This window comes from Saccharopolyspora sp. NPDC045941, assembly GCF_056431445.1.
Genome location: NZ_JBWKKU010000009.1, coordinates 1 through 57,523 on the forward strand (window position 1 = coordinate 1; position 57,523 = coordinate 57,523).

51 protein-coding genes (1 of these 51 cut by a window edge) are annotated in these 57,523 nt (G+C 70.9%); 30 read left to right on the forward strand and 21 right to left on the reverse strand.

What is annotated here, in order from left to right:
- Positions 1-206 precede the first annotated feature (206 nt).
- From mmuM to AC07FN_RS09240, 4 genes are all read right to left on the reverse strand, one after another.
- Complete coding sequence (gene mmuM, locus AC07FN_RS09225; RefSeq protein ID WP_478395174.1) at positions 207-1,106, reverse strand: homocysteine S-methyltransferase; 900 nt, start codon at positions 1,104-1,106, stop codon at positions 207-209.
- Positions 1,107-1,210: 104 nt separating this feature from the next.
- Positions 1,211-2,107 (reverse strand): sugar ABC transporter permease, encoded by an 897-nt coding sequence (locus AC07FN_RS09230; protein WP_478395175.1) that lies wholly within the window; start codon positions 2,105-2,107, stop codon positions 1,211-1,213.
- A gap of 220 nt (positions 2,108-2,327) precedes the next feature.
- Positions 2,328-3,251 (reverse strand): carbohydrate ABC transporter permease, encoded by a 924-nt coding sequence (locus AC07FN_RS09235; RefSeq protein WP_478395176.1) that lies wholly within the window; start codon positions 3,249-3,251, stop codon positions 2,328-2,330.
- A gap of 211 nt (positions 3,252-3,462) precedes the next feature.
- The gene (locus AC07FN_RS09240) at positions 3,463-4,695 is read right to left on the reverse strand and encodes an extracellular solute-binding protein (protein ID WP_478395177.1); all 1,233 of its coding nucleotides are present in this window, start codon (positions 4,693-4,695) and stop codon (positions 3,463-3,465) included.
- 193 nt (positions 4,696-4,888) lie between these two features.
- Here AC07FN_RS09240 and AC07FN_RS09245 point away from each other — a divergent pair, with 193 nt between their 5' ends.
- From AC07FN_RS09245 to AC07FN_RS09255, 3 genes are all read left to right on the forward strand, one after another.
- A complete protein-coding gene (locus AC07FN_RS09245) occupies positions 4,889-5,911 on the forward strand; it encodes a LacI family DNA-binding transcriptional regulator (protein ID WP_478395178.1) in 1,023 nt (340 codons plus the stop codon).
- Positions 5,912-6,198: 287 nt separating this feature from the next.
- Complete coding sequence (locus AC07FN_RS09250; protein WP_478395179.1) at positions 6,199-7,785, forward strand: glycoside hydrolase family 13 protein; 1,587 nt, start codon at positions 6,199-6,201, stop codon at positions 7,783-7,785.
- Positions 7,786-7,847: 62 nt separating this feature from the next.
- Positions 7,848-8,693: a M23 family metallopeptidase gene (locus AC07FN_RS09255; protein ID WP_452612932.1), complete on the forward strand. Its 846-nt coding sequence runs from the start codon at positions 7,848-7,850 to the stop codon at positions 8,691-8,693.
- Positions 8,694-8,880: 187 nt separating this feature from the next.
- Here the strand turns inward: AC07FN_RS09255 and asnB are convergent, their stop codons facing one another.
- Positions 8,881-10,809, reverse strand: coding sequence for an asparagine synthase (glutamine-hydrolyzing) (gene asnB, locus AC07FN_RS09260; RefSeq protein ID WP_358570397.1), 1,929 nt, complete (start codon positions 10,807-10,809; stop codon positions 8,881-8,883).
- Positions 10,810-11,085: 276 nt separating this feature from the next.
- On the opposite strand from asnB, the gene ctaC reads away from it, so the two are divergent.
- From ctaC to AC07FN_RS09275, 3 genes are all read left to right on the forward strand, one after another.
- Positions 11,086-12,024 carry an aa3-type cytochrome oxidase subunit II gene (gene ctaC, locus AC07FN_RS09265; RefSeq protein ID WP_478395180.1) on the forward strand — a complete coding sequence of 313 codons (939 nt, stop codon included), beginning with the start codon at positions 11,086-11,088 and terminating at the stop codon, positions 12,022-12,024.
- Positions 12,025-12,066: 42 nt separating this feature from the next.
- Complete coding sequence (locus tag AC07FN_RS09270) at positions 12,067-12,465, forward strand: cytochrome c oxidase subunit 4 (protein ID WP_132482754.1); 399 nt, start codon at positions 12,067-12,069, stop codon at positions 12,463-12,465.
- A 200-nt stretch (positions 12,466-12,665) separates the two neighbouring features.
- Complete coding sequence (locus AC07FN_RS09275) at positions 12,666-12,950, forward strand: Lrp/AsnC family transcriptional regulator (RefSeq protein WP_132482756.1); 285 nt, start codon at positions 12,666-12,668, stop codon at positions 12,948-12,950.
- Between the two features lie 48 nt (positions 12,951-12,998).
- Here AC07FN_RS09275 and trpD read toward each other — a convergent pair whose 3' ends face one another.
- From trpD to AC07FN_RS09290, 3 genes are all read right to left on the reverse strand, one after another.
- Positions 12,999-14,057 carry an anthranilate phosphoribosyltransferase gene (gene trpD / locus AC07FN_RS09280; RefSeq protein ID WP_478395181.1) on the reverse strand — a complete coding sequence of 353 codons (1,059 nt, stop codon included), beginning with the start codon at positions 14,055-14,057 and terminating at the stop codon, positions 12,999-13,001.
- A 126-nt stretch (positions 14,058-14,183) separates the two neighbouring features.
- On the reverse strand, positions 14,184-14,591 hold the full coding sequence (locus tag AC07FN_RS09285) for a response regulator (RefSeq protein ID WP_478395182.1): 408 nt from the start codon (positions 14,589-14,591) through the stop codon (positions 14,184-14,186).
- A 103-nt stretch (positions 14,592-14,694) separates the two neighbouring features.
- Positions 14,695-15,111, reverse strand: coding sequence for a hypothetical protein (locus tag AC07FN_RS09290; RefSeq protein WP_478395183.1), 417 nt, complete (start codon positions 15,109-15,111; stop codon positions 14,695-14,697).
- Positions 15,112-15,259: 148 nt separating this feature from the next.
- On the opposite strand from AC07FN_RS09290, the gene ctaE reads away from it, so the two are divergent.
- The 5 genes from ctaE (at position 15,260) to AC07FN_RS09315 (ending at position 20,078) form a co-directional block, all read left to right on the forward strand.
- A complete protein-coding gene (gene ctaE / locus AC07FN_RS09295; protein WP_452612928.1) occupies positions 15,260-15,871 on the forward strand; it encodes an aa3-type cytochrome oxidase subunit III in 612 nt (203 codons plus the stop codon).
- A 107-nt stretch (positions 15,872-15,978) separates the two neighbouring features.
- Positions 15,979-16,785, forward strand: a complete 807-nt coding sequence (gene qcrC, locus AC07FN_RS09300) for a cytochrome bc1 complex diheme cytochrome c subunit (RefSeq protein ID WP_452612927.1) — start codon at positions 15,979-15,981, stop codon at positions 16,783-16,785.
- Positions 16,782-17,906 (forward strand): cytochrome bc1 complex Rieske iron-sulfur subunit, encoded by a 1,125-nt coding sequence (qcrA, locus tag AC07FN_RS09305; RefSeq protein ID WP_478395184.1) that lies wholly within the window; start codon positions 16,782-16,784, stop codon positions 17,904-17,906. Before qcrC ends, qcrA begins: the two co-directional genes overlap by 4 nt.
- Positions 17,903-19,555 (forward strand): cytochrome bc1 complex cytochrome b subunit, encoded by a 1,653-nt coding sequence (qcrB, locus tag AC07FN_RS09310; RefSeq protein WP_478395185.1) that lies wholly within the window; start codon positions 17,903-17,905, stop codon positions 19,553-19,555. Before qcrA ends, qcrB begins: the two co-directional genes overlap by 4 nt.
- Before the next feature lie 97 nt (positions 19,556-19,652).
- Positions 19,653-20,078 carry a PPOX class F420-dependent oxidoreductase gene (locus AC07FN_RS09315; RefSeq protein ID WP_132482773.1) on the forward strand — a complete coding sequence of 142 codons (426 nt, stop codon included), beginning with the start codon at positions 19,653-19,655 and terminating at the stop codon, positions 20,076-20,078.
- 9 nt (positions 20,079-20,087) lie between these two features.
- Here the strand turns inward: AC07FN_RS09315 and AC07FN_RS09320 are convergent, their stop codons facing one another.
- On the reverse strand, positions 20,088-21,806 hold the full coding sequence (locus AC07FN_RS09320) for a DEDD exonuclease domain-containing protein (protein WP_478395186.1): 1,719 nt from the start codon (positions 21,804-21,806) through the stop codon (positions 20,088-20,090).
- A 132-nt stretch (positions 21,807-21,938) separates the two neighbouring features.
- Between AC07FN_RS09320 and AC07FN_RS09325 the strand changes: the two genes are divergently transcribed.
- The 3 genes from AC07FN_RS09325 (at position 21,939) to AC07FN_RS09335 (ending at position 26,047) form a co-directional block, all read left to right on the forward strand.
- The gene (locus tag AC07FN_RS09325; RefSeq protein ID WP_478395187.1) at positions 21,939-23,255 is read left to right on the forward strand and encodes an NYN domain-containing protein; all 1,317 of its coding nucleotides are present in this window, start codon (positions 21,939-21,941) and stop codon (positions 23,253-23,255) included.
- Between the two features lie 450 nt (positions 23,256-23,705).
- On the forward strand, positions 23,706-24,677 hold the full coding sequence (locus AC07FN_RS09330) for a C40 family peptidase (protein ID WP_478395188.1): 972 nt from the start codon (positions 23,706-23,708) through the stop codon (positions 24,675-24,677).
- 95 nt (positions 24,678-24,772) lie between these two features.
- The gene (locus AC07FN_RS09335) at positions 24,773-26,047 is read left to right on the forward strand and encodes a basic secretory protein-like protein (RefSeq protein ID WP_478395189.1); all 1,275 of its coding nucleotides are present in this window, start codon (positions 24,773-24,775) and stop codon (positions 26,045-26,047) included.
- A 237-nt stretch (positions 26,048-26,284) separates the two neighbouring features.
- On the opposite strand, the gene AC07FN_RS09340 is transcribed toward AC07FN_RS09335, so the two are convergent.
- A complete protein-coding gene (locus tag AC07FN_RS09340) occupies positions 26,285-28,093 on the reverse strand; it encodes an AMP-dependent synthetase/ligase (protein ID WP_478395190.1) in 1,809 nt (602 codons plus the stop codon).
- 245 nt (positions 28,094-28,338) lie between these two features.
- Between AC07FN_RS09340 and AC07FN_RS09345 the strand changes: the two genes are divergently transcribed.
- The 5 genes from AC07FN_RS09345 to AC07FN_RS09365 all read left to right on the forward strand — a co-directional run bounded on the left by AC07FN_RS09345 (position 28,339) and on the right by AC07FN_RS09365 (position 32,176).
- Positions 28,339-29,127, forward strand: coding sequence for a metallophosphoesterase family protein (locus AC07FN_RS09345; protein ID WP_478395332.1), 789 nt, complete (start codon positions 28,339-28,341; stop codon positions 29,125-29,127).
- Between the two features lie 64 nt (positions 29,128-29,191).
- Positions 29,192-29,635, forward strand: coding sequence for an SRPBCC family protein (locus AC07FN_RS09350; RefSeq protein ID WP_358570351.1), 444 nt, complete (start codon positions 29,192-29,194; stop codon positions 29,633-29,635).
- An 11-nt stretch (positions 29,636-29,646) separates the two neighbouring features.
- On the forward strand, positions 29,647-30,864 hold the full coding sequence (locus AC07FN_RS09355; protein ID WP_478395191.1) for an ArsA family ATPase: 1,218 nt from the start codon (positions 29,647-29,649) through the stop codon (positions 30,862-30,864).
- Between the two features lie 5 nt (positions 30,865-30,869).
- Positions 30,870-31,247 carry a hypothetical protein gene (locus AC07FN_RS09360; RefSeq protein ID WP_478395192.1) on the forward strand — a complete coding sequence of 126 codons (378 nt, stop codon included), beginning with the start codon at positions 30,870-30,872 and terminating at the stop codon, positions 31,245-31,247.
- Positions 31,241-32,176, forward strand: coding sequence for an ROK family protein (locus AC07FN_RS09365; protein WP_478395193.1), 936 nt, complete (start codon positions 31,241-31,243; stop codon positions 32,174-32,176). The genes AC07FN_RS09360 and AC07FN_RS09365 overlap by 7 nt, the downstream gene beginning before the upstream one ends.
- 217 nt (positions 32,177-32,393) lie before the next feature.
- Here the strand turns inward: AC07FN_RS09365 and AC07FN_RS09370 are convergent, their stop codons facing one another.
- Positions 32,394-32,873, reverse strand: a complete 480-nt coding sequence (locus tag AC07FN_RS09370) for a DUF308 domain-containing protein (protein WP_478395194.1) — start codon at positions 32,871-32,873, stop codon at positions 32,394-32,396.
- Positions 32,870-33,358, reverse strand: a complete 489-nt coding sequence (locus tag AC07FN_RS09375) for an alpha/beta hydrolase (RefSeq protein ID WP_478395195.1) — start codon at positions 33,356-33,358, stop codon at positions 32,870-32,872. The genes AC07FN_RS09370 and AC07FN_RS09375 overlap by 4 nt, the downstream gene beginning before the upstream one ends.
- 198 nt (positions 33,359-33,556) lie before the next feature.
- Here AC07FN_RS09375 and AC07FN_RS09380 point away from each other — a divergent pair, with 198 nt between their 5' ends.
- From AC07FN_RS09380 to AC07FN_RS09395, 4 genes are all read left to right on the forward strand, one after another.
- Complete coding sequence (locus AC07FN_RS09380; protein WP_478395196.1) at positions 33,557-34,306, forward strand: lysophospholipid acyltransferase family protein; 750 nt, start codon at positions 33,557-33,559, stop codon at positions 34,304-34,306.
- Between the two features lie 45 nt (positions 34,307-34,351).
- Positions 34,352-34,849 carry a polyadenylate-specific 3'-exoribonuclease AS gene (locus tag AC07FN_RS09385; RefSeq protein WP_452612912.1) on the forward strand — a complete coding sequence of 166 codons (498 nt, stop codon included), beginning with the start codon at positions 34,352-34,354 and terminating at the stop codon, positions 34,847-34,849.
- A 204-nt stretch (positions 34,850-35,053) separates the two neighbouring features.
- Complete coding sequence (locus AC07FN_RS09390) at positions 35,054-36,079, forward strand: 6-phosphofructokinase (protein WP_478395197.1); 1,026 nt, start codon at positions 35,054-35,056, stop codon at positions 36,077-36,079.
- Between the two features lie 294 nt (positions 36,080-36,373).
- Positions 36,374-37,834, forward strand: a complete 1,461-nt coding sequence (locus AC07FN_RS09395) for an MFS transporter (RefSeq protein WP_478395198.1) — start codon at positions 36,374-36,376, stop codon at positions 37,832-37,834.
- Here AC07FN_RS09395 and AC07FN_RS09400 read toward each other — a convergent pair.
- Positions 37,831-38,478, reverse strand: a complete 648-nt coding sequence (locus tag AC07FN_RS09400; protein ID WP_478395199.1) for a hypothetical protein — start codon at positions 38,476-38,478, stop codon at positions 37,831-37,833. The two genes, AC07FN_RS09395 and AC07FN_RS09400, sit on opposite strands and share 4 nt — an antisense overlap.
- 27 nt (positions 38,479-38,505) lie before the next feature.
- Here AC07FN_RS09400 and AC07FN_RS09405 point away from each other — a divergent pair, with 27 nt between their 5' ends.
- Both AC07FN_RS09405 and AC07FN_RS09410 read left to right on the forward strand, forming a co-directional pair.
- Positions 38,506-38,982 (forward strand): PPOX class F420-dependent oxidoreductase, encoded by a 477-nt coding sequence (locus AC07FN_RS09405; protein ID WP_478395200.1) that lies wholly within the window; start codon positions 38,506-38,508, stop codon positions 38,980-38,982.
- An 81-nt stretch (positions 38,983-39,063) separates the two neighbouring features.
- The gene (locus AC07FN_RS09410; protein ID WP_478395201.1) at positions 39,064-40,452 is read left to right on the forward strand and encodes a class II 3-deoxy-7-phosphoheptulonate synthase; all 1,389 of its coding nucleotides are present in this window, start codon (positions 39,064-39,066) and stop codon (positions 40,450-40,452) included.
- Positions 40,453-40,510: 58 nt separating this feature from the next.
- Here AC07FN_RS09410 and AC07FN_RS09415 read toward each other — a convergent pair whose 3' ends face one another.
- The 3 genes from AC07FN_RS09415 to pknB all read right to left on the reverse strand — a co-directional run bounded on the left by AC07FN_RS09415 (position 40,511) and on the right by pknB (position 45,111).
- Positions 40,511-41,206 (reverse strand): aspartate/glutamate racemase family protein, encoded by a 696-nt coding sequence (locus AC07FN_RS09415; protein WP_478395202.1) that lies wholly within the window; start codon positions 41,204-41,206, stop codon positions 40,511-40,513.
- Positions 41,207-41,314: 108 nt separating this feature from the next.
- Positions 41,315-42,904 (reverse strand): polyprenol phosphomannose-dependent alpha 1,6 mannosyltransferase MptB, encoded by a 1,590-nt coding sequence (mptB, locus tag AC07FN_RS09420; RefSeq protein ID WP_478395203.1) that lies wholly within the window; start codon positions 42,902-42,904, stop codon positions 41,315-41,317.
- 224 nt (positions 42,905-43,128) lie between these two features.
- On the reverse strand, positions 43,129-45,111 hold the full coding sequence (gene pknB, locus AC07FN_RS09425; RefSeq protein WP_478395204.1) for a Stk1 family PASTA domain-containing Ser/Thr kinase: 1,983 nt from the start codon (positions 45,109-45,111) through the stop codon (positions 43,129-43,131).
- Between the two features lie 171 nt (positions 45,112-45,282).
- On the opposite strand from pknB, the gene AC07FN_RS09430 reads away from it, so the two are divergent.
- Entirely contained in the window at positions 45,283-45,648 is a 366-nt protein-coding gene (locus AC07FN_RS09430) for an Rv2175c family DNA-binding protein (RefSeq protein WP_207954243.1), read from the forward strand.
- A gap of 106 nt (positions 45,649-45,754) precedes the next feature.
- On the opposite strand, the gene crtI is transcribed toward AC07FN_RS09430, so the two are convergent.
- Positions 45,755-47,218 carry a phytoene desaturase family protein gene (gene crtI / locus AC07FN_RS09435; protein ID WP_478395205.1) on the reverse strand — a complete coding sequence of 488 codons (1,464 nt, stop codon included), beginning with the start codon at positions 47,216-47,218 and terminating at the stop codon, positions 45,755-45,757.
- A complete protein-coding gene (locus tag AC07FN_RS09440) occupies positions 47,218-48,348 on the reverse strand; it encodes a polyprenyl synthetase family protein (RefSeq protein ID WP_478395206.1) in 1,131 nt (376 codons plus the stop codon). Before AC07FN_RS09440 ends, crtI begins: the two co-directional genes overlap by 1 nt.
- Positions 48,349-48,451: 103 nt before the next feature.
- Between AC07FN_RS09440 and AC07FN_RS09445 the strand changes: the two genes are divergently transcribed.
- Complete coding sequence (locus AC07FN_RS09445; RefSeq protein ID WP_452612903.1) at positions 48,452-49,330, forward strand: methylenetetrahydrofolate reductase; 879 nt, start codon at positions 48,452-48,454, stop codon at positions 49,328-49,330.
- Positions 49,331-49,569: 239 nt separating this feature from the next.
- Here the strand turns inward: AC07FN_RS09445 and AC07FN_RS09450 are convergent, their stop codons facing one another.
- Entirely contained in the window at positions 49,570-50,235 is a 666-nt protein-coding gene (locus tag AC07FN_RS09450) for a DUF3153 domain-containing protein (RefSeq protein ID WP_478395207.1), read from the reverse strand.
- Positions 50,236-50,520: 285 nt separating this feature from the next.
- On the opposite strand from AC07FN_RS09450, the gene AC07FN_RS09455 reads away from it, so the two are divergent.
- Entirely contained in the window at positions 50,521-52,203 is a 1,683-nt protein-coding gene (locus AC07FN_RS09455; protein ID WP_478395208.1) for a DUF885 domain-containing protein, read from the forward strand.
- A gap of 103 nt (positions 52,204-52,306) precedes the next feature.
- On the opposite strand, the gene AC07FN_RS09460 is transcribed toward AC07FN_RS09455, so the two are convergent.
- Positions 52,307-52,876, reverse strand: coding sequence for a GNAT family N-acetyltransferase (locus tag AC07FN_RS09460; protein WP_478395209.1), 570 nt, complete (start codon positions 52,874-52,876; stop codon positions 52,307-52,309).
- A 316-nt stretch (positions 52,877-53,192) separates the two neighbouring features.
- Here AC07FN_RS09460 and AC07FN_RS09465 point away from each other — a divergent pair, with 316 nt between their 5' ends.
- Positions 53,193-53,639: an SAV_6107 family HEPN domain-containing protein gene (locus AC07FN_RS09465; RefSeq protein WP_478395210.1), complete on the forward strand. Its 447-nt coding sequence runs from the start codon at positions 53,193-53,195 to the stop codon at positions 53,637-53,639.
- Entirely contained in the window at positions 53,636-54,406 is a 771-nt protein-coding gene (locus AC07FN_RS09470) for a maleylpyruvate isomerase N-terminal domain-containing protein (protein ID WP_478395211.1), read from the forward strand. Before AC07FN_RS09465 ends, AC07FN_RS09470 begins: the two co-directional genes overlap by 4 nt.
- 150 nt (positions 54,407-54,556) lie before the next feature.
- Here AC07FN_RS09470 and AC07FN_RS09475 read toward each other — a convergent pair whose 3' ends face one another.
- Positions 54,557-57,523, reverse strand: the 3' portion of a protein-coding gene (locus AC07FN_RS09475) for an ATP-dependent helicase (protein WP_478395212.1). The gene runs 1,650 nt beyond the window's last position; 2,967 of the gene's 4,617 nt are visible here — the last part of the coding sequence; its start codon lies beyond the right edge, outside the window; the stop codon is at positions 54,557-54,559.

The following is a 57,523-nucleotide window of genomic DNA, read 5'->3' on the forward strand; positions in this document are numbered from 1 at the left end:
AACGTCCTGTGGGCCATGATCCGCGACCGACAGTGCTACCAAGATTCACCTCCCATCACTGCGGCGGCTTGACAACCCGATTGGGAAGTCCTTTCGCCGACGAACGGATAACGCATTGCACCGCAGATCCGGTATGTCGGAAAAGAACTTGCCGTTGAACTGTCCGGTAAATGTTTGGCCGGGATGGCGATCGGCCCAGCGTCGGCTCAGTCGGCCGGATCAACCAGCGCGTCCGCCACGGCCGCGATGTCCTCCGGGCGCACCCGGCAGCAGCCGCCGATCACCTGGGCGCCCGCCGCGCGCCAGCCGCGGGCCTCCTCGGCCGACAGCCGGGCGCGGCCGGTCCACGCGCGCCGCTGCGCATCCCAGCCCTCGCCGCTGTTGGGGTACACGACGATCGGCTTTTCCGTTGCGGCCCGGGCGATCTCGATCGCGGGCAGCACGTCGTCCGGCGCCGAGCAGTTGACGCCGACGGCGATGATCGCGTCGCTGCCCGCCGCCACGGCGAACGCCTCCGCCAGCGGCTGGCCCGCGCGGGTCCGGTCGCCGCTGATGGTGAACGACAGCCAGGCCGGGACGTCCAGGCCGTCGATCGCGTCCACCAGCGCCTCCGCCTCGTCCACGTCCGGAACGGTCTCCAGCGCGAAGACGTCGGGGCGGACCTCCGCCAGCACCTCCAACCGCGGCCGGTGGAAGTCCTGCAGCCGGCGCTTGGTCAGGCCGTAGCGGCCCCGGTATTCCGAGCCGTCGGCGAGCATCGCGCCGTACGGGCCGATCGACGCCGCCACCCAGCGGTGCCGGCCCGGCTCGACCTCACCGGCCAGCCGCGCCAGCTCCACGCTCCGCTGCATCAGCCTCGCCGCGTCGGCGCGTTCGATGCCGCGCTCGGCGAACCCCTCGAAGCTCGCCTGGTAGCTCGCAGTCGTCGCGATCTCCGCGCCCGCCCGGAAGAACGCGGCGTGCGCCGCGACGATCTCCTCCGGCGCGTCCGCCAGCAGGCGTGCCGACCACAGCGCGTCGGACAGGTCGTGGCCCTGTGCTTCCAGCTCGGTGGCCAGGCCGCCGTCCAGGATCATCGATGCGCCGCTGAGGCTGAACGCGTTCATGCCACCCACCCTAGTGCGGATCGGGCCGCGGGCCCGACAAACGATCACGCTCCGCACCCGGCGCCACGCTCCGTCACCCGGAGCCGGCGTCCCGCCCGGGTGGCTCAGCCCTTGACGCTGCCCGCCGAGAGGCCGCTGACGAGGAAGCGCTGGACCAGGTAGAACACGATCACCGCGGGCACCGCCACGAGCACCGACGCGGCCGCGAGGTGGCCCCACTCGGCGCGGTTCTGCTGCACGAACACCTGCAGGCCCACCGCCAGCGTCTTCGACCGGTCGCCGGCCGACAGGAACGCCGACGCGAACGCCACCTCGCTCCAGGCCACGATGAACGAGTAGAACGCCGTCACCGCCAGCCCGGGTTTGGCCAGCGGCAGCACCAGCCGCCAGAACACGCCGAACGGCGACAGCCCGTCCACCCGGCCCGCTTCGTCGATGTCGCCGGGGATCCCGTCGAAGTAGCCCTTCAGCATGTAGGTGCAGAACGGGATCGCGGTGCTGCAGTACACCAGCACCAGCCCGAACGCGCTGCCCTGCAGGCCCAGGCCCAGCAGGATGTTGTAGAGCGGCACGATCAGCACCGCGAACGGGAACATCTGCACCACCAGGAACGACAGCAGCAGCCAGCGCCGCCCCGGGAAGCGGAACCGGCTCGCCGCGTAGGCGGTGGTGGCCGCCAGCAGCACCCCGAGCACCGTCGTCAGCGCCGCGATGAGCACCGAATTGCCGAACCAGCTCAGGAACGCGCCCTTGGCGCCGGCGAGCACGTCCCGGTAGTTGTCCAAACTGGACTCGTTGAACAGCGTCGGGCTGGCTTCGATCGCCTTGGCGTTGGGCTTGAACGAGACCACCACCACCCAGAACACCGGGAACACCGCGATCAGCGACGCGACGATCAGGGCCGAGTGCAGGCCGATGCTCGCCGCGGTGGACCTCCGGCGCCCCCGGCCCGGCTCGGCGGCCGCGGACGTCGCCTGCAGCGATGCTGCGTCGATGGTCATCAGGAATCCAATCGGCTGAAGCCCCGGCTTCAGCCGGGGAAGGAAGCAGATCCGGAGTGCCAGCGCCCGCTAGGGCGAGTTGAATGTCTTCGCTCCGAAGATCGGCATTGCAAACTGAACCGCTAACACGAGCCGCCGAGCTGGCGGTGTCCGCCTGTGGAGCTGGCGTAAGACCTCAACGGGAGTCCTCCCGGACGGGGCGGTCGGAGAAGCAGTCAACTCAGAGCACCTCTCCCCGCCGGGCCATCGCGCGGCGGTAGATCGTCGCGAACACCAGCAGCACCGACAGGATCAGCACGCCGTAGGTGGAGGCGATCGCGTAATCCCGGGTCGCGCCGGAGAAGAACCGCTCGAAGGCGTAGCTCACCAGGATCCTGGTGTGCGGGTTGTTCCCGGTGATCAGGTAGATGACCGGGAACATGTTGAACGTCCAGATCACGCCGAGCAGCACCACCGCGCCGGACACCGGCCTCAGCCCCGGCAGCGTCACGTGCACGAACCGGTGCCACGGCGACGCGCCGTCCATCTCCGCGGCCTCGTACAGGTCCGCCGGGATGGCCTGCAAGCCGCCCAGCAGCGCCACCATCATGAACGGCACGCCCAGCCACACGTTCACGACGATCACCGACACCAGCGCCAGGTCCGACTGCCCGAGCCACACCTGCGCGGGCAGCCCCACCGACTCCAGCGCCCAGTTGATCAGCCCGTACTCGGCGTTGAACAGGTACCGCCAGGCGAACGCGCTGATGAACACCGGCACGGCCCACGGCAGGATCAGCAGCACCCGGTACAGCCCGCGCAGCCGCATCCGCCGGTTGAGCAGCAGCGCCAGCGCCAGCCCGATCCCGTAGTGGCTGACCACGCACGCGGAGGTCCAGATCAGCGTGCGCACCAGCGTCGACCAGAACGAGCCGTACGCCGGATCGCCGGAGAGCACGTTCAGGTAGTTGGCCGGCCCGACGAACTCGTAGCTCGCCTCGCGGTCCAGCACCGGGTTGGCGATGTTGGTGTCGTTGATGTCGGTGAACGAGAAGAACAACCCCTGCAGCAGGGGGAACACCACGAGCAGCGCGAGCACCGCGACGACCGGCGAGATCATCGCGTAGACGAACCAGTGCCGCGCCAGGAGATTCCGCAACCGCATTGAAGCCGCCTCAGAACTTGTTGGTGGATTCGGTTCCGGTCCTCGCCCCCGACGCGACGCCGGCCGCACGCCCGCGGAGCACGCAGCCCCGACGCCGCGTGCCGCCGCAATTTCAATGGAAATCAGAGGTTCGATTTCCATTGAAATTGCGTCCCGGCACCCCTCTGGGGGACGCCGCATCGCACGCGGAGCGCGAGGAACGGTCCGGGTTTCAGCGCAGCGCGTAGTCGGTCAGGACCGAGGTCTTGTAGGTCTGCGCCGTTTCGTCCAAGGCCTTCTGGACGTCCTTGCGCCCGGACAGGATGTCGGCGTAGGAGGTCTGCAGCGGTTCGAGGAGCTCGCTGTTCTCCGGGATCCACGGCCGGGAGTGCGCGTTGGTCGCCAGCGGCCGGAACGCGGACACCACCGGGTTCTGCGCCACGGCGGGGACGTCGTAGGCGGACTTGCGGGTCGGCAGCAGCCCGAGCTTCTCCGCGACCTTCGCCTGGTTCTCCGCGCTGCTCATGCACTGGACGAACTTCACCGATGCCTCGGTGGCGTCGCTGCCCTGCCGGATCACGTAGTCGTGCCCGCCCACCGGCGACGGCGTCGCGGAGCCCGGAACCGGGGCGATGCCGAGGTTCGACGGGTCGGCGAACGGCTCCGATTCGGTGAACTCCGAGACCGCCCACGGCCCGTCGATGACCATCGCGACCTCGCCGCTGGTGAACGCCGCCTTCATGCTGCTGTAGGAGTTCGGCTGGTCCAGCGCGGTGCGGGCGGCCTTCGCGTCGATGAGGTCCTTGGCGACCTGCACGCCGCGCACCGCTTCCGGCGCGTTCACCGTGATCAGCCGCGCCTCGGTGTCCACGAGGTCGCCGCCGAAGGTGTAGATGAAAGGCAGCGCGTAATACTCGTCGTTGTTGATGAACAGTGCTCGGTCGCCGCCGAGCTGCGGCGCGACGGCCTTCAGCTCGTCCCAGCTCCTCGGCGGGGTCACGCCGGCCTCCGCGAGCTGCTTCTTGTTGTAGAACAGCGCGAGCGCGTCGGTGACCTGCGGGACGCCGTAGGTCTTGCCCTGGAACTTGGTGGATTCCAGCGGTGCGGCGAGGAAGTCGCCGGTGTCGGCGGCCAGCGGGGTGCCGGAGAGGTCCTGGATCAGCCCGGCCTGCGCCAGCTGCGCGACCCAGCCGACGTCGGCGCGCAGCACGTCGGGGCCCTGCCCGCCCTGCGCCGCGGTCTTGTAATTGTTCAGCGCCTGGTCGAAGGCGACCGCTTCGACGCGCACCTGGTAGCCGCCGGTGCGGCCGCACTCGGCGGCGATCTCGCCGAACACCGGGCTTTCCGCGGATCCGCTGGTGTCCCAGAAGACGACCTCGCCGGCGTTCCCGGCGTCGCTCCCGCAGCCGGCGGCGAGCGCGCCGACCAAGCCCAGGGCGGCGGCGACCGTGGCCCTTGATCTCATGTGCGGACCTCCTGTTTGCAAAAATTTGCGAACGACTGGCGTTAAATTCCATACCCGAAATGTGACGCAAGTCAAGGTGTTCAGGTATAAATGGGTCGCGGAGCGGCGAGCTGAGTTGCGCGACGATTGCAAAATATTTCGGCCGTGTGCAGGATTGTGGCGGCAGACGGTCCCGGTGCGGAGGAGCGGAGCAGTGGCGGGTCTGGCCGATATCGCCCAGGCGGCAGGGGTGAGCGTGTCCACGGTGAGCCGGGTGCTCAACCGCAAGGCCGGCATCAAGGAGGAGACACGGCAGCGCGTGCTCGAAGTGCTCAGCCAGATGCCGCACACCGCGCGCGGCGTCGGCGCGCTGCGCCGCACCGGCGTCGTCGGCCTGCTGGTGCCGGAACTGTCCAACCCGGTCTTCCCGGCCTTCGCCGAAGCCCTGGAGAGTCGCGCCGCACTGGCCGGTTACGCGACGCTGCTGTGCAACACGCGCGCCGCGATGACCGAGCGGGAGTACGTCCGGATGCTGGTGGCGCGGGGCGTCGAGGGCATGATCTTCGTGTCGCCGGAGATCGCCAACCCGGACAACGACGAACGCAAGAGCCGCAACTACTACGAGGAACTCGGCGCCGAAGGCGTCCGGATGGTGTTCGTCAACGGCGGCGCGCCGAGCCTGGACGTCCCGGACATCACCGTCGACGAGCACCTCGCGGGCTACGCGGCCGCGACGCACCTGCTCGAACTCGGCCACCGGCGGATCGGCTTCGTCAGCGGCCCGGCCCGCGCGCTCCCGTCCCGGCTGAAGCGGGCCGGCTGGGCCGCGGCGCTGGAGGAAGCCGACGTCGAGCCGGGCGCGGAGCTCGTCGCGAACGCGCCGTTCGGCGCGGAGGGCGGCGCCGAGGCGATGGGCCGGCTGCTCGACGGCCCGCGGCCGACCGCGGTGCTCTGCTCGTCGGACGTCATGGCGCTCGGCGCGATGCGCGAAGCCAAGCGCCGCGGGCTGAGCACTCCCGAAGACCTCTCGGTGGTCGGCTTCGACGACATCCCGCTGGCCGCGTACTGCCAGCCCGCGCTCACCACGCTGGCGCAGCCCATCCACGACATGGCCGCCGCGGCGGTCGACGAGCTCGCGCGGCAGCTCGACCCGGACGAGCCGGGGCGCGGCTCGGCGGGCTTCAGCCGCATGTTCCGCCCGACCCTCATCGCCCGGGAATCCACCCGGCGGATCTGAGATGGCCTTCGAAACGAAGATGCCGAGCGCCAAGGCCGCAAGTTGTCGGCAGGCAAGCGGCGTAGCCGCTTTCTCTTTCGCCACGCTCGCAACCGGCACCGCCGCGGGTTCTCAGACGGTGGCCGCCCCTTCTGGGCTACTGGGCGAGGCCAGTCCCCGATGCCGCGTATTGGTCATGCGTAAGTCGGGGCTCCCACAGTCCAGGCGGCGTCTGTAACTCCCGCAGGGGGGCCGCTACCCGCACCGCTAGGGAAATTGATCACATACTTCAAAGGACGGGAGCAGAGATGTCTCAGAACTGGTGGCAGGACGCGGTCGTCTACCAGGTCTACGTGCGCAGCTTCGCCGACAGCGACGGCGATGGCATCGGAGACCTGGCCGGGGTGCGCGACCGGTTACCGCACCTGGTGCGGCTCGGCGTCGACGCCGTGTGGCTGACCCCGTTCTACCCGTCCCCGATGGCGGACGGCGGCTACGACGTGGCCGACTACTGCGACGTGGACCCGATGTTCGGCACGATGACCGACTTCGACGAGCTGCTCGCGCAGGCGCATTCGCTCGGGCTGCGGGTCCTGGTCGACGTGGTGCCCAACCACACCTCCGACCGGCACCCGTGGTTCGCCGAGGCGCTGGCGGCCGCCCCCGGCGCCACGGCCCGGGATCGCTACGTCATCCGGGACGGGCGGGGCGCGGACGGCGAACTCCCGCCCAACGACTGGGAATCCATCTTCGGCGGTCCGGCGTGGACCAGGCTCGCCGACGGCCAGTGGTACCTGCACCTGTTCGCGCCGGAGCAGCCCGACCTGAACTGGCGGAACCACCAGGTGCGCGCGGATTTCCGGAAGGTGCTGGCGTTCTGGCTGGACCGCGGCGTCGACGGCTTCCGGATCGACGTCGCGCACGGCATGATCAAGCACCCGGACCTGCCGGACACCGGGCTGGACAAGCAGATCTCCCTGCTGGGGCGCGGCGAGCTGCCGTACTTCGACCAGGACGAGGTGCACGAGATCTACCGCGACTGGCGGCAGCTGTTCGACTCCTACGAGGGCGCGCGCATCGGGGTGGCCGAGGCGTGGGCGTCGACCAGCGAGCGGCTGGCGCGCTACGTCCGGCCCGACGAACTGCACCAGGCGTTCAACTTCGCGCTGCTGGAGGCGCCGTGGTCGGCGGCCGGTTTCCGGACCGTGGTCGAGGAATCGCTGGCCACCACCGCCCGGGTCGGCGCCACCACGACGTGGGTGCTCGGCAACCACGACGTGTCGCGACCGGTGACCCGCTACGGCGACGGCGAGCCGGGGACGCGGCGGGCCCGCGCCGCCGCCCTGTTCAGCTTCGCCCTGCCCGGCTCGGTGTACGTCTACCAGGGCGAGGAACTCGGCCTGCCCGAGGTGCTGGACCTGCCCGACGAGGTGCGGCAGGACCCGATCTGGGAGCGCTCCGGCCGCACCGATCGGGGCCGCGACGGCTGCCGGGTGCCGATCCCGTGGTCCGGCGATCGGCCGCCGTTCGGCTTCGGCTCGGCGGACAGCTGGCTCCCGGTGCCGGGGGAGTGGGCGGAGTCGACCGTGGCCGCGCAGGACGCCCGCGACGGCTCGGTGCTGCGGACCTACCGCGACGCTTTGGCCCTGCGGCGCGGGAATCCGGCGCTCGGCGACGGCACCTTGCAGTGGCTCGACGCGCCGGACGACGTGCTGATCTTCCGCCGGGAACCGGGCTTCGCGTGCGCGGTGAACTTCGGCGCCTCGCCCGTCGAGCTGGACCTGCCGGGTGACCTGCTGCTGCGCAGCGACGGCGCGGCCGACTGGAGCGGGACGCTGCCCGCCGACACCGCGATCTGGCTGTCGACGGGAAGGATTAACCACGAATCCTCCTAATAGGTCTGTTCTTGCCCGACCCGCCGTGATCGCATGAATCCCCCTGGTACAGGAGGTGGTTCATGTTTCGACGATTAGGCACGGGCCTGGCGGCGGTGGTGCTCGCCGCGCTCGGCGTGGTCGGGTTCGGGCAGGCGCCCGCGTCCGCCGCACCGAACTTCCAGGTCCCATTCCAGTGCGGGCAGACCCTGACGGCCGCGACCTTCAGCGGTCACAACCCGCAGTACTCGGTGGACTTCCAGAAGTCCGGCATCACCGGGATGCCGGTGCTGGCCTCGGCGGCCGGCACCGTGACCCGGGTGGCGAACGAGGGCGACGTCAGCTACGGCCGCTGGGTCGAGATCGACCACGGCAGCGGCTGGCGGACCCGCTACGCCCACCTGTCCACCCAGAGCGTGTCGGTGGGGCAGCAGGTGAGCCTGGGCACGAAGATCGGCACGGCGGGCGCGACCGGCGGCGTCACCGGTCCCCACCTGCACTACGAACAGCGGCTCAACGGCGCCGTGGTCAAGGCGACGCTCAACGGCGTCGCGGTGCCCTACTACGGCCACACGTCGTTCACCAGCAAGAACAACTGCAACGGCAACCCGTACTCGCCGACCGAGGTGTGCGGGGCCGGTTACAGCGTGATCGACGAGGCGGGCCTGTCCGGCGCGGGCACGGTCTACCTGCTCTACAACGCCTCGAACAAGAACAACTGCGTCGTGACGCTGAAGGCGACCTCGCTCGGCACCGCCTCGCCGACGGCGGCGTTCCTAGAGGTGCAGGGGAAGACCCGGGCCACCGACTCCGGCAACTTCACGTACTACGCGGGTCCGGTCCGCCAGGAGGCGGGCACGACCTGCGTCAAGTGGGGCGGCTCGGTGGGTGACAAGTCCTACGCCAGCCCCTTCGAGCACTGCGGCTGACCGGCGCACGGGCCCGAACCCCGGGCTCCCCAGGACCGAGGTGAACGGCCCGTTCGCCCCGGTTGATGAGGTGAACGGCCTGTTCGCTCCGGGTGGCGGTGAACGGACCGTCCGTCGGGTGTGGTGAAGCGAACGGCCCGTTCGCCTCGATAGATGAGGTGAACGGGCCGTTCGCTGCCGGAATCGTTCAGAGGCGGACCGGGTAGTGGGGCTCCGGGACCTCGGGGGACAGGCGGCCCTCGATGAAGATCCCGTGCCAGAGCATGAACACCAGCAGCGCCCACAGGCGGCGGCTGTGGTCCAGCACCCCGGAGCGGTGCTCCTCCAGCAGCTGCAGCACCGCCGTGCGGTCGAGCAGGTGGTCGGTCTGCGACTGCTGGATGATGTTGCGCGCCCAGTCGTGCATCTCGTCGCGCAGCCAGTGCTTGATCGGCACCGGGAAGCCGAGCTTGCGCCGGTTGATCACGTGCGCGGGCACCACCTGGTACATCGCCTGGCGCAGCGCGTACTTCGTGGTCTCCCGGGTGATCTTCTGCTCCAGCGGGATGGTGCTGGCGACCCGGAACACCTCCGGGTCCAGGAACGGCACCCGCAGCTCCAGCGAGTTGGCCATCGTCATCTTGTCGGCCTTGACCAGGATGTCGCCGCGCAGCCAGGTGAACAGGTCCACGTGCTGCATCCGCGTCACCGGGTCCCAGCCCGCCGACTGCCGGTACGGGCCGGCCGTGACGTCCTTGTGCGACACGCCCGGGTCGAAGCTGCGCATCACGTTGCGGAGCTGGTCGTCGCGGAAGATGCGCGCGTTGCCGTAGTAGCGCTCCTCCAGGCTCAGCGCGCCGCGACGCAGCAGGTCCTTGCCGCGGACGCCCTCCGGGATGGCGGTGGAGACCTTGCCCATCGCCTTGCGCAGCGCGCCCGGCACCTTCTCGAACGGCGCCAGCGACAGCGGCTCGCGGTAGATCGTGTAGCCGCCGAACAGCTCGTCGGCGCCCTCGCCGGAGAGCACCACCTTGACGTGCTGGCGCGCCTCCCGGGCGATGAACCACAGCGGCACCAGCGCCGGGTCGGCCACCGGGTCGTCGAGGTACCAGATGATCAGCGGCAGCGTCTCCATCATCTCCTCGGCGGAGACGGTGCGGACCACGTGCTTGACGCCGATCGCCGCGGCCGACTCGGCGGCCACGTCCACCTCCGAGTAGCCCTGCCGCTCGAAGCCGGTGGTGAAGGTGATCAGGTTCGGGTTGTGCTCCTTGGCCAGCGCCGCGATGGCCGTGGAGTCGATGCCGCCGGAGAGGAACGAGCCGACGGTGACGTCCGCGCGCATGTGCTTGGCGACGGAGTCGCGCATCACGTTGACGATCTCATCGTGCAGGCGCCGCGCGTCGGCGTCGGTGTTGACCGGCCGGGACTGGAAGTTCGGCTGGAAGTACCGCTCGGTGACCAGCTGCCCGCCCGGGGACACGGTGAACGAGGTACCCGACTCGATGCGGCGGATCTGCCGGTGCAGCGTCTCCGGCTCCGGCACGTACTGCAGCACCATGTAGTGCTGCAGCGCCTTGTGGTCCAGCTCCTCGGCGATCCGCAGCGTGCTGGCCAGGCTCAGCAGGCTCTTCTTCTCGCTGGCGAACGCCACGCCACCCGGCCCGGCCGCGTAGAACAGCGGCTTGATGCCGAACGGGTCGCGCGCCCCGAAGACCACCTTGCGCTCGTTGTCCCAGATGAGGAACGCGAACATGCCGCGCAGCCGGCCGACCACCGAGGTACCGAGGTAGTGGTACGCGGCGACGATCACCTCGGTGTCGCCGTCGGTGCTGAACCGGGCCCCGAACCGCTCGATCAGCTCGGCGCGCAGCTCCAGGTAGTTGTAGATCTCACCGTTGAAGTTGATGGTGTAGCGCTGCGGGGTCTCCGGCGGGCCCCAGGTCAGCGGCTGGTGCGAATGCTCCAGGTCGATGATCGACAGCCGGTTGAAGCCGAAGACCACCTCGCCGCCGTGCCAAGTGTCGCTTTCGTCCGGGCCCCGGTGTCGTTGACACGGCAGCGCATTGGCCACCGCGTTAACGGCGAAGCCGGCGTTCTCTTCGGTGGGACAAATGAGTCCAAGCAGGCCGCACACGCGTCTGGTGCACCTCTTCGAATCGGCGGTGTCGTCTTCAGCCCCCCACAGCTCGCACCAGTATGCCGTCCGTCCGGCCGCGCGCTGCACGCGCGGGGGCCCGCGGAGCCTGCGCTCGCGCGCCTGGCAGCGATCTACGCCCCCGGAGCAGTATCGCGGCTACACCTGGGCTAGGCTCTGCGCAGGATTCCGGCGGCAGATCCCCGGTGTCGTCTCAGGACGAGGCCGTGATCACCAGGCCGCAGTGGAGAGCTTTGCACGAGGAGGCGTCGCGCAGTGGGCCTGAAGGAGGGGACCCGAGTGCCACGGCTGGTCAAGGTCGCTGGTCTGATCGGCCTGGTTGGTGTCGCGGCCACGGGCTGCACGACCGACGAGGTCCTGCGGTTCGGCTGGCCAGAGGGTGTCACCCCGCAGGCCGAGGCGATGCGGAACCTGTGGACCTGGTCGGTAATCGCGGCACTCGCGGTCGGTGTGATGGTGTGGGCGCTGATCTTCTGGACAGTCGCCTTCCACCGCAAGAAGAAGAACGACGAGGAGCTTCCTCGGCAGTTCCAGTACAACCTGCCGCTCGAGCTGATCTACACGGCGATCCCGTTCGTGATGGTCGTCGTGCTGTTCTACTTCACGGCGGTCACCCAGAACACGGTGCTGGCCAAGCCGGCCAACCCCGACCAGCGGGTGAACGTGGTCGCGTTCCAGTGGAACTGGGAGTTCAACTACCCGGAGTACAAGACCCCGGACGGGCAGCCGGTGCGCACCATCGGCAGCAGCAGCGAGATCCCGCTGCTGGTCGTCCCGGTCGACGAGCGGGTCGAGTACAGCATCTCCGCGACCGACGTGATCCACTCGTTCTTCGTTCCGGAGTGGCACTTCAAGCGGGACACCTTCCCGTACCCGGACAAGAACAACCAGGACAACGTCTTCCAGAACACCATCAACCGCGAAGGTTCCTTCGTCGGCCGGTGCGCGGAGCTGTGCGGCACGTACCACTCGATGATGAACTTCGAGGTGCGGGCGCTGTCCCAGGACAAGTTCGACCGGTACATGCAGCTGCGGACGCAGGTCAACCCGCAGACCGGCCAGCCGTACACCGCCGCCGAGGCGCTCGGCTCCATGAACTGCGGCGAGCTGTGCACCCCGCACGCGGTGACCGGCGTTCCGTTCAACACCGAGCGCACCGGCGGCGTGCCGTCCGGTCAGGTCGGGGCCAAGTAGGAGTGCCCTCGGCAGGGCGTACGGCGTGAGAGCGAGGACTCCATGAAGGTCGAATCCAAGATCTTCAACTACATCACCATCTTCTTCTTCCTGTCCGCGATCGTGTACGGGGTCTGGGCCAAGGAGCCGGTCGGCACCGTGGCGCTGATCCTGGTCGGCGGTCTGTCCCTGATCATCGGCAGCTACTTCTCGTTCGTGGCTCGCCGCATCGAGGACCGGCCGGAGGACAACCCCGACGCCGAGATCAGCGACGGCGCCGGCGAGCTGGGCTTCTTCAGCCCGGGCAGCTACTGGCCGGTGGGCCTGGCGGCCTCCGCCGCCTTCGCCGGCCTCGCCCTGGCGTTCTTCCACGTGTGGATGATCGTCATCGCCGTCGGCTTCGTGCTGATCATGGTCGCGGGCCTGGTGTTCGAGTACCACACCGGCCAGAGCGACCACTGACGAACGCACCGAACGCAGGCCCCCGAGTCCACCGGACCCGGGGGCCTGCGCCGGTTCAGGGGCAATTTCGTCGATCGGCGTGCGTTCCGGTGCGAGCTGGGTCCCGCACCGGATGCGGCTGACGCCGCATCCCGGAGCAACCCGATAGGATCTTTCCAGCGCCCTTCGAGGCCGCGAACCCGCAGCAGGAGGTTTTTGCCGTGATCACCGCGATCGTGCTGATCCAGACCGCCGCCGACCGCCTGACCGAGGCGGCCCAGGAGATCGCCGACCTCGACGGCGTGGACGAGGTCTACTCCTGCGCGGGCGACGTCGACCTGATCGCGATGCTGCGGGTGTCCCGCCACGAGGACCTGGCCGAGATCGTGCCGGGCCGGATCAACAAGGTCGAAGGCGTCCTGGGCACCGACACCCACATCGCGTTCCGCTCCTACTCCCGCAAGGACACCGAGGCCGCGTTCTCCATCGGCCTCGAAGACCAGTGACCGACCCCTCGTGAGCGTTCAGGACCGGCTTCAGCGTTCACGAGAGGTTCAGGCGCCGAGCTGGGCGCGGAGAGCGCTGGAGCGGGCCGCCCAGCGGTCGAGGAGGTCCGCGGCGGCACCGGAGTCGATCGCGTTCGCGACGCGCTCCAAACCGGCGCTGAGCTGGCCGCTGAGATCCGTTCCCGGCCCGTCGTAGGCCACGGCCGCGCCGGCCGCGTTGAGCAGCACAGCGTCCCGCACCGGGCCCTTGGCGCCGGCCAGGAGGTCGCGGACCGCCTTCGCGTTGACCACCGCGTCGCCGCCCTGCAGGTCCTCCGGGCGGCTGAGGGGGATGCCGAAGTCCCGCGGGTCGAGCCGGTCCTCGCGGACCGTGCCGTCGTGCACCGCCCACACCGTGCTGGCGGCCGTGGTGGTGATCTCGTCCATGCCGTCGTCGCCGCGCACCACCAGCGCGGAATTGCCGCGGGCGGCGAACACCTCGGCCACCACCGGCGCCATCCGCGGGTCGGCGCAGCCGATCAGGCCGGCCGCCGGCCGCGCCGGGTTGGTCAGCGGCCCGAGCACGTTGAACGCCGTCGGGATGCCGATCTCGCGGCGGGGCCCGCCCGCGTGCTTGAACGCCGGGTGGAACACCGGCGCGAAGCAGAAGCCGATGCCGACCTCGTCGATGCAGCGCCGCACGCCCTCGGGCACCAGGTCGATGGCGACGCCGAGCTCCTCCAGCACGTCCGCCGTGCCGCACTTCGACGAGGCGGCCCGGTTGCCGTGCTTGACCACGGTGACGCCGGAGGCGGCGAGCACGATCGCGGCCATCGTGGAGATGTTCACGCTGCCGGAGCGGTCGCCGCCGGTGCCGACGATGTCCACCGCGCGCTGCGTGATCTCCAGGGGCCGAGAGTGCGCGAGCATGGCGTCGGCCATGCCGCGGACCTCGGCGGGCGTCTCGCCCTTGGCGCGCAGCGCGACCACGAAGGCCGCGATCCGCGCGGGGCTGGCCTCGCCGGACATGATCAGGTCCATCGCCCAGGCGGTGTCCTCCGCGGAGAGATCCTCACCCGCGACGAGGCTGCCCAGCAGTCCCGCCCAGTTTCCCGCCTTGGTTCCCACGTTCTTCACTCCGTCTTCAGCGAGCGGGTCTTCAGCGAGCGGCGGCCCGGGGCCGCGCGCCCCGCAGCGGCGGTGCCTCCCGCCCGGGTGGCCGCGCCGCTGCGCAAATCATCCCGCAACGCGCGGTCAGGCGGGTACCGGCTTGCCCTGCGAGCGCAGGACCTCTGCGACCGTCTCCGCGGCGGCGAGCGGGTCCAGCGGGTGCACCAGGACCGCGTCGGCCTGGGACCAGGTCGCCAGCCATCGGTCGTCCTTGCGGCGCACCGCGACCACCACCGGCGGGCACTGATCGATCTCGTTCTTCAGCTGCCTCGACACGCCCATGCCGCCGGTCGGCTGCGCCTCGCCGTCCAGGATCACCAGGTCCACGCGTCCCGCGTCGACCTCGCTGAGCACGTCCGCGACGGTGCCGGCCTCGACGTAGTGCAGCCGCGCGAGATCCGGGGCCGGGCGGCGCCCGATCGCTGTGATGATCGCCTCCCGGACCTCGGGGCGATGGCTGAACACGAGAACGTTCGTGGTCGGTGTGCTCATCACTAGCTCCTCGCTGGTCGGCGCAGGATGGGTCCGTCGGATGCTATCGGCCCGACCGGGGCGAACAGTAGCCGCCCGGGCAAATCGATCAACCGGAAGTCGATCAGCTCGGCCGGTCCGCGGCGGGTTGCAGCGCGTCCCAGCCGAAGGATTCGCCGCCGTGCCGCTGGGCGAGACCGGCCATCCGGGAGCTCTCCTGTGAGCAATGCAACGCATCGAGTTGCTGGACACGGAGCGCGATCAGTGCGGCCAGGCCCGGCGCGGCGTGCTCTTCACCGCGCCCACCAGGGCGAGCGGCGTGCTCTTCACCGCGCCCACCAGGGCGAACGGACCAGCCGTCGGCGTCCAGCAGGGCCCGTGCCGACTCGATCGAGTGATCCGGGAGGGTCAGGTGGTGGCGCAACACCGCAGGTAGTCCGGGGTGCCAGCGGGCCGACCGCGCGAGGACGGCCGAGGCCGCCTCGGTTTCGTCGAACGCGGTCACGACGATCTCCAGGCCGGGGTCGTCGATGCTGATCACGGGCCTGCTCCGGGCGCGGCGGCCCGCTCTGAAGGCCGACCAGCTCGCGCGGATGCCTTTCACGGTGCGTTACCTCCGGGTTGCAATCCGATCACCCTCCGGCGGACGGCCGGACCCGAGGGCGCGAGGGGAAAACGTGCAAGACATAATGCGTCGCGTGACAACGGCAGCGCCCTCAATCAGTCAACGCGTGCATTCGCTGAACCGGCCGAACATGGTCAGCGTAGGCACCATCGTTTGGTTGGCCAGCGAGCTGATGTTCTTCGCTGGGCTCTTCGCCATGTTCTTCACGGTGAAGGCGCAGAGCGAGGGCGAGTGGCCACCACCGCCCACCGAGCTGAACCTCCCGTACGCCCTCCCGTTCACGATCATCCTGGTGGCGTCCTCGTTCACCTGCCAGTGGGGCGTGTTCGCGGCGGAGCGCGGCGACGTCTTCGGTCTCCGCCGGTGGTACGTGATCACCCTGATCATGGGCACGATCTTCGTGCTCGGGCAGGCCGGTGAGTACTACACCCTGGTCACCGAGCACGCGACCACGATCGCTTCGTCGGCGTACGGCACGGTCTTCTACATGACGACCGGCTTCCACGGTCTGCACGTCATCGGTGGGTTGATCGCCTTCGTCTTCCTGATCATCCGGACGAAGCTCAGCAAGTTCACGCCGGCCCAGGCCATCGCGGCCATCGTGGTGTCGTACTACTGGCACTTCGTGGACATCGTGTGGATCGGGCTGTTCGCCGTGATCTACCTCGTCCCCTGATGGATGAAGCAGGGTCCTTGGCCCATGAAGCAAGGTCCCTGTGATCGGCTTCTCGAACGAGGTCGAAACCGAACACCCCGAACCGGACAGCAAGGGTTGCCGCTCTCATGACCACCAACAAGAAACGGAACCGCGCGGGCTCGAAGCTTAAGCGGCGGATCTCCGGTGTACTGGCGTTGGGCATCGCGCTGGTGGGTGCCGGTGGGCTGTACACCGTCGTGACTCCCGAGCCGCAGACCGCGCACGCCGCTGCGGACCCGGCTTTGGTGAGGCAGGGCGAGCAGCTCTACAACAACGCCTGCATCTCCTGCCACGGCTCGAACCTGCAGGGCGTCCAGGACCGCGGTCCGAGCCTGGTCGGCGTCGGCGAGGCCGCCGTGCACTTCCAGGTCGCGACCGGCCGGATGCCGATGGTCCGCCAGGAAGCGCAGGCGACGCGCAAGCCGCCGAAGTTCAACCCGGAAGAGATCGACGCGCTCGCCGCCTACGTGCAGACCTACGGCGGTGGGCCGGAGTCGCCGAAGAAGACGGGCGAGGCGCTGCAGGGCGGCAACACCGCGCGCGGCGGCGAGCTCTACCGGCTCAACTGCGCGTCCTGCCACAACTTCACCGGGCGCGGCATCGCGATGTCCTCCGGCAAGTTCGCGCCGAACCTCCACGAGGCGACCGAGCGCGAGATCTACGAGGCGATGCTCACCGGCCCGCAGAACATGCCGAAGTTCTCGGACCGGCAGCTCACGCCGGAGGAGAAGCAGGACATCATCGGCTACATCAAGTCGGTCACCGACGGAAACAACAACCCGGGTGGCAACGACCTGGGCGGCTACGGGCCCGGGCCGGAAGGCGTCATCGCCTGGGTGGTCGGGCTCGGCGCGCTGATCGGCCTCACCCTGTGGATCGGAGCCAGGGCATGAGTGAGCAGAACAAGGAATACACAGAGGCCGAACTGGCCGAGATGAGCCGCGACGAGAAGGTCCGGCTGGGCTTGGCGCTCGACGACGTCGAGCTCGTCGAGTACCGGGACAACTTCCCCGTCCAGGGGACCCGGGCCGAGCGCCGCGCGGAGCGCGCGGTCGCCGCCTGGTTCACCCTCGCCGGGCTGTCGGCGCTGGCGTTCATCGCGGTCTTCGTGTTCTGGCCGTGGAGCTACCAGCCGCCGTCGGACGAGCGCGCGCACTTCATCTACTCGCTGTACAACCCGCTGATCGGTTTCTTCTTCGGCCTGTCGATCCTGGCCGTCGGCATCGGCGTCGTGCAGTACCAGAAGAAGTTCATCCCGCACGAGGTCGCCGTCCAGCAGCGGCACGACGGTCACGGCTCCGACGAGGTCGACCGGCAGACCACCGCCGCGCTGCTCGCCGACTCGGGCGTCCGCAGCGGCATCTCCCGCCGGTCGATGATCCGCCGCACCGCGGGCTTCGGCGCCGGTGCGTTCGGCGTCGGCGCGGGCGTGTTCGCCATCGGCGGCCTGGTCCGCAACCCGTGGGCGACCGAAGGCCCGGAGTCACTGCAGCACACCGAGTGGCTGTCGGAGAACGGCGAGAAGACCTACCTGCGCCGCAACACCGGCAACCCGCACGAGATCTCCCTGCTGCGGCCGGAGGACATCGACGCGGGTGGCTTCGAGACCGTCTTCCCGTTCCGCGAGTCCATGCGGCACGACGAGCACGAGCTCGAGGCCTCGATGAAGAAGGGCGACGCGCCGGTCATGCTGATCCGGCTTCGCCCCGGCAGCCAGCCGGTCAAGCGCAAGGGGCAGGAAGACTTCAACTACGGCGACTACTACGCCTACTCGAAGATCTGCACCCACGTCGGCTGCCCGACCTCGCTGTTCGAGCAGCAGACCGGGCGCCTGCTCTGCCCGTGCCACCAGTCGCAGTTCGACGTGGTCAACACCTACGCCAAACCGGTGTTCGGTCCGGCCACCCGGGCACTGCCCCAGCTGCCGATCGCGGTGGACGAAGAGGGCTATTTCGTGGCCAAGGGCGACTTCATCGAACCGGTCGGCCCGGCATACTGGGAGCGTAACGCATGAGTTCGATCACTCAACCGACGAAGTCGGAGAGCGCTGCGTACCGCAAGGTGGCCACCGCGGCCGACGAGCTCGACTCGCGGTACCAGCTGGCCAAGGGCATGCGGCGGCAGCTCAACAAGGTCTTCCCCACGCACTGGTCGTTCCTGCTCGGGGAGATCGCGCTCTACACGTTCATCATCCTGATCGTGACGGGCGTTTACCTGACGCTGTTCTTCGACCCCTCCATGGAGGAGGTCGTCTACAACGGCGTCTACCAGAACCTCCAGGGCGTCCCGATGTCCCGGGCGATGGAGACGACGCTGAACATCTCGTTCGAGGTGCGCGGCGGCCTGTTCATCCGGCAGCTGCACCACTGGGCGGCGCTGCTGTTCGTCGCGGCGATGGCGGCGCACATGTTCCGGGTGTTCTTCACCGGTGCCTTCCGCCGCCCGCGCGAGAGCAACTGGACCATCGGTGCCCTGCTGTTCATGCTGGGCATGTTCGAGGGCTTCTTCGGCTACTCGCTGCCGGACGACCTGCTCTCCGGCACCGGTATCCGCGCCACCCTGTCCGGCATCGTGCTGTCGATCCCGGTGCTCGGCACCTGGATCCACTGGGCGCTGTTCGGCGGTGAGTTCCCGGGCACGGAGATCATCCCGCGGTTGTACGTGCTGCACGTGCTGGTGATCCCGGGCGTCATGCTCGGCCTGGTCGCGGTGCACCTGGCGCTGGTCTGGTACCAGAAGCACACCCAGTTCCCCGGCGTGCGGCGCAAGGAGAACAACGTCGTCGGCGTCCGGATCATGCCGACCTTCGCGCTCAAGGGCGGCGCGTTCTTCGCGCTGGTCACCGGCGTCTGCGCGATCCTGGCCGGCGTCTTCCAGATCAACCCGGTCTGGAACATCGGCCCGTACAACGCCTCCCAGGTGTCGGCGGCCTCGCAGCCCGACTGGTACCTGATCTGGGCGGACGGCATCCTGCGGATCTGGCCCGCGTGGGAGCTCTACCTCGGGCCGTACACGGTTCCGCCGGTGTTCTTCGCCGGTGTCATCGGCATGGGCATCCTGTTCACGCTGCTGATGACCTACCCCTTGATCGAGCGCAAGCTCAGCAAGGACAACGCGCACCACAACCTGCTCCAGCGGCCGCGTGACGCGCCGGTCCGCACCAGCCTCGGCATGATGGCGCTGACGCTGTTCGGCGTGCTGATGATCTCGGGTGCGAACGACATCGTCGCGTTCCAGTTCAACATCTCGCTGAACGCGATGACCTGGGCCGGCCGCATCGGCCTGCTGGTTCTCCCGCCGCTGGCGTACTACATCACCTACCGGGTCTGCCTGGGCTTGCAGCACAGCGACCGCGAGGTGCTGGACCACGGCGTCGAGACGGGCGTTATCAAGCGCCTGCCGCACGGCGAGTTCATCGAGGTCCACCAGCCGCTGGGCCCGGTGGACGACCACGGCCACCCGGAGGCGCTGCCCTACCAGGGCGCTCCGGTGCCGAAGAAGATGAACAAGCTCGGCGCGGCCGGCCGCCCGGTGAAGGGCAGCCTGCTCACCCCGGACCCGTCCGAGGAGACCGCAGCGCTGGAGCGCGCTCGGCACGACGACGTGGCCCGCGACGCGGAGCGCGAGCTGACGGCGGGCAAGCCGCAGCAGCCCACCGAGTAAGACGAGCACGCACGAGGCCCGGTACCCGAGAGGGTGCCGGGCCTCGTCGTTTTCGGAGCGATCGCGCGGCGGGCGAGGGGCGACTACGTTCTCCGGCGTGGCAACGATCAGGGATCCAGAAATCCGCGCCTTCCTCGAAGCGGGCACCCGCACCGGCAAGCTCGGCTTCACCGCGAGCGACGGGCGACCGCTGGTCGCGCCGGTGTGGTTCGTGCTGGACGGCGACGAGGTGGTGTTCAACACCGGCAAGGACACCGCGAAGGGCCGTGCGATCGCTCGCGATCCGCGGCTCGTGCTGTGCGTCGACCTGCCCGAGCCGCCTTACGCCTTCGTGCAGGTGCAGGGCGTCGCGGTGACGTCCGAGGAGCCCGGCGAGCTGCTGCGGACGGCGACCGAGATCGGCGGCCGCTACATGGGGCGGGACCGGGCGGAGGAGTTCGGCCGCCGCAACGGGGTGCCCGGCGAGCTGGTGGTCCGCATCCGGCCGACGAAGGTGATCGCCGCCCTGGACATGACCGGGTGAGCTCGGCCGTCAGTCGATGGCGGCGTAGGGGGTCCGGCCGGTGGTGGCCTTCTCCAGCCAGGTGCGCCAGGATCCGGCGGCACCGGCCGGTTCGGCCCACGGGATGCTGCACCGGACCATGCGGGTGCCCCCGGTGGTCAGCCAGCGGTAGACGACGCGAGCCTCGTCGGCGGTCGTGCCGTGCAGCGGCCCGGCGCCGGGGATGACGGTCTCAGCCGATGCCTGCAGCAGGTTCACGATCGGCATCGGCGGGACGCCGCGCCGCGCGTTGCCCGCGGCCGCGAGCCGCCCGTGCCGGATCACCGACAGGTGCCAGCCGCCGCGGCCGTCCGGCCGGGCCGCCACGAGCTCGGGCACGCCCGTCAGGGCGGCCAGCCGCTGCCCGCGGTCCAACGACCGCACGAGCGCGGCCAGCTGGTCGCGGTGCGCGGCGGCGTCTTCGAAGCGCTGTGCCTCGGACAGCCGGTCGAGCTCGCCCCGCAGCTGCTCCAGCAGGTCGGAGCTGCGGCCGCGGATGACGTCCTGGATGGAGATCACCGCGGGCTCGTACTCGGCGGCGCTCTGCCGCCCCGCGCAAGGCGCTCCGCAGCGCCCCAGCTCGTACAGGGCGCACGGACGGCCGCTGGGTTCGCGCGCCGAGATGCGTTCGGTGCACCGGCGCACCGGCACGGCGGATTGCAGCGCCTCGACGGCGGCGGCGGCCGCCTGGCGGGAGCCGAACGGCCCCAGCGCATCGGGTTTCGGGACGCGCACCACCGACAGGCGGGGGAACGGTTCGTCGGTCAGCACCACCCACCAGGCGCGCTGCGGGAACTTCGACCGCCGGTTGTAGCGGGGCTGGTGCGCGGCCAGCAGCCGCAGCTCCCGCACCTCGGCCTCCAGCGGGTGAGCGCACTCCACGTGATCGACCCGCTCGGAGATCAGCACCATCTCCTTGACGCGGCTGCGCCGCTCCCCGGCGGTGAAGTACTGGCGGACGCGCCGTCGCAGGTCGGTCGCCGTGCCCACGTAGAGCACCTCGTCCTTCGGCCCGCGGAAGAGGTAGACGCCCGGCGAGTTCGGCAGCCCGTCGGCGAGGCCGCGCTTGCGCCGCTGCTGCGGCGCGACGTCGGGCAGGTGACCGAGCAGGTCCTCCAGCGTTCGCACCCCGAGCGCGCCCACCCGCTCCAGCAGGGCGTGCAGCACGTCCACGGTGGCGCGCGCGTCGTCCAGCGCGCGGTGCACCGGAACGGTGCGGGCGTTGAGCACCCGGGCGAGGGTGCCGAGCTTGTGGTTGGGCGTCTCGTCCCTGGTCAGCACCCGGCGGGACAGCCGCACGGTGTCCACCACCTGCGGCTTCGGCCACCGCAGCCCGAGCCGCTCGCAGTTGGCGCGGAGGAACCCGATGTCGAACGGCGCGTTGTGGGCCACCAGCACGCTGCCGCGGCTGAACTCCAGGAAGGCGGGCAGCACCGTGTCGAAGCGAGGCGCTTCGACGACCATCGCCTCGGTGATGCCGGTGATCGACACGACCGCGGGCGGGATGCCGCGCTCCGGGTTGACCAGCGTGGCGAACTCGCCGAGCACTTCGCCGCCGCGGACCTTGACGGCGCCGATCTCGGTCACCGCGTCCTCGTTGCGGTCACCGCCGGTGGTCTCCAGGTCGACGACGACGAAAGTCACCTCGTGCAGCGGGACTTCCTCGGCGGTGAGCATCTCGTCGAAGGACAGTTGCGGGTGCGCGGACATCGGCGATCACGTTACGTCCTGCTACCGACAGGCCAGGTGGATGCGGGGTTCTGGGACCTGGGCCATTAGCCTGTGGGGGTGGTACCGCCGAAGCCAGGGGCAACCGACGCCCCAACGCCCGACGAGTCTGCTGTGGACAGTGCACAGCAGGCCGGCGGTGGCCCGCCCGTCGACTGGGACGGGCTGCCCGGTCCGCTGCGCCTGCGGCTGGCGGAACTGGCGGCCTGCTCGCTGGCCGAGATGCGCGCGTCGGACGTGCCGGCCCAGCTCCGCCCGGTGGTCCGCTTCGCGCCGGCCAAGCGGGCCAAGCTCGGCCAGTCGGCGCTGATCGCGGCGCTGCGCGACTCCGGGGTGTTCCGCACCGCGGTCGTGGACTGGTGCGGCAACCACCGCCCGGAGGCGCTCGCCCTGGACGACCCCGATCCGGTCGTGGTCGCCGCGGCCACCGTGCTGCTCGGCTCGCCGATCGCGCCGCACTACGTAGAACTGATCGCGTTCCGCGCGGAGCAGGGCCAGTTGCGCGGCGAGCGCGACTCCGCGACGGCGCGGGTCGAGCGGCTGACCGCCGACGTCGAGCGCTTGCGCGGAGAGCTCGCCGAGGCCAAGAACGCTGCCGAGCGCGTAGGCAACGAGAACAGCTCGGAGGCGGACCGGCTGCGCAAGCGCCTGCGTGAGCAGGGTGTGCGGCTCAAGGAAGCCAAGGACGCCGCGGAGCATGCGCGCGGCGAGCTGGCGAAGATCCGTGCGGAGCACGAGGCGGAGATCGAGGAGATCGGCGCGGAGCGCGACCGCGAGCGGACGCGAGCGCAGGAGGAGCGGCGGCGCGCGGAGCGCGCGAGCTCCGAGGTCGAGGTGGCGCGGCAGTCCGCCCGAGAAGCCCGTCAGGGCGACGAGGTGCGGTTGGCGCTGCTGCTGGAGACGCTGGAGGGCGCCGTAGGCGGCCTGAGGCGCGAGCTGGGGGCGAGCGGGAGCGGGCCTCGGCCCGCGGACGTCGTGCAGCGCGTCAGGGCGCATTCCGGCGCGACCGGTGAGGTGCCGGACGTCGCCGCGCTGGACCGGTTGCTGGCGCTGCCCGCCGTGCACCTGATCGTCGACGGCTACAACGTGACCAAGACCGGGTATCCGGAACTGCCGCTGTCCGATCAGCGGGATCGGTTGGCGCACCAGCTCGCCGCGTTGTCGGCGCGGACCGGCGCCGAGGTCACCGTCGTCTTCGACGGCGCCGACGTGCTGGCGGTGCCGACCGCCGGCCCGCGCGGGGTCCGGGTGTTGTTCAGCGAGCCCGGGGTGCAGGCCGACGACGTGATCCGGGACCTCGTTTCCGCCGAGCCGAAGGGGCGGCAGGTAGTGGTCGCGACCTCGGACCGGGCCGTGGTCACCTCGGTCCGCCGGCGCGGCGCCTACGCCGTTTCGTCCGCGATGTTGCTGGCCCGGCTCAACCGCGTCTAGCAGCTTGCCGACGCAATCGACCGCCTGGCGATTCGCGGGCGCGTGGCCGATGTCATAACCGATCACCAGCGTGTCGTGCGTCTCTCGATCGAGTGGGTTCGAATACAACAATTCCAGGTGACCGGCCTGCATGATCCGTCACCGTGAGCGCATGACTCTCATCCGTTAGAGGTCTTGTGCACGAAGGCACAAATTTTTGGACCCACTTCTGGACCTTGCGGCTCACCTTTCGTAACCTACTCGGGACCTCGTGGCGATCAGTTGCCCAGACCGGGCGGCCCGCGGGGCACCGTTGAACCGGCTTGTCGGGGAGTCGGGCCGTGTCGGGCAGGGGGCAGCCGACCGGTAAGCGGGCGAGCAGAAGGAGCAGTGCGCGACGTGGAGTCGCACCGACTTAAGCGCTCTTTGCGAGGTGCCCTGGCCGCAACCGCGGTCGCAGCCGTCGTTGGCATGACCTCCGGGCCGGCGCTCGCAGACCCACAACTCCCGAACAACGCGTCGGACGCGGCGAAGCAGGTGCAGGAGCTCCAGCACCAGGCCGAGCAGCTCACCGAAGAAGCGAAGAAGGCCGAAGACGACCACGACGCCAAGAGAGCGGAGCTGGATCGGGCGAACCAGGAGGCCGGCCAGGCCGAGCAGGTCGCCAACCAGGCCCGAGCCGAGGAAGAGCGGTTCCGCGGCCAGGTCGACCAGCTCACCCACGCGTCCTACCAGGGTGCCCGGCTGAACAAGCTGTCGGCGCTGCTGGTGAGCGAGACCCCGGAAGACTTCCTCAACCGCGCGTCCGCGCTGGACGCGCTGGCCAAGGACAACAACGACGCGGTCAAGGCGCTGTCCACGGCCCGGCAGCAGGCGGAGACCGCCGAGCGCGCCGCGCAGGACGCCCGCAACCGCGCCGTGCAGGCCGAGGCCGATGCCGCGCGCATCGCCGACGAGCTGGACCAGAAGACCAAGGCGATGAACGACCAGATCGCCAAGGCCAGGCAGCGCTACAACCAGCTCAGCGACGCCGATCGCGACTCGCTGCAGTCTGACGGCGATACCGGTGTCGGCTCGATCGCCGGTGCCGGTGCGGCCGTCCAGGCGGTCAACGCCGCGCTGGGCAAGCAGGGCTCCGACTACGTGTGGGGCGCCAAGGGGCCGTCGACCTTCGACTGCTCCGGGCTGACGTACTGGGCCTACAAGCAGGCCGGCGTGACGATCGGCGGCTCGACCAAGACCCAGGTCACCCAGGGCCGCAGCGTGTCGGCGAGCGACCTCAGGCCGGGCGACCTGATCTTCTACTACAGCCCGGTCAGCCACGTCTCCATGTACATCGGCAACGGCAAGGCGGTGCACGCCCCGACCGAGGGCGACGTCGTCAAGGTGACCGACTACAAGAAGATCGGTCCGGTGACGGCGATCCGCCGCGTCGCGGGCTGAGCTGACGTTCCGCATTCGGGGCCGGCGCCACCAGGTGCCGGCCCCGGACGCATGTCGGGGGACCCGGACGGGCCGCCGATGTGATCGGGAATACCATGCGCCCCGTGCATGCACCGGGAGTGTTTCGGGCGTGGCTGGCGGTAGTCGCCGCCGGCGCCGTGCTGGCCGGGGTTTCCACGATTCCGCTGCCGTTGCCGGACCTTCCGCACACCGCGTCGGTGCGCGCCGGCTTCGCCGTGCCTGCGACGCCGGACGCGGCGGTGCGGGACCTGCTGGAGCGGCGGGCCGCCGCGGTCCAGGCCGGTGACGAGGCGGCGTTCGCGACCACAGTGGACCCTCAGTCGCCGCCGGACTTCCAGCGGCGCCAGCACGAGCTCTTCCGCAACCTCACGACGATCCCGGCGACCGAGTGGAGCTACGAGCTCGACGGCGCGGCCGGTGACCGGCCGCCGGTGCCCGCGGCGGACGAGACCTGGGCCCCGCAGGTGGTGCTGCGCTACGCGCTGACCGATGTGGACGGTGCGCCGACCCAGCGGACGCTCGGCTACGTGTTCGCCCGGCGCGGCGGTTCCTGGTACCTCGCGGACGACGCCGGCGCCTGGCGGGGCCCGTGGGACTTCGGGCTCTGCCACGTGCAGCGCACCGCCACCGGCATGGTCATCGGCCACGACCCGGAACCGGTGGAGCGGGTCTCCCGGCTGCTGGACGATGCCGTGGCGGACGTGACGGCGGTCTGGGGACCGGACTGGACCCGGCGCGTGGGCGTGCTGGTCCCGGCGTCCCAGGAGGAGCTGCGTTCGCTGGTGGGGCCGGAGTTCGCGGTGGACGGCATCGCGGCCGTCGCGGTGGCCGACCGGGTGGACACCGACGCTCGCCGGGCGGAGGGCCAGCGGGTGGTGCTCAACCCCAAGGCGGCCGACCGGCTCTCCGACCAGGCCCTGCGCGTGGTGCTGCGGCACGAGATCACCCACGTCGCGGCCCGCGCGGACACGGCGGCCGACGCTCCGATGTGGATGCTGGAGGGCTTCGCCGACTACGTCGGCTACCGCGGCAGCGGGGTGGCGCCGAAGGACATCGCCCCGGACCTCATCCGCAGGCTCCACGAGGCCGGGCCGCCGACGAGGCTGCCCGACGACCGCGAGTTCCACCAGGCCGGGCGTCGCCTGGACCTGGCCTACCAGCAGTCCTGGTCGGTGGTGAGCCACCTCGCCGACCGGCTCGGCGAACGACGCCTGGTAGACCTCTACCGCCGCGTGGCGGCCACCGGCTCACCGGCCGAAGTGGACGATGCCCTGCGCGAGGAGACGGGCCTCACCAGGGCCCAGCTGGTGGCCGGCTGGCGAGCCGATCTCCGTCACACCTTCGGTTGATCTCCTGGGCCAGCTGAGGTTGGTCAAGGCGTCGTCGGCGATCCGCATCGCGGGATCGGGGTTCGACCGCGCCCAGTCGGCCGGTTCGCCGACCGAAGTGCGACGCGTCCCAGGCGGCGTGCAGGGTGACGCTCAGCGGTCAGTAAGAACGCGCTGACCCCGGTCGCGGCCAGCAGCGCCGCTGAGGGCCGCCGATTTCGCGGGAAACCGGCGGCCCTCAGTGCTGCAACGAGCCTGCTACGAGTAGATCGCCTCGATGGTGGCCGCGTGGTTCTCGGCGACCTTGTTCCGCTTGAGCTTCATGCTCGGCGTCAGCTCGCCGGTGGCCTCGGTGAAGTCCTCCGGCAGGATCCGGAACTGCTTGATCTGCTCCGCCCGGGACACCGCCTTGTTGGCCTCGTCGACGGCCTTCTGCACCTCGGCGCGCAGGTCCGGGTCGTCGATCAGCTCGGTTGCCGGGGTCTTCTCCGGCCGGGAGTTGTTCGCCAGCCAGGACGGCAGGAACTCCGGGTCGAGGGTGATCAGCGCGCCGATGAACGGCTTCTGGTCGCCGACCACCATGCACTGGCTGATCAGCGGGTGCGCCCGCAGCGCGTCCTCCAGCATCGCCGGGGCGACGTTCTTGCCGCCCGCGGTGACGATGATCTCCTTCTTCCGGCCGGTGATCTTCAGGAAGCCCTCGGCATCCAGCGAACCGAGGTCGCCGGTGTGGAACCAGCCGTCCTCGAGGGACTCCTTGGTGGCGGTCGGGTTGTTCCAGTACTCCTTGAACACCACGTCGCCCTTGATCAGCACCTCGCCGTCCTCGGCGATGCGCACCGACGTGCCCGCCACCGGCTTGCCGACGGTGCCGACCTTGAACGCGCTCTCCACGTTCACCGCGGCCGCGGCGGTCGTCTCGGTGAGCCCGTAGCCCTCCAGCACCGGCACGCCGACGCCGCGGAAGAAGTGCGCGAGCCGCTCGCCCAGCGGCGCGCCGCCGGATACCGCCGCTATGCAGCGGCCGCCGAGGGCCGCCCGGAGCTTGCCGTACACGAGCTTGTCGAACAGCGCGTGCTTGAGCTTCAGTCCCAGGCCCGGGCCGCCCTCCTCCTGGGCGCGGCTGAACGCGACCGCGGTGTCCTCGGCGACGTCGAAGATCCGGCCCTTGCCGCTGCCGTGCGCCTTCTGCTTGGCGGTGTTGTAGACCTTCTCGAACACCCGCGGGACCGCCAGCACGAACGTCGGCCGGAACGAGCCGAGGTCGGTGACGAGGTCCTTGATGTCGCTGGTGTGGCCGAGGGTGACCCTGCCGTACACGCACATCACGGTGATCGCGCGGGCCAGCACGTGCGCCATCGGCAGGAACATCAGCATCGAGTTGCCGGGCCGGGTCAGCTGCGGGAAGGCCTCGATGTCCGCGCGCACCTCGGCGAGCATGTTGCGGTGCGTGAGCACGCAGCCCTTGGGGCGGCCGGTGGTGCCCGACGTGTAGATCAGCGTCGCGACGTCCTCGGCGCGCACCGCGCGGCGGCGCAGGTGCACGTCGCGGTCCTCGACCTCCGCGCCGAGCGCGGTCAGCTCGTCGACCGCTCCGGCGGCTCCGCCGCTGGTCGGGCCGTCGATCTGCCAGACGTGGGAGACCTCGGAGAGCCGGCCCACGGCCTTGTCCACCTCGGCGCGGTGCGCCTCGCTCTCCACGATCACGGCCTTGGCCGCGGAGTCGGTGAGGATCCACTCGACCTGGTCGGCCGCAGACGTCTCGTAGATCGGCACCGTGACGCAGCCGGCCGTCCAGATCGCGAAGTCCAGCAGGCTCCACTCGTACCGGGTCCGCGACATCAGGCCGACCCGGTCACCGGGCTCCAGGCCTGCGGCGACCAGGCCCTTGGCCACCGTCAGCACTTGCGCGGCGAAGTCGGCGGCGGTGACGTCGACCCAGGTGCCGTCCACCCGGCGCCGGAAGCTCACCGTGCTGCCGAAGCGCTCCGCGTTGGCCCACACCATGTCGGTGAGGTTCTCGTCCTCGGCCACAGTCGTTGTGGCGGGTGCGCTGAACTCTCGCACGTCGAAACCTCCCAAAACACACCAGTCAGTGGGGCACAAACCTAACGCCGATAGTTACTGAGCGGTAGTCCCCGTTGTGCGCCCGCTCCAGCCAACACAGCGTAGTTGCCCCGATGATCGGCATGGTGCCGCCGGTTGGCGGCTTGCGCCGCTCGAACGGTGCAGGTGGGCATCGGGTGCTCCCAAAGCGGCCCTCGAACGGATTAGGTTCGAGGGGAGGAGTTGTCGGCGGAGGGGAGTTGGACTTGCGCGTCCACGTCGTTTCGGACGTCCACGGCAACGTCGAGGACCTCAAGCGGGCCGGGGACGGCGCCGACGCGCTCGTGGTGCTCGGTGACCTGATCGACTTCGTCGACTACCACGACCACGGCAAGGGCATCCTCGGGCGGGTGTTCGGCCCGGAGAAGGTGGCCCGGTTCGCCGAGCTGCGGCGCAGCCAGCGCGGCCCGGAGTTCGGCGCCTACGTGCGCTCGCTGTGGGCCGGGCTGACCGATCCGGCGGCGGTGGTCGAGGAAGCCGTGCGCGAGCAGTACGCCGAGCTGTTCGCGGCGCTCACCGCGCCCACCTACGCCACCCCGGGCAACGTCGACGCGCCGCACCTGTGGCCGGAGTTCGTCCGCGACGGCATCCGGGTGCTCGACGGGGAGAGCGCCGAAATCGGCGGCCTGACCTTCGGTTTCGTCGGCGGCACCGTGCTGCCTGCGGGTGCGACGCTGCGCCGCCACGCCGCCTGGGTGCCGTACCTGCGGCCCGAGGACGAGTACGACGCGGCCGTCGCAGCGCTGCCCGAAGTGGACGTGCTGTGCACCCACCTGCCGCCCGCCGTGCCGGAGCTGACCTACGACGTGGTGGCGCGGCGGCCGGAGAGCGGCTCGGCCGCGCTGGTCCGGCGGATCGCCGCAGACCGGCCGCGGTGGTCGCTGTTCGGGCACGTGCACCAGCCGCTGGCGCGGCGCATGCGGATCGGGCGCACCGAGTGCGTCAACGTCGGGCATTTCCAGCGCACCGGGCGGCCCTACGTGCTCCGCTGGTGAAGGTGAGCAAAAACCCTGCTCCTCCACGCCGCTACCGCTGCCCGCACCCGGTAACCTGCGGCGCATGGTCGATCAGTCCACCCAGTCCATCGTGATCGAGGCGCCGGCCGCGCAGATCATGGCAGCCATCGCGGATTTCGGCGCCTACCCGGAGTGGGCGGAAGCGGTGAAGGAGACCGAGGTGCTCTCGCAGACCTCGGGCGGTGACGCGGAGCGGGTGCGCTTCGTGCTGGACGCCGGAGTGGTCAAGGACACCTACGTCAACGTCTACGACTGGGCGGGCGACGGGCTGTCGGTGAGCTGGAACCTCGTCGAGGGCCAGGTGCAGAAGGCACAGCGCGGCAGCTACCGGCTCAACCCGCTGTCCGGCGACCGCACCGAGGTGACCTACAGCCTGGCGGTGGACCTGGCGATCCCGATGATCGGCCTGTTCAAGCGCAAGGCCGAGAAGATGATCATGGATACGGCGCTGAAGGAGCTCAAGCGCCGCGTCGAAGGCACGAAGTAAGCAAGCATCCGTTGCGAATCCTGCTGTTCACCGGAAAAGGCGGGGTGGGCAAGACCACCCTCGCCGCCGCCACCGCGGCCCGCGTCGCCGGGCACGGCGGCAAGGTGCTCGTCGTCTCCACCGACCCGGCGCACTCGCTGGGCGATGCGCTCGACGTCGAACTCGCCGCGTTGCCGCGCGAGGTGCGGCTGGACGGTTCGCGAGCGGTGCTGCACGCTGCCGAGGTGCAGACCCGCGGGCTGGTCGACGGCGCCTGGCGCGAGCTGCGCGAACACCTGCGGACGATGCTGCAGGGAGCCGGTGTCGACGAGGTCGACGCGGAAGAGCTCACGGTGCTGCCCGGTGTGGAGGACCTGCTCGCGCTGTCCGAGGTGCACCGGCTGGCGGTGAGCGGGCCGTGGGACACCGTGATCGTCGACTGCGGGCCGACCGCCGAAACGCTGCGCCTGCTCGCGCTGCCCGAATCGCTCGCCGGTTACCTGGAGCGGCTGTTCCCGGCGCACCGCCGGGCCGTGCGCGGCTTGCTCGCCGGCATCGCCGGTAGCGAGCAGGTGGAGCGCTGGGACTCCGTCGCCGATGGGCTCGGGCGGCTCGCGGAGCGGCTCGCGGCCCTCAAGGACATGCTCGGCGACGCCGGGACCAGCGTCCGGCTGGTGCTCACTCCGGAGACGGTGGTGGCCGCCGAAACCCGCCGGACGCTGACCGCCCTGGCGCTCCAGCAGATCCGGGTGGACGGCCTGGTGGCCAACCGAGTGGTGCCGCACCCCGGATCGGCGCGCGGCGCCGCGGCGGGCTGGTTGCGCACCCGCCGCCACGAGCAGGAGAAGGTGCTCGACACGTTGCGGGCGGCGACGGATCTGCCGCTGCGCGTGGTCGAGCACCGCGCCGCCGAACCGGTCGGCGCGGAGGAACTGCTGGCGCTCGGCGACGAGCTCTACGCCGACGCCGATCCGCTGGAGAACCCGCCGAACCAGCCGTCCATGCAGGTCACCGGCGGTGGACGCGCGCTGGACGCGGAATACTCGCTGCGGATCGCGCTGCCGCTGCACCCGGCGGCGGAGCTGGACCTGGCGCGGATCGGTGACGAGCTGGCGATCACCGTCGACGGCCGCCGGAGGCTGATCGCCCTGCCCGCGGTGCTCCAGCGGTGCGCCGTGACCTCGGCGGTCGCCGGCGACGACGGGCTGACGGTGCGGTTCCGGCCCGACCCAGAGTTGTGGATGCGGTGAGACCGGTGGACGAGATGCGCGACGAATCCCGGCACGACCAGCTCCTCGACGAGCTCCGGCAGCTGCTCGACGTGATCGCGGGCAAGGCGGAGGACTACCTGAGCAGCTGCGACCAGGACGGCGAGCCCGGCAGCGGAACGAGCTGCGGCTGGTGCCCGCTGTGCGCGGCGGTGGCGCTGCTGCGCGGTCGCCGCCCGGAGCTCAACGACCAGCTCCTCGGGATCATCCAGTCGCTGCGGCAGATGCTGTCCGATCAGCGCCCGGCCGAAGCGCCCGAGGAGTCCGAAGAGGACGTTCCGGCGCCGTCGAAGGTGCAGCGGATCGCGGTGCGGCGGGTCGCCGGCCCGGTGCTGGCGGACGGCGAGGCCGCGTCGAGGTGCTGACCATCGGAGTGGACGTCGGCGGGACCAGCGTGCGGGCCGGCGTGGTGGACCAGCACGGCGAGATCCTGGAAACCCACCGCGTGCCGACGCCGGCCACCGGACCCGAGCTGAACGCGGCGATCGCGGACACGGTTCGCGCGCTCGCCGACCGGTACCCGGTCGCCGGGGTCGGTCTGGCCGTCGCCGGCTTCGTCAGCGAGGACCGCAGGGTGGTGCGCTTCGCGCCGCACCTGGCCTGGCGGCACGTCGCGGTCGCCGACGAGCTCGCCGAACGGCTCGGGCTGCCGGTCGTCCTGGAGCACGACGCGAACGCCGCGGCCGTGGCGGAACAGCGCTTCGGCGCGGCCGTCGGCGCGCGGGTGGCCGCGCTGGTGGCCATCGGCACCGGAATCGGCGGCGCGCTGGTGATCGGCGGCGAGGTGTTCCGCGGGGCCTACGGCGTCGCCCCGGAACTGGGGCACCTGCGGGTCGTCCCGGACGGCAGGCAGTGCTCCTGCGGCAAACGAGGCTGCTGGGAGCGGTACTGCAGCGGCACCGCACTGGCGGCCACGGCGCTGGAGCTCCGCCGGGAGGCGGGGGAGCCGGTGCTGGTCGAGCCGACCGGCGTCGACGTCGCGCACGCGGCGGAAGCGGGCGACCCGCTGGCCCTCCGCGCGGTCGCGGACTTGGCCCGCTGGCTCGGCGAAGGCCTGGCGCTCGTCGCGGACGTCTACGACCCGGAGGTCGTGGTGATCGCGGGCGGGGTCTCCGACTCGGCGCACCTGTTCCTCGACGCCGCCCGAGAGCACTACGCCCAGGCGGTCACGGGAGCCGGCCACCGCCCGCTGGCGCGGATCGCGGTGGCCCACTACGGGGATTCGGCGGCCCTGATCGGCTCGGCGGCCCTGGCCCGGGAACACGTCCTGACCGAAGCCCCGCACCTGACCTGACGCAATTTCAATGGAAATCGAAGGTCCGATTTCCATTGAAATTGCGGAAGTTGTCCACAGGCTCCGGTGTGTCGGGCCCCGACACGCCGGAGGTCCGCAGTTTCCATTGGGCATACATCAGGAGAAGCACCCACAGTCCAGGGAGCCTCTGAGGTTCCGCTACCTGCACCGCCACGCAGAACGAGGTTGGAAAAACCTCATTGAAACTGCGGACGCCTCAGACCTGGGCGCCGTCGTCGTTGCCGGTGTTCGGCGGCGGGCCCTGCCGCAGCCTCAGCAGGAGCCAGCCGATGCCCGCGCTGATCAGCACCAGGCCCAGCGGCATCGAGAGCGAACTCGACATCCCGGCGAGGCCGGGCACCAGCAGGACCAGCACCCCGACCGCGATCACCGCGATCCCGAGCAGCGTCGTCGGTCGCGGCGTGGGCAGCGGCGGCGGCTCCGGCGGGACGAAGTGCTCTTCCTCCTCTTCGGGCCCCGGCGCCCAGTCCCGCGGCCCCGCGTCGCGCGCGGCCTTCGGCTCGACCTCGGCGACGTCGGCGACCGCGCTCGCGGTGCCCGCGGCGTCGGTGGCGTCCCCGGGGGCGTCCTCGGGCCACCTCGCGAACGTCGAGTCCCGCTCCAGATCGGCGACGATCTCGGCGAATGCGGCGTCGATGTCCTCCGGCCCGTCGGGGTTGTCGCGGCGCGTGTTCATACGACTTCCTCGGCCCGTTCGCTGTGGATGCGTTGCAGGAATTCGACACTGCCGCTGAAGATCGCGGGCGCGTCGTGGTCCAGCGTCGCCACATGGAAGCTGTCGGCCAGCACGACCTCCGCGAGATCGCCGCTGGCTACCCCGTCCAGCACGAGCGCGGAGTTCACCGGCTCGACGATGTGGTCGATGGCCGACCGGAACAGCAGCAGCGGCTGGCGCACCCGGTCGAGGTCGGCGCGCACGACGCCCCAGAACTCCTGCAGGCTGGCCATCGCGCGCAGCGGCAACCGCTGGTAGGCGAGCTCGAACCCGCCGGCGCCGTGGCCGGGAAGCAGTGGGCAGCGGACCGTGAACCCCTCCGCCGCCAGGTGCTCGCCCCAGGCGCGCATGCTCTGCGGGGTGCTGGTGAACCCGTGGCAGAGCAGCACGCCGATGTCCTCCGATCCGTTGTGCGTGAACGGTTCGGCACCGGGGAGCACGGGCACCGCGGCCTCCCAACAGCATCGGCGAGCCAGTACCTCTTCATCGTCGCATGCGCGGCCGACATGTGGGGCGGATTGGCGGTGCCGTCGTGATCGCTCCAGGGAGAGCGCGAGATCGCCACTTCGAGGCCGCATTGTGCCCGATGTCGCGGCTCCGTAGGCTGAGCAGGGAAGTCGGCGGGGCAAGGAGGCGGCAGCGCGGTGTTGTACTGGGTGATGAAGCACTTCCTGCTCGGGCCCTTGATGAAGCTGTTCTGCCGTCCAAAGGTCGAAGGCGTCGAGCACGTGCCGACCACCGGCGGCGCGATCCTGGTCAGCAACCACCTGGCGGTCGCCGACTCGTTCTTCATGCCGCTGATGATGCCGCGCCGGGTGACGTTCCTGGCCAAGCGCGAGTACTTCACGGGCAAGGGCATCAAGGGCAAGTTCAAGAAGTACTTCTTCTCCGGCGTCGGGCAGGTGCCGATCGACCGCTCCAGCGGCGCCGCCGCGCAGGCCGCGCTGGACACCGGCGTACGCCTGCTGCGCGAGGGCAAGCTGCTGGGCGTCTACCCGGAGGGCACCCGGTCGCCGGACGGCCGGCTGTACAAGGGCAAGACCGGGGTCGCTCGGATGGCGCTGGAGTCGAAGGCGCCGGTGATCCCGATCGCGATGTTCGGCACCGACCGGGTCAACCCCATCGGGTCGAAGATGTGGTACCCGCACAAGGTCGTGGTGAAGGTCGGGCCGCCGCTGGACTTCTCCCGCTACGAGGGCATGGCGGGAGACCGGTTCGTGGAGCGGTCCATCACCGACGAGATCATGTACGCCCTGATGGAGCTCTCCGGCCAGGAATACGTCGACGTCTACGCCGCCAAGGTGAAGGACGACCTCGCCGCGCAGGGCAAGCACGTCGCGGGCTGGAAGGAGCCGAAGCCCGCCGAGCGGCTCCCGGAGTCCAAGGCCGGCTGACGGCCCGCATACGCTGCTGGAACGGCGGGCACCTACCCTTGCCCGGTGCGGTACTTCTACGACTGCGAGTTCATTGAGGACGGACACACCATCGAGCTGGTGTCGATCGGGATGGTCGACGAATCCGGCCGCGAGTTCTACGCGGTGTCCACCGAGTTCGACGCGTCTCGGGCCGGTGCCTGGGTGCGGCAGCACGTGCTGCCGCAATTGCCGCCGCCCGCCGATCCGTGCTGGCGCTCCCGCGCCCGGATCCGCGAGGACCTGTACTCCTTCCTGACCGCCCGCAACGGGAACGTCGAGCTGTGGGCCTGGTACGCCGCCTACGACCACGTCGCGCTGGCGCAGCTGTGGGGCGCGATGCCGATGCTGCCGTCGCGGATCCCGAAGTTCACCCGCGACCTGCGGCAGCGCTGGGAGGACCTCGGCAAGCCGAAGCTGCCCGCCGCGCCGGACAACGCGCACGACGCCCTGGCCGACGCCAAGCACAACCTCGAACGCTGGAAGGTGATGGAGGAGGTCCGCCGCAAGCGCGGCTTCGCCTGATGACTCGCGTGGCGATTTCGCGCGAAATCGCCGGGTGACCCGCTCCGGACCTCGCACGTTCCCAGCTCCGCCGCCGCGACCGGTAACTTCCCGGATACTTGCTGCAACGATCCAGTTCGTGACACGCTGTGGTCAGGGGGAGATGCAGATCACGTCCTTTCTGGGCTGAATTCGAGGAGGCGGCGAAAAGCGATGCCGGCTGGAATGCGTGTCGGAGTGCTCACCGGTGGCGGCGACTGCCCCGGGCTCAACGCGGTGCTCCGCGCGGTGACCCGCAAGGGGATTTCGGTGCACCAGCACGAGATCCTGGGATTCCGCAGCGGGTGGCTGGGCCCGGTGGAGGGCCTGACCATGCCGCTGACCCTCGACAAGGTGGAGGAGATCCTCAACCGGGGCGGCACCATCCTGGGCTCGTCGCGCACCAACCCGTACAAGGTCGACGACGGGATCGCCCGGCTCAAGGCGACCCTGGAGGAGAACCGGGTGGACGCGCTGATCGCGATCGGCGGCGAGGACACCCTCGGCGTCGCCGAGCAGCTCACCCACGACGGCGTGCCGGTTGTCGGCGTGCCCAAGACGATCGACAACGACCTCGACGCCACCGATTACACGTTCGGCTTCGACACGGCGGTGCACATCGCCACGGAGGCCATCGACCGGCTGCGCACCACGGCGGAGTCGCACCACCGGGCGCTGGTGGTCGAGGTGATGGGCCGGCACGCGGGGTGGATCGCGCTGCACTCCGGGCTGGCGGGCGGCGCGAACGTCATCCTCGTGCCGGAGCAGCCGTTCAGCGTCGAGAAGGTCTGCGCCTGGGTGGAGCAGCGCTTCGAGCGCCAGTACGCGCCGATCATCGTGGTAGCCGAGGGGGCGGTCCCGGAGGGCGGCAAGGAACTGCTGCTGACCGGCGAGAAGGACGCCTTCGGCCACGTCCGGCTGGGCGGTGTCGGCACCTGGCTGGCGGAGGAGATCGCGGCGCGGACGGGCAAGGAGTCGCGCGCGGTCGTCCTCGGCCACGTGCAGCGCGGAGGCACGCCGACGGCCTACGACCGGGTGCTGGCAACCCGCTTCGGCCTGCACGCGATCGACGCGATCACGGAAGGCGACTACGGCAAGATGGTGGCGCTGCGCGGCACGGACATCGTCCGGGTGCCCCTGAGCGAAGCGACGGCATCGCTGAAGACGGTGCCCCTGGAGCGCTACGCAGAAGCCGAAGTCCTCTTCGGCTGAAGCCCGGAGAAGGGGTGTCGTCCAAGGTGGCGACGCCCCTTCGTCCATGAGGTGGCCGGTTCTTCCTCCGGCTGCGCTCGCCGGAAGCCGACCGGATCGGCACTCGTCTGATCCACTGTGGACGCCCTGGTTCCGGCGTACCGGGATCTCGCCGACATCTGGCGCTAAGGCGTGCGCATCGACCGGTCGATCGCTGGCGGCGTTCCAGCATGTGGACGTATTCGTTCCACCGGTTAGGCTAACCCCTCGCTCGCGCCTGCGGGCACGATCCAAGAACTTCGGAGGGGTGCAGCCGTGTCCACGCAGCCGGTCGCCGAGCGGGAGCCCGTGCTCATCCGCTCGGCTCGGGACGTCACCGAACTGGTCAACTCGGGTGCGGCGCGGGGCAGCCACGCGAAGATGATCGTGCTGCTGGCCCTCGGCGGGATCTTCCTGGACGCCTACGACCTCACTTCGCTGGCCTACGGCATCACCGACATCAAGCAGCAGTTCGGGCTCTCCCCGGCCGGGGCCGGCGCCGTCACCGCCTCCATCAGCGTCGGCGCGATCTTCGGCGCGTGGCTCGGCGGCCTGCTGGTGGACCGGCTCGGCCGCTACCGCGTGTTCATGGCCGACATGCTGTTCTTCGTGGTCTCCGCGCTCGGCTGCGCGCTCGCGCCGAACATGGAGGTCCTGATTTTCTTCCGGTTCCTGATGGGCTTCGGCGTCGGCATGGACATCCCGGTCGCGATGGCCTTCCTGGCCGAGTTCTCCCGGCTGAAGGGCAAGGGGAGCAAGGGTTCCCGCACCGCGGCGTGGTCGCCCGCCTGGTACGTGGCCACCAGCGGTTGCTACCTGGTGATCATGGCGCTGTACTTCGTGCTGCCCGACGAGCACCACGGCCTGCTGTGGCGGTTCACCGTCGGCTTCGGCGCGGTGCCCGCGCTGGTGATCCTGCTGGTGCGCAACAAGTACATGAACGAGTCGCCGTCCTGGGCGGCCGACCAGGGTGACCTGGAGCGGGCCGCGAAGATCCTCCGCAAGTCCTACGGCGTCAACGCAGTGGTGGCGCCGGACGCGGAAGTGGTGAAGCCCCAGGCCGAGCGTCGCGGGCTGCGGGACTTCGCGCAGCTGTTCCAGCGCCGCTACCGCGCCCGGACGTTCCAGGCGCTGGCCATCGGCCTCGCCCAAACCTTCGGCTACAACGCGGTCGCCTACGGGCTGCCGATCATCATCGCGAGCATCCTCGCCCAGGGCGCGCTGAACACGATCACCGCCTCGCTGGTGCTCAACCTGGTCTTCGCGGTCACCGGTGGTCTGCTCGGCATCCGGCTGGCCAACACGGCGGGTGCCTGGAAGATGACGTTCATCGGGTTCGGCGTGCAGCTGGCGTCGATGGTGGTGCTGGCGCTGATCGGCAAGCCGTCGGCGACCGCGTACGTGCTGTTCGCGATCTTCGCGCTGGGCGCGTTCATGTTCGCGCAGGCCTCCGGGCCGGGCGCGCACTTCATGAGCTTCGCGTCCTTGAGCTACCCGACGACGATGCGCGGCACCGGGATCGGCTTCAACCAGGGCACCCTGCGGGTCGGCTCCACGCTGGCGCTGTTCTTCTTCCCGGTGCTCAGCGCGGCGCTGGGCAGCGGCGTGTTCTGGGTGATCGCGCTCGCCCCGCTGATGGGCCTGGTGGCGCTGCTGGCCAAGCGCTGGGAGCCGGTGGGCTACGACGCCGACGCGGTCGAGGCCGAGTGGCAACGGGAGAAGGCCGCGGTGAGCTAACTCGGCGTTTTCCAGACGACGACGTCCAGCGTCAGCTGCGAATCCTCCGCTTCGCGCACGACGATCCGCCCGTAGGTGCCGCTGGTCGTCTTCACGCAGAACGCGGCGCCGGTGGCCAGACTGCTACTGCTGACCGAGCTGACGTAGCCGGCCCGCATGCAGTCCTCGAAGGTCGCCTGAGCGGTGGCTACCGCGATGTCCTCGCGTGCGAAGAGGTAGCCAGCGCTGTAACTCACGTCGTACCCGGAAATATCTTCTGTCCGCTTGGCGACCCAGATCGGCTCGCTGGAGTCCAGATCCACGGCGTAGCCGTCGGTCAGCACGATTGGCTTGTCACCGGTCTCGCGGCTGACCGCAGGATCGACGGTAGCGGAGCTGGTCGGCGACGCCGAGGTGGTGGTCGGCGGCCGCGGTGTGGTCGGGTCGGCCGCCGTCGGGCTGCTCTGGGGCGGCAGATCGGTCGCCTGGCCGCTCGGCTGATCGGGCACCGCCACCAGCGATCGGGTGGCGACCACGGTGATCAGCACCGCGCCCGCGACGACCCCGATGATCGAGAGGACGACCCTGAGGCCGGATCGGATGATCTTCGACGGTCGGCCTTCGTTGACGCGGTGGGGTGTTCCGGAACAAGATCGGCACACCACCGGCCCAGCGGGAAACGGAGCGCTGCAATGTCGCGTCGCGGTCAGATCACCATGTCCGAGGACGAGATCGTCGACTTCATCGCCCAGCGCCGGGTCGTGGTGCTGGCGACGCTGAAGGCCGACGGGCGACCGCACCTGGTGCCGATGTGGTTCGTGCACGACGGCCCGGTGATCGAGGTGTGGTCCTACGGCCGGTCGCAGAAGACGCTGAACCTGCGTCGCGATCCGCGGGCCACGCTGTTGCTGGAGACCGGCACGGAGTACGGCGAGCTGCGCGGCGTCTCGCTGGAGTGCGACGTGCAGCTCCTGGACGGGCCGGAGGACGTCGAGCGCATCGGGCTGGGCTTGGCGGAGCGCTACGGCACGGCGGCTCCGGGCGAGCTGGTGGCGAGCGAGGAAGCCCGGGCCGTCCTGCGCGCCAAAGCCGCGAAGCGGGTCGGGCTGCGTTTCACCCCCACCCGGACGATCACCTGGGACCACCGCAAGCTCGGCGGCGGCTACTGAATCGAAGCCCGCAGGGCTTCCGCGATGTGGGACGGCTCTCCCGGCGTTAAAGGTGTAGCGCGCAGCCCCTATTCTGGGAACGTGAACTGGACCGTCGACGTCCCCGTAGATGACCTGCCCGAGCTGCCGCCGTTGCCGCCGGAGATGCGCGCCCGCCTGGACGACGCGCTGGCCCGCCCTGCCGCGCAGCAGCCGCAGTGGCCGAACCCGGACCAGGCCGGCAGCGTCCGGAAGGTGCTGGAGAGCGTCCCGCCGGTGACCGTGCCCTCCGAGGTGGACGAGCTGCGCCGGCACCTCGCGGCGGTCGCCCGCGGCGAGGCGTTTCTGCTGCAGGGCGGCGACTGCGCGGAGACCTTTGCGGACAACACCGAGCCGCACATCCGCGGCAACATCCGCACGCTGCTGCAGATGGCGGTGGTGCTGACCTACGGCGCGAGCATGCCGGTGGTCAAGGTCGGCCGGATCGCCGGTCAGTACGCCAAGCCGCGTTCCAGTAACACCGACGCGCTGGGCCTGCCGTCCTACCGCGGCGACATGATCAACTCGCTGGTCGCCACCGAGGACGCGCGCCGCCACGACCCGTCGCGGCTGATCCGCGCCTACGCCAACGCCAGCGCCGCGATGAACCTGTCCCGCGCGCTGACCAGCGCCGGGATGGCCGCGCTGACCAAGGTGCACGACTGGAACAAGGACTTCGTGCTCAACTCGCCGGCCGGCGAGCGCTACGAGTCCGTCGCCGCCGAGATCGACCGCGGCCTGCGCTTCATGGCGGCCTGCGGCGTGGACGACTCCAGCCTGCACTCGGTGCAGTTCTTCGCCAGCCACGAGGCGCTGGTGCTGGACTACGAGCGCGCCATGCTCCGGCTGGACACCACCAGCGACCGGCCGCGGCTGTTCGACCTGTCCGGGCACTTCCTGTGGGTGGGGGAGCGGACCCGCCAGCTGGACGGCGCGCACATTGCGTTCGCCGAGCTGATCTCCAACCCGATCGGCCTCAAGATCGGCCCGGGCACCACGCCCGAGCAGGCCGTGGAGTACGTCGAGCGGCTGGACCCGAACAACGAGCCCGGCCGGCTCACCCTGATCAGCCGGATGGGCAACGGCAAGGTGCGCGACGTGCTGCCGCCCATCGTGGAGAAGGTCACCGCCTCCGGGCACCAGGTGATCTGGCAGTGCGACCCCATGCACGGCAACACCCACGAGGCGAGCACCGGCTACAAGACCCGGCACTTCGACCGGATCGTGGACGAGGTGCAGGGCTTCTTCGAGGTGCACCACCGGCTCGGCACCCACCCGGGTGGCATCCACATCGAGCTGACCGGTGAGGACGTCACGGAGTGCGTCGGCGGCGCCCAGGAGATCTCCGACGCGGACCTGGCGGGCCGCTACGAGACGGCCTGCGACCCGCGCCTGAACACCCAGCAGTCGCTGGAGCTGGCGTTCCTGGTCGCGGAGATGCTGCGCGGCTGAACCAGCGGGAAGCATTCGGGAGGGCCCGGAACCCAAGCGGTTCCGGGCCCTCCTTCTGTCACTCGGCGAGCGCGATGTCCAGGGCGTGCCCGACGTGCAGGCGGGTGGAGTCGAACAGCGGCAGCGGGCTGTCGTCCGGGCCGAGCAGCAGCGTGATCTCGGTGCAGCCGAGGATCACGGCCTCGGCACCACGCTCCGCCAAGCCCCGCACGATCCGCACGTACTGCTCGCGGGAGGCGTCCTCGACGCGGTTGCGGGTCAGCTCCCGGTAGATCACGTCGTGCACCACGGTGCGGTCGGGTTCCTCCGGGACGATCACGTCGATGCCGTGCCGGTCGCGCATCCGGGCCCGGTAGAAGTCGAGTTCCATCGTGTAGCGGGTGCCCAGCAGGCCGACCCGGGTGAGGCCGGCGGCCGCGATCCGCGCGCCGGTGGCGTCGACGATGTGCACGAACGGCACGTCGATCGCCGCCTCGATCTCCTCGGCGACCTGGTGCATCGTGTTGGTGCAGAGCAGAACCAGATCCGCCCCGGCGCGGCGCACCTGGCGCGCGGCGTCTGCCAGACGCCGGCCCGCCGCTGCCCAGTCCCCGGCCTCCTGCATGGCCACGATCTCGGCGAAGTCCACGCTGTACAGCACGCTAGGCACGGTGTTGTAGCCGCCGAGTCGAGCGCGGCTCTCCTCGTTCAGCAGCCTGTAGTACTCGGCGGAGGATTCCCAGCTCATCCCACCGAGCATCCCGATCGTGCGCATGCGTCCTCCTCGTCGAACGGCGTCGTGCCAGACAGCCTCGCCTGTGACAGCCGGTGCCGGTGAGCCGGGTGTTGCCCAGGAGGTCGTGCACTGCCGCGGGACGAACGGTCAGGGCCGTGATTCGTGCACTTCGCGCGGCAGGTGGGCGGTCGTGACCGTGCGCGAGAACTTGCCGAAGGTGCTGCTCAGGCCCAGCGGGTCGAAGCGGACCAGGGACAGTGCGCCGAGCGCCGCGGCGCCGATGCCGACCGCGACGAACGGCCAGTTGTACATCGCCTGCTCGCCGTCGGGGTAGTAGGCCAAGACCAGCGCGATCGAGGCACCGACCACGTAGGACAGCGCGCGCGGCGTCCAGGCGAAGCCCGCACCCAGCGCCAAGCCCCACGTCGTGTACCACGGCAGCAGGACCGGCGACAGAAACGCGCCGAAGCACAGCACGATCGCCGCGCGGCGCACCGCCTCGGGCCCGCCGTCCCGCGCCTGCCACCAGTTCCAGGCCAGGATCGCCACCAGCAGCACCGAGCCGAGCGTGCGCGTGGTGCCCACGAACGGCCAGATGTTGGTCTCGCCGAACACCTGCACCAGGCTGTGCACCGCTTGTCCGACGGCGGTCGGCGCGGAGAGGTAGTTGACGATCATGCCGGGCGCCGACAGCGCGGAAAGCCACCCGAACCCGACCTTGGCGAGCGCCGTGCAGGCCCCGAAGACCACCACGAACACGCCCACGGCCGGGAAGACGGCGCGGACGAACCGCCGCCACAGCGGCCCTTCCAGGCGGGATGCCCAGATCCACACCAGGAACGGCAGCGCGAGCCCGGCGGTCGCCTTGATCGCCATCGCCGCCGACACCAGCGCGATCCCGGTGACGTTCTTGCCTTCGAGCATCAGCAGGGTGCCGACCGCCAGCAGCCCGATCATGAGCATGTCGTTGTGCGGGCCGCCGACGAGGTGCACCACCGTCATCGGGCTGGCCGCGACCAGCCAGAGCGCGACCGGCAGCCGGCCGCCGAGGTGCCGGACCAGGCCGGGGAGGGCGCAGATCAGCAGCGCCAGGCCGCCCAGCAGCACCAGCCGCATCACGATGACGCTGGCGATGACGTCGTGGCCGGCCAGCAGGATCACGCCCTTGGCCACGCCCATGAACAGCGGGCCGTACGGCGCGGGCGTGGTCTGCCAGGTGGGGTGCACGTTCTCCGGGATCGGCCCGGTCAGCGCGGACGGGCCGACGCCGTAGGGGTCGAGGCCGTTGAGCGCGAGCAGGCCCTGGCCCAGGTAGCTGTAGACGTCGCGGGTGAACAGCGGCGGCGCGATGAGCATCGGGCCGAGCCAGGCGGCGGTCGCCCACAGCACGCCGCGGGAGGTCACCAGGTTCGCGATCACCCCGCGGCCGAGCCGCACCCACGCCCACACCAGCAGCGCGAAGCCGACGTAGACGACCGTGACCGCGACGTCGCGCCCGTGCCCGTAGCGCAGCACCGAAAGCGGCCCGGAGCCGAGGACGGGATCGTGGACGAGCGTGCCGGCGGCTCCGAAGGATCCGATCAGCAGCAGCACGGACCCGATCGCGCCCAGTGCGATGGTGCGCAGGGGCAGCGGGCGCCGAGGCCGGCGTCCGCCGAGACTGGGCTGGCCGGCTGTGGTGTTGGTGGTCCGTTCGGACCAGTCGGGAGCCGACTCGATCGAAACACTCGGGGGCATTGTGCTCCCAATAGTTCCACAACCGGCCGCGCGAGCCGCTGTGACCAGGCGAGATCCGTCGTGTCGTGGGCGACGCTCCCGCTTTTCGGTGATCGCCGGGCGCCGAGTACGCCCTGGTAGACACCGGCGGCGGGAAAACGTTACACCGCCGAGAAGAGATCAGGATCACATTGCGGATCGCGCGGTTCTGCCGGGTCGTGGGGGCGGGCCCACGACCCGGTGGCTCAGAACGCGGTCACGTGGATCGTCGACCCGGGCTCGACCTTGCTGCCGGGGAGCGGCAGCTGCCCCAGGATCATCATGCCGTCGCGCTCGAAGAACGCCTGCACGTCCAGCTGCAGGCCCAGCGCGGCGACCTGCTGCTTCGCCTCGTCGACCCGGACGCCGTTGAAGCTGGGCACCTCCACCGCGTTGGACAGCACCACGCCGATCCGCGGCTTGCCGACCAGCCGGATCTCGCTGCCGATGGCCGGGTCGGTGCTGATGACGTGGTCGCCGGCGATGTCGGAGTCGAACTGGCGGCCCGCCTCGTAGGGATCGAACCCGGAGTTGCGCAGCGTGGTGAACGCGTCGTCCTTGCTCATCCCGCGCACGTCGGGCACCTTCACCGGCGGCGGGCCCTTGCTGACGATCACGGTGACCTCGGCGCTGATGTTCAGCGGCGTACCGGGGCCGGGGTTCACGCTGATGACCCGGCCTTCGGGCACCGTCGTGTGGAACTGGTCGGCGGACTCGTCGTGCTTGGGTTGCAGCTTGACGTTGCGGATCGCGCTCTCCGCCTCGGCGAGCGTGGTGCCCTCGGCGATCTCCGGGACCTTCGGCTTGCCCAGCGAGATGACGAGGTCCACGGTGCTGCCGCTGCGCGCCTTGCTGCCCTCGTCCGGGTTGGAGCTGATCACCACGCCTTCCGCGACGGTGTTGTCGTAGGACTTGGTGACGTTGCCGGTCAGCCCGGCGCCTTCCAGCGCCTGCTGCGCGACGGCCTCCTGCTCGCCGACGAGGCGCGGCACCTGGACCGAACTGCCTAGGCCCAGCCAGAACGCGGCGCCACCGACCAGCGCGGCCAGCGCCAGGACCACGACGGTCCACACCAGCACCGTCCGCCTGCCGCGACGCCGGTCCCGCTGCGGGCCGGTGGCCGGGGCGGCGACGGCGGAGAACTCCTGGGTATGGTCGCCGGTGGCGGGGCGGGCCATCGCGCGGGTGCGCTGCGGCCCGACGGGGTGCGTCTCGCGGACGGCCGGGATCTGCTCCGTCGGCGGGTCCCCGGCCGCGGGCGCCATCTGCGTGGTGCGCTCCTCGGACGCCGGGACCGGCACGGCGACCGGGGCGATGCCGAGGTCGGTGCGGACCTGCTGCAGCTCGGCGAGGAACACCTCGGCGTTCTCCGGGCGCTGCGCAGGGTCGCGGCGCGTCGCGCGGAACACGAGGTCGTCGATGGCCTGCGGGATCTCCGGCACCAGCTCGCTCGGCGGCGGGACGTCGTCGTTGACGTGCCGGTACGCCACCGACAGCGCGGTGTCGCCCACGTAGGGCGGGCGGCCGGTCAGCATTTCGAAGAGCACGATCCCGGCGGCGTACACGTCGGAACGCGAGTCGGCGGCCCCGGTGGTCACCTGCTCCGGCGACAGGTACGCGACGGTGCCCAGGATGATGCTGCCGCTGGTCGTGCCGGCTTCCGCCGCGGCCCTGACCAGCCCGAAGTCGGCGACCATGACCGAGCCGTCCCGGCCGATCAGCACGTTCTCCGGCTTGACGTCGCGGTGCACCATGCCCGCCTGGTGCGCGGCGCCCAGCGCCGAGAGCACCGGCGCCATGACGCTCAGCGCCATCGCCAGCGGCAGGCGGCCGCCGCAGTCCATGATCAGGTCCCGCAGCGTGCAGCCCTCGACGAGCTGCATCACCAGGAACACGTGGTCGCCGTCGGGGCGGTGGTCCACGCCCTGGTCGTAGACGGCGACGACGTCGGGGTGGTGCAGCCGGGCCGCGGCGCGCGCCTCGCGCTCGAAGCGGTCGACGAACGACCGGTCGCCGGAGTACTGCGCGTCCATCACCTTGAGCGCCACCGGCCGGTCCAGCCGGGTGTCCAGGCCGCGGTAGACCGTGGACATGCCACCGCGAGCGATCAGCGAATCGACCCGGTAGCGGCGTTCGAGCATGGCTCCGACGAGGCTCGCGCCACCGCCGGAACGTGTCTCAGGAGTCATCTTCCGCCCACCGCCGGGTACCTTTCCGCCCCCGATTGTGGCAGGCCGCGCGGGCGGCACCGGGGATGGCTCCGCGGTCGGGCTCGGGATCGATCACGATCATGATGGTATGCCGGGCGCGACCCGTGCGGTGTGCGGCATCGCGGTCGGTCATGTGGCAAGGTGTGCAGCGTGAGTGCGATCCCTGCTGCCCCGGATGTGCTCGCTCCCGATGTGGAGGTCGTCCCGCTGCCCGACGTCGCCGAGCGACTCGGTCAGCCAGTGACCCGGGTGCACCAACTGATCCGTGATGGACATCTGCTCGCCCTGCGCAGGAACGGAGTGCTGGGCGTGCCCACCGCGTTCCTCGTCGACACCGAAGTGGTGAAGGGCCTGGCGGGCACGATCACCCTGCTCCGGGACAACGGCTACCAGGAGGACGAGATCCTCCGGTGGCTGTTCACCCCGGACGACTCGTTGCCCGGCACGCCGATCGACGCGTTGCGCGGCGACCGCGGTCGAGAGGTGAAGCGGAGGGCCCAGGCGATGGGCTTCTGAGGTCCGGCCGACCGGACGACGAAACGCTGCTCAGCCTGCTCAGGGCTCGTGAGCACTTTGTACTCGCGAGGCCGTTGAGCTGCGCGAACGCGGCAGTCGGCGCCGGTCAGCCGGTGATGCGCCGGGCGGCGAGCTTGCCGGACAGCAAGACCGGCGGAACGCCCACGCCCGGCGTCGTGCCCGAGCCGGCCAGCACCGCGTTGGTCAGGCCGCGCACCAGGTTGCGCGGCCGGAACGGACCTGTCTGCGCGAACGTGTGCGCGGCCGAGAACGGGGTTCCGGCGGCGTGGCCCTGCGCCGCCCAGTCCGCCGGCGTGATCAGCTGCTGCTCCTCGATCGCCGCGCCGAAGCCGGTGAACCCGCGCCGCTCCAGCTCGCCCAGCAACTCGTCGCGGTAGGCGGGACCGATCCGGTCCCAGTCGATCGGCCCGGTGCGCAGGTTCGGGCAGGGCGCGAGCACGTAGTGCAGCTCGCGGCCGTCGGGCGCCAGCGACGGATCGGTCGCGGTCGGCCGGGTGATCAGCAGCGACGGATCGGTCATCAGCCTGCCGTCGCGGATGATCTCGGTGAACGTGCTGTGCCAGGCCGCGCCGAAGGAGATCGTGTGGTGCGCGTCGGACCAGCCGCGTGTGGTCCCGGCGTGTAGCACCACCGCCGACGGTGACCAGCGCAACCGCCGCCGCGTGCGGTGGCCGAGGAGCTCGTGCACGACCGGCAGGTCGGGCGTGAGCACGAACGCGTCGGCCGCGATGCGGGTGCCGTCGGACGTCCGGACCGCGGTGATCCGGTCGCCGCGCCGCTCCAGCTCCGCCACTTCGGTGTTGTAGTGGAACGCGACGCCCGCGCCCGCTGCCGCGTCGGCGAGCGCGGTCGGGACAGCGTGCATGCCGCCGCGCGGGAACCACACCCCGTTGACGGTGTCCATGTACGAGATGACGGCGTACAGGGCGAGCGCTCGGCGCGGGTCCAGGCCCGCGTATAGAGCCTGGAAGGAGAAGACCCGGCGCAGCCGCTCGTCGGCCAGGAACCGGCCGATCGCCGGGCCGAGCCGGCCGAAGCCGCCGAGCGCCGCGAGGCGCGCCAGCTCGGGAGAGAGCAGGTCCAGCGGCGAGTCGAAGTTCGCGTCGATGAAGCGGTGCATCTCCGCCCGGTAGACCTCGGTCAGCCAGCGCCGCAGCCGCCGGTACCCGGCCGCTTCCGCAGGCCCGGCGAACCGCCGCACCTCCTCTTCCATCGCGTCGGCGTCGGTGTGCACGTCGAGCGCCGAGCCGTCCGCGAACCGCGCCCGGTAGGCCGGGTGCAGCGGGATCAGGTCGAGGCGGCCGGCCACCGATTCGCCCACCGCGTGCAGTGCCTCGTCGACGAGCTCGGGCATGGTCAGCACGGTCGGGCCGGTGTCCATCCGGTACCCGGCGACCTCGTGCAACCCGGCCCGCCCGCCCGGCAGGCCAGCCCGTTCGACGACCGTCACCCGCCGCCCGGCGCCCGCGAGGTGCAGGGCCGCGGTCAGCCCGGCCAGTCCCGCACCGACGACCACGACGTGATCGGTGCGGCCGGAGACGGTGCGCATCAGTGGCTGCGGTCGGTGACGGCGATCGCGAGCTCCGCCAGTCGTGACGCGGCCGGTTCGGCCAGCCCCGCGGTGTGCAGCGCGAGCATCGCCGAGCCGGTCAGGTCGGTGATCCGCTTCTCGACGGCCGCGACCGCGCCGAGCCTCGTCAGCACCTGCCGGGCCTGCTCGACGCGGTCCGCGTCAAGTTCGGGATCGCCGAGCACGTCGCGCAGCAGGTCCAGCGCGGGCTGGTCGGCCTGCTCGCGGGCCGTCGCCACGGCCTCGGCGATCAGCACCGTCCGCTTGCCTTCGCGCAGGTCGTCCCCGGCGGGCTTGCCGGTCACCCCGGGGTCGCCGAAGACGCCGAGCAGGTCGTCGCGGAGCTGGAAGGCGACGCCGATGTCGGAGCCGAACCGGCGCAGCGCCTCCAGCGCGTCCGGGCCGGCCCCGGCGGCCTCCGCGCCGAGCTCCAGCGGCCGCTGGACGGTGTAGGACGCGGCCTTGAGCTGGCAGATCTGCAGCGCGGCCTGCGTCGTCTCGTCGCCGCGGTACTGGCCGAGCACGTCGAGGTACTGGCCGGCGAGCACCTCGGTGCGCATCGCGCGCCACGGGCGCAGCGCCCGGGCCAGCGCCTCCGGCGGGATGCCGGCGCTGTGCAGCAGGTCGTCGGCCCAGGACAGCGCCAGGTCGCCGAGCAGCACCGCGGCGGCGCGCCCGAACTGGATGCCGGTGCCGGAGAACCCGGACTCGCGGTGGATCTGCTCGAACTTGCGGTGCACGGTCGGGTTGCCGCGGCGGGTGTCCGATTCGTCGATCAGGTCGTCGTGCACCAGCGCGCAGGCCTGCAGCAGCTCCAAGGCGCTCGCGGCCCGCAGCATCGCCTGCGCCGCGGGGCCCTCGGCGGGCCCGCCTGCCGCACGCCAGCCCCACCAGGCGAAGGTGGGGCGGATCCGCTTCCCACCGCCGAGGACGAACCCGGCCAGCTCGGCCACCGCGGTCGCGAACGCCGGGTCGAGGTCGGCTGCCTCGGCGCTGCGGGTCTGCAGGTAGTCGGTCAGCGTCCGCTGGACCTGACCGGGGAGGTCGGTTTCCACGACGACGGTGTCCTTGCCGGTCGCTTGCAGGGTGGTCGAATTCGATGGGGGCACACCTCCATCCTCCGCGACGCCATCGGGTGACGGCCGCCGGGGCCGCTCCCAGCCGCTGGGACGATGCCGGAGGAGTCCGGGAACCGTCCCTATCCTGTTCGGCATGACGGCGGTGGTGGATCGGTTGCGGACCGAGAAGACGACTTTCTCGGTGGAGTTCTTCCCGCCGCGAGGCGACGACGAGGAGCGCATCCTCTGGCGGGCCATCCGCGAGCTGGAGCCGCTGGACCCCGCCTTCGTCTCGGTGACCTACGGCGCGGGCGGCTCCAACCGGGACCGCACCATCCGGACCACCGGCCGCATCGCGCAGGAGACCACCCTGACGCCGATGGCGCACCTGACCGCAGTGGACCACTCCGTCGCCGAACTTCGCAACGTCATCGGCTGGTACGCCGCGTCCGGCGTGCAGAACGTGCTGGCCGTGCGCGGTGATCCGCCGGGGGACCCGAACGGCGAATGGCGCCGGCACCCCGAGGGCCTGACCTACGCGGAGGAACTCGTCCGGCTGGTGCGGGAGCTCGGCGAGTTCTGCGTCGGCGTCGCGGCCTTCCCGCACGGCCACCCGCGCTCCGCGGACCTGGAAACCGACGCCGACCACCTGGTGCGCAAGATCCGCGCGGGCGCGGGCTTCGCCATCGCCCAGCTGTTCCTGGAGCCGGAGTACTTCCTGCGGCTGCGCGACCGGATGGCCGCCCGCGGCTGCGACGTGCCGCTGCTGCCGGGCATCATGCCGATCACCACGCCGCGGGTGCTGGGCAAGTTCGGCGAGCTCGCCGGGGTGCCGGTGCCCGCCGAGGTGTCGGAGCAGCTGCTGCCGCTGGCGGAGGATCCGGCGGGGTTCCGCGCCGCAGGCGTGGACCTGGCGACGCTGCTGTGCGAGCGGCTGATCGCCGAGGGTGTCCCGGCGCTGCACTTCTACACCCTCAACCGCTCGAAGGCGACGCGCCAGGTGGTCGCGAACCTCGGCCTGGGAGCCGGCTAGCGACTGTTTCCAGGCTCGTTTTGCGTGGCGGTGCAGGTGGCGGCCCCCTGCGGGAGTTACGGCCGCCGTCTGGACTGTGGGATCCCCGACTTACGCATGTCCAATACGCGGCGTCGGGGACTGGCCTCGCCCAGTAGTCCGGAAGGGCGGGCACCGTCTGAGAACCCGCGGCGGTGCGAGTTGCGTAGGTGGGCCAAGCGGCTTCGCCGCTTCAAAGATGAAGAACAACTAACAACCCTTTAGGTGTTCTGGTCCGCCCGGCTGCGCACGTGGGAGCGCAGCGCGAGCGCCGCGACGGCGGCCGCGGCGCAGAACGTGAGCCCGCCGACCAGTAGCGCCCAGCCGATCCAGTCCATCCCGGTGGCGCTGGAGAACTGGTAGGTGGCCGACATCTCGCTGACCGCGCCGGGCTGCAGCGACCAGGAGACCGTGCCGGCGCTCTCCTCGCCGTTGGTGTTGGTGATCTCGCCGGGCGCGCTGATCTTCAGGTCGACGCCGGAGTCGGTGTCGGCCAGCGGCGTCAGGTCCGCCGAGCCCTCGAAGATCACCAGCGAGCCGGACCTGGACAGGTGCAGCCGGTAGCGGGCATCGGGGCTCATCGCCTCGGCGAGCTGCTCGACCTCCGGGAAGGTCAGGTCGTGGAACGACAGGTGCGAGCCGACGCGGGGGCCGTCGCGGAACGGCGTGATCTGCACCCGGTCGGCGACGTTCTCGGGCGGCTGCAGGCGGAGCGGAGCCTGCCCGTCGGCGACCTGGGTGGCGAGCACGACCTCGCCGGACACCTGGTCCTCGCCGGAGATGTTCAGCGAGGCGTTGGCGTGCAGGCACCCGCTGAGCAGCGCGCCGAGCACGGTGATCAGGACCAGCAGGAGCGCGGTGCGGCCGCGCGGGGTCTTGTCCTCCACCCGGGCGATCTTTCCATCCGGCGAGCCTTTTCGCCGCCCGCGAACGCCCGCTTTCGTCGAGGCGCGTGACCGCCGGTGCCGTGATAGTGGGTTGTTGCTCTTGAAGCGGCGCAGCCGCTCGGCCCACGCACCCAGCTTGCGCCACCCGTCTGGGGTTCTCCCGGCAAGGACAGCCCCGACGTGGTGAATCGGTCGGGGATCCCGGGGCGGGAAGGCGTCCGGGGTTCCGCTACCCGCGCCGTTAATCGAGATGAGTTCTCCAACAGGTTCGATAGCGTGGCGGGCATGGGAGTTGACCACAGCGGTGTGCACGAAATCAGCGACCAGTTCGTATCCGAGCTGGTCGCGCTCGACCCGATCGCCGGAACCTACCTGGGCGTGCCAGGCCGGGACGAGGAGCTGACCGACTACTCGCCGGACGGGCACCGGGCCCGCGCGGAACTCGCCCGCCGCAGCCTCGCGGCGGTGCAGGCGGCCGATCCCGCCGACGATTCCGAGCGCGTCGCGCAGGCGGTGTTCGCCGAGCGCGTCGGTCTGGACCTGGAGCTGCACGAGGTCGGGGCGGACATGGCCGCGCTGAACGTGATCGCCAGCCCGGTGCAGGAACTCCGGCAGGTCTTCGACCTGATGCCGACCGACACCCCGGAGCAGTGGCGCACCATCGCCCGCCGCCTGTCGGTGATGCCCGAAGCGGTGCTGGGCCTGCGCGCCGGGCTGCTGGCGGCGGCTGCGGACGGCAACGTGTCGGCGGCCCGGCAGGTCCGCAAGGTCGCGGAGCAGTGCGACACCTGGTCCGGGCGCGGCGGGCAGTCGTCGTTCTTCGCGGCGATGGTCGGGCGCGCCGAGGGCGTGGACGAGTCGCTGCGCCGCGACCTGGACACCGCGGCCGAATCGGCCGCCGAGGCGTACGCCGGACTCGCCGACTTCCTCCGCGGCGAGCTGCTGCCGAAGGCCCCGGAGAAGGACGCCGTGGGCGAGCAGCGGTACCGGTTGTGGTCGCGCTACTTCACCGGAGCCCGCCTCGACCTGCGGGAAGCGTACGAGTGGGGCTGGCAGGAGTTCTCCGGCATCGAGGCGGAGATGAAGCAGATCGCGAACCGGATCAAGCCGGGGGCGACGCTGGCCGAGGCCGCGGCCGTGCTGGACGCCGATCCGCGCTACCAGGTGCACGGGCAGGACCGGTTCGAGGAGTGGATGCAGCAGCTGTCCGACCAGGCGCTGCAGGACCTGCGCGGCACGCACTTCGAGATCCCGGACCCGCTGATGCGGCTGGAATGCCGGATCGCCCCGCCGGGCGGCGGCGTCGGCGCCTACTACACCGGTCCGACCGACGACTTCTCGCGGCCCGGCCGGATGTGGTGGTCGGTGCCCGCCGACCGGCAGGACTTCCCGACCTGGCGCGAAGTTTCCACCGTGTACCACGAGGGCGTGCCGGGGCACCACCTGCAGGTCGCGACCGCGGTGCACGAGGCGCAGCGGCTCAACAAGTTCCAGCGGCTGGCCTGCTTCGTCTCCGGCCACGGCGAGGGCTGGGCGCTGTACGCCGAGCGCCTGATGCGCGAGCTCGGCTACCTCGAGGACGACGGCGACCTGCTCGGCATGCTCAACGACCAGCTCTTCCGCGCGGCGCGCGTGGTGGTCGACATCGGCATGCACCTGGAGCTGGAGATCCCGGCGGGTACCGGCTTCCACGAGGGCGAGCGCTGGACGCCGGAGCTGGGCCTGGAGTTCATGCTGAGCCGGACCATCACCGACCCGGCGCAGGTCCGCGACGAGATCGACCGCTACCTGGGCTGGCCGGGCCAGGCGCCGTCGTACAAGCTCGGCGAGCGGCTGTGGCGGGCGGCCCGCGACGAGGCCAAGCAGCGCCACGGCGCGGCCTTCGACGTGAAGGAGTTCCACACGCAGGCCCTGCGGATGGGCGGCATGGGCCTCGACACCCTCCGCGAGCAGCTGGCCCTGCTGTAACGGCATCGACCCGGGCCGTGGGTCTTCCGGGGTACCGGGAGACCCACAGCCCCGTGGCCGGAAATCGAACCTCAGCCGCGGGCCACGCCGCCCGCCAGCGCGATCAGCTGGGTTCCAGGGGGAGGGAGCGCCCCAGGACCGCGAAGGGGCGCGGGTCGCCCGTGAAGCGGTAGTGGCGCAGGACGTCCGCGAAGCCCACCCGGCGGTACAGCTTCCAGGCGCGGGTCGGGCCTTCCGGCGTGGAGAGCAGGACCTTGCCGCCCTGCGCGCCGGAGAGCAGGCGGCGCAGGATCTCCTCGCCGAGGCCGCCGCCCTGGCTTCCCGGGTGCACGTGCAGCTCGGTGAGCTCGAAGTAGTCGTCCAGCCAGCTGTCCGCGTCGCCGCCGCTGCTCAGCAGCCCGCGGCGGACCTGCTCGTGCCACCACTGCCCGGGGGCGCCCAGATAGCCGTAGCCGATGCCGATGAGCTCGTCGTGGTCGCTGAACGCGCCGATGCAGCGCCAGCCCGCGCGCAACATGTGCGCCGACCACATCGGGGCGCGCTGCTGGGCGGTCGTGGGCGGGTAGTTCATCGCGGTCACGTAGATCTGCAGGGCCTCGGGCAGCCGGGCCCGGAGCTGCTCCGTGGTCAGCTCGGTGATCCGGTCACAACGGGGGGATGGCGCGGCGGTCACGGGGCGAACATTAGACCCTCCGCGGCGTGCGGTCCTTTCCGCGGCCGATCGTGCCACCGCGGCGTCCCGGCCGGGTGCCTGATTCGGCCACTCGGGTGATCATCTTGGCTGGTCATGACTCGAACAGGTGAGCTAGGGCTCATTGCTTGAGTCCGTCGGTGGTGCGCGCTAATCTGAAGATGTTCGAACGGAAGTTCGATGAACGTTTGTTCGAACATCGAGTCCGGCGGTGGGGTGGGGGAAGCACCCCGCCGCCGGACCTGCCGGCTCCCCACGGCAGGCGTGGACGGCTTCGTCGTGCAGAGGAGATACGCCGATGTCTTTTTCCACTGACTTCTCGATTCCGGCTCCGCGGCACTCCGTGGAGAACCACGAACCGACGCCCGAGGCGGACACGCCGGCCGGTTCCCTGTCGTTGCTGCTCGACGCCCGCAGCCGCCTGCACGAAGCGGAGGAGGCGGACCGGCCGAGCGAGCGGTACGTGGCCGCGCACGTGGCGGCGTTACGCGCCGCGACGGCGATGGTGGTGGCGCGTTCCTGGCAGCGCGAGAACGGCCGCCCGGCCAGCGTGTGGACGATGCTGACCGCCGCCGCCCCCGAATTCCGCGAGTGGGCGGCCTACTTCGCGGCGCGCTCGGACCGGCGGGCCGCGGCGGAGGCGGGGGTGCCGACCATCACCCGGCTGGATGCCGACGGGCTGTTGGCGCGCAGCCGCGAATTCCTCGAGATCGTGGGCCGGAGCCTGCTGGGGGTGGCTCGATGAACGGAACTGAAGTGGGGCTCGACTACGGGCGGATGCTCGACCTGCTCGGCATCGAGGCGCAGCTGCTCACGGCGGCGACGCACGACGCGCACGTCGACGCGCCGGTGTGGGGCGCGTCCGGGCGGACCTTGGGGCAGACGATCCGGCACCTGGGCGATCTGTGCGAGGACACGCTGTCCTGGCTGGGCGCGACGGCGGCCGAACAGCGCTGGGACCTGCCGGATCGGCCAGCGCTGCGAGAGGTGACCAGCCGGTTCGCCGTTCGTCTGGCCGACCTGCTCGCCGAGCTCGGCTCCCGGCCACCGCACGACCGGTGTCCGACGTGGTGGCCCGAGCAGCACACCGTGCGGTTCTGGCTGCGTCGAATGCTGCACGCCACGACGGTGCACCGGGTGGACGTGCAGGCCGCGGCGGGAGTGCTGCCGACGCCGATCGAGCCGGATGTGGCCACCGACGGCGTCGACGAGGTGCTGCGGCTTTGGTTCGGCTACCGGCTGCACGCGCTCGGCATCACCGCGACGCGGCCCTGTTCGGTCGGGGTGTACGTGGCCGACCGCAACTGGCTGGTCACCGCGGACCAGAACGGGACCGCGGTGGTGAGTTCGGAGGACGTGTCGACCACGACGCCCGATGCGGTCGTCGGCGGCGATGCGCCCGCCGTCTACCTGTGGATGTGGGGCCGGCTGCCCGATCGAGCGGTGGAGACCAGCGGCGATCTCGATGCGATCGCGCAGCTCTGGGGCCTGCTGCAACTGGCGACCCGCTGAGCCGTCGAAGCTCGTTCTGCGTGGCGGCGCGGACCTCGTCGCGGAGGGAGATCTCGCCGGTGAGCGCGCGACGGCTCAGCCGGCGAGCTGGATCCAGATCACCGTTCCATCCTGCCCGGAGCGTGCCCGCTCCGGCGTTGGCGAACGGAGTCAGGCGCGCAGCCGCAAACCCTTCGGCGTGGCGCGGAATCCTGCTTCGGTGAGCACGTCGGCCAAGCGGGATCCCCAAGCGCCCTCGCCGTCGGCGCGCTGCACCGCGAGCTGCTCCAACCAGCCGTCCCGGACAACGCGGGCCAACCCCGCCGCAGCGCTGCGCAACGCGGATTCGTCGTCGGTGAAAGACAACAACGACTTTCCGCCGCGCTCGACGTAGAACACCGCTTCGCCGGACACGAGGACCACGAGCGCTCCGGCCTTGCGCCCGGGCCGATGCCGGGTTTCGCCCATCACCGCAGGCCATTCCAGCGCGCCCCCGTAGGGCTGCGCCGGGTCGGCGGCCGCCAGCACCACAGCCTCGCCGTCGCCATCCTCGCGGGACAGCGCGCGCAGGCGATCGATCGCGCCGGGCACCGCGAACTGCGCGGCCCCGAGTTCCTCGACGACGTATCCGCGCCGGCAGCGCCCGGATTCCTCCATTGCCCGGAGCACCTTGTACACGGCGGAAAATCCGCCCGTGACGCGTTCGATGTCCAGCGCTCCGCGCGTCAGCACCCCGTGCCGTTCCAAGAACGCCTCGGCCCGCGCATGCGCCCGTCGCGTCGGTTCGCTGGACGGCTGCGGCGCCAGCGACCAACGCCCCGACACCGTCGGCGGCCCGCTGCGGCTGGGCATCGAAGGCCGACCCGCGCGCAACCTCGCGTAGCGGCCACGAGGCGCGCTGCGGCGCGGTTTGTGCGCTGCGCCGCGTCCGGACACCAACGCTCGCAACGGCGCCAAGGTGTCGTTCGTGACCGCGCCGGACCAGACCAGATCCCACAACGCCGAAGTGACCGCATCGTCGGCGGGCGCGGTCTCGCCCTGCTCCAGCAGCAGCGCAGCCGACCGATCTGCCAGCTGGCGGAAGAACAGCGCACCACCGTCCAATGCGGACACAACAGCGCGGTGCAACGGGGAATCGGCCGTGGTTTCCTCCGGCAGGTCCGGCAACAGCAGGTCGGCGACATCGGTGGGCGCCAGCGCGATCCAGCCGTCGCCGCCGGCCAGCGAGCCCGCGCCGACCCAGCTGACCTCGCCGGTCGCGGTCAGCTCGTCGAGCAGCGCGGGGGAGTAGCCGGGCAGCCGGGCGGGCAGGATCAGCGACTCCAGGCCGCTCGCCGGAACCGGCGCGCCCGCGAGCTGTTCGACCACGGCGTACACGTCGTCGACCGTCGGCGCGCTGCGCAGCCGCGCCCCGATGCCGTGCCACGCGGGCAGGAAACGGCCCAGCGCGGCCGGTTCCACCGGCTCGACCTCGGCGCGCAGCCGGGCCAGCGACGCCCGGCGAAGCCGCCGCAGCACGTCGGCGTCGCAGTACTCCAGCACGCCGCCGCCACCGACCTCCAGCGGCCGCAGCTCGCCGCGGACCAACCGCCCGGTGCCGGTCAGCCGGTCCAGCACGCCGTGCACCACGGCCACGCCCAACCCGAATCGCTGCGCCGCGGCGTCGGCGGTGAACGGCCCGCGGCAGCGCGCGTAGCGGATCAGCAGGTCGCCCAGCGGGTCGGCGACCGGCTCGGTGAACGCCTCCGGCACGCCGACCGGCAGCGCTACGCCCAACGCATCGCGGACCTTGCCCGCATCCTCGATGGCGATCCAGCGCTCGTCGCCCGCGATGCGCACCCGCAGCACCCGGCGCTGTTCCGCCAGGTCCGCCAGCCACTCCGGCCTCGCGCCTCGCGCCTCGGCTTCGGCCGTGGACAGATCTCCCAGGAAACGCAGGAGGTCCACCGCGGACTCGGCGTCGCGGGCTTGCCGATCAGGGGCGAGCCGCTGCAGCTGCTGCTCGATCTCGTCGAGCGCCTCGGGATCGAGCAGCTCCCGCATCGCCTCCGAGCCGAGCAGCTCCGCCAGCAGCGTCGAATCCAGGCTCAACGCCGCCGATCGGCGCTCCGCCAGCGGCGCATCGGTCTCGTACAGGAACATGCCGATGTAGCCGAACAGCAGACTGCGCGCGAACGGCGACGGCGTCGGCGTCTCGACCTCGACCACCCGCACCTTCCGCGCCGCGACCTGCGACATCAGCTCGGTCAGCCCGGGCAGGTCGTAGACGTCCTGAAGGCATTCCCGCATCGCTTCGAGCACGATCGGGAACTGCTCGTACTGCGCAGCCACCGTCAGCAGCTGCGCGGCCCGCTGCCGCTGCTGCCACAACGGTGTGCGGCGACGGGGATCCCGGCGCGGCAGCAGCAGCGCCCGCGCCGCGCACTCCCGGAACCGGGCCGCGAACAGGGCCGAACCGCCGACCTCGTCGGTCACGACCTGCTGCACCTCGTCCGGCGGCAGCAGGACGTCTTCGGCGGTCGGCAGCACCTCGGCGCCGGAGTCGTCCAGCGCGTCGGCCAGCCGCAGCACGATCCCGTCGTCGGAGGAGGCCACCTGCGGCTCGATCCCGCGCCGCTCGCGGATCCGGGCGCCGATGGCCAGCGCCCACGGGCCGTTGACCTTGGCTCCGAACGGCGAGTGCACCACCATCCGCCAGTCGCCGAGCTCGTCGCGGAACCGCTCCACCACGATCGTGCGGTCGTCCGGGACGTGCCGGGTCGCCTGGCGCTGTTCGTCCAAATAGGACAGCAGGTTGTCACGGGCCCACTCGTCCAGCCCGGCGGCCGCCACGCGGGACTGCGCCGCCTGGGTGTCCGCGCTGGTCAACTCCCGCACGAAGGCGCCCAGCGCGCGCCCGAGCTCCAGCGGCCGCCCCGGCGAATCGCCCTTCCAGAACGGCATCCGGCCCGGCACGCCCGGCGCGGGAACCACCACGACCCGGTCGTGGGTGATGTCCTCCACCCGCCACGCCGAGGTGCCCAGCAGGAAGGTGTCGCCCACCCGCGACTCGTAGACCATTTCCTCGTCGAGCTCGCCGACCCGCACCCCGCCCTTGCCCGCCTCGTCGGCGGGCGTGGTCACCACGAAAAGGCCCCG

Bases quoted from the DNA above. Each gene is read 5' to 3' on its own strand.
- mmuM (WP_478395174.1), bottom strand. From the start codon at position 1,106: ATGAACGCGTTCAGCCTCAGCGGCGCATCGATGATCCTGGACGGCGGC.
- AC07FN_RS09230 (WP_478395175.1), bottom strand. From the start codon at position 2,107: ATGACCATCGACGCAGCATCGCTGCAGGCGACGTCCGCGGCCGCCGAG.
- AC07FN_RS09235 (WP_478395176.1), bottom strand. From the start codon at position 3,251: ATGCGGTTGCGGAATCTCCTGGCGCGGCACTGGTTCGTCTACGCGATG.
- AC07FN_RS09240 (WP_478395177.1), bottom strand. From the start codon at position 4,695: ATGAGATCAAGGGCCACGGTCGCCGCCGCCCTGGGCTTGGTCGGCGCG.
- AC07FN_RS09250 (WP_478395179.1), top strand. From the start codon at position 6,199: ATGTCTCAGAACTGGTGGCAGGACGCGGTCGTCTACCAGGTCTACGTG.
- AC07FN_RS09255 (WP_452612932.1), top strand. From the start codon at position 7,848: ATGTTTCGACGATTAGGCACGGGCCTGGCGGCGGTGGTGCTCGCCGCG.
- AC07FN_RS09270 (WP_132482754.1), top strand. From the start codon at position 12,067: ATGAAGGTCGAATCCAAGATCTTCAACTACATCACCATCTTCTTCTTC.
- AC07FN_RS09285 (WP_478395182.1), bottom strand. From the start codon at position 14,591: ATGAGCACACCGACCACGAACGTTCTCGTGTTCAGCCATCGCCCCGAG.
- ctaE (WP_452612928.1), top strand. From the start codon at position 15,260: ATGCGTCGCGTGACAACGGCAGCGCCCTCAATCAGTCAACGCGTGCAT.
- qcrC (WP_452612927.1), top strand. From the start codon at position 15,979: ATGACCACCAACAAGAAACGGAACCGCGCGGGCTCGAAGCTTAAGCGG.
- qcrA (WP_478395184.1), top strand. From the start codon at position 16,782: ATGAGTGAGCAGAACAAGGAATACACAGAGGCCGAACTGGCCGAGATG.
- qcrB (WP_478395185.1), top strand. From the start codon at position 17,903: ATGAGTTCGATCACTCAACCGACGAAGTCGGAGAGCGCTGCGTACCGC.
- AC07FN_RS09320 (WP_478395186.1), bottom strand. From the start codon at position 21,806: ATGTCCGCGCACCCGCAACTGTCCTTCGACGAGATGCTCACCGCCGAG.
- AC07FN_RS09330 (WP_478395188.1), top strand. From the start codon at position 23,706: ATGACCTCCGGGCCGGCGCTCGCAGACCCACAACTCCCGAACAACGCG.
- AC07FN_RS09335 (WP_478395189.1), top strand. From the start codon at position 24,773: ATGCGCCCCGTGCATGCACCGGGAGTGTTTCGGGCGTGGCTGGCGGTA.
- AC07FN_RS09350 (WP_358570351.1), top strand. From the start codon at position 29,192: ATGGTCGATCAGTCCACCCAGTCCATCGTGATCGAGGCGCCGGCCGCG.
- AC07FN_RS09370 (WP_478395194.1), bottom strand. From the start codon at position 32,873: ATGAACACGCGCCGCGACAACCCCGACGGGCCGGAGGACATCGACGCC.
- AC07FN_RS09390 (WP_478395197.1), top strand. From the start codon at position 35,054: ATGCGTGTCGGAGTGCTCACCGGTGGCGGCGACTGCCCCGGGCTCAAC.
- AC07FN_RS09405 (WP_478395200.1), top strand. From the start codon at position 38,506: ATGTCGCGTCGCGGTCAGATCACCATGTCCGAGGACGAGATCGTCGAC.
- AC07FN_RS09415 (WP_478395202.1), bottom strand. From the start codon at position 41,206: ATGCGCACGATCGGGATGCTCGGTGGGATGAGCTGGGAATCCTCCGCC.
- mptB (WP_478395203.1), bottom strand. From the start codon at position 42,904: ATGCCCCCGAGTGTTTCGATCGAGTCGGCTCCCGACTGGTCCGAACGG.
- pknB (WP_478395204.1), bottom strand. From the start codon at position 45,111: ATGACTCCTGAGACACGTTCCGGCGGTGGCGCGAGCCTCGTCGGAGCC.
- crtI (WP_478395205.1), bottom strand. From the start codon at position 47,218: ATGCGCACCGTCTCCGGCCGCACCGATCACGTCGTGGTCGTCGGTGCG.
- AC07FN_RS09445 (WP_452612903.1), top strand. From the start codon at position 48,452: ATGACGGCGGTGGTGGATCGGTTGCGGACCGAGAAGACGACTTTCTCG.
- AC07FN_RS09455 (WP_478395208.1), top strand. From the start codon at position 50,521: ATGGGAGTTGACCACAGCGGTGTGCACGAAATCAGCGACCAGTTCGTA.
- AC07FN_RS09465 (WP_478395210.1), top strand. From the start codon at position 53,193: ATGTCTTTTTCCACTGACTTCTCGATTCCGGCTCCGCGGCACTCCGTG.
- AC07FN_RS09470 (WP_478395211.1), top strand. From the start codon at position 53,636: ATGAACGGAACTGAAGTGGGGCTCGACTACGGGCGGATGCTCGACCTG.